General features: G+C 70.5%; 37 protein-coding genes and 2 pseudogenes. 15 read left to right on the top strand and 24 right to left on the bottom strand.

The genetic code is table 11. The annotated features are described in order from the left end of the window. The first annotated feature begins 71 nt into the window (after positions 1–71). Complete coding sequence (locus ACEZDE_RS32380) at positions 72–764, top strand: hypothetical protein (protein WP_380544259.1); 693 nt, start codon at positions 72–74, stop codon at positions 762–764. A 407-nt stretch (positions 765–1,171) separates the two neighbouring features. On the opposite strand, the gene ACEZDE_RS32375 is transcribed toward ACEZDE_RS32380, so the two are convergent. Then, positions 1,172–2,971: an IS481 family transposase gene (locus ACEZDE_RS32375; RefSeq protein ID WP_380544265.1), complete on the bottom strand. Its 1,800-nt coding sequence runs from the start codon at positions 2,969–2,971 to the stop codon at positions 1,172–1,174. 135 nt (positions 2,972–3,106) lie between these two features. Between ACEZDE_RS32375 and ACEZDE_RS32370 the strand changes: the two genes are divergently transcribed. Continuing rightward, positions 3,107–6,058: a DEAD/DEAH box helicase gene (locus ACEZDE_RS32370; RefSeq protein ID WP_380544256.1), complete on the top strand. Its 2,952-nt coding sequence runs from the start codon at positions 3,107–3,109 to the stop codon at positions 6,056–6,058. A gap of 117 nt (positions 6,059–6,175) precedes the next feature. Here ACEZDE_RS32370 and ACEZDE_RS32365 read toward each other — a convergent pair whose 3' ends face one another. The 5 genes from ACEZDE_RS32365 to ACEZDE_RS32345 form a co-directional block, all read right to left on the bottom strand. Beyond that, the gene (locus ACEZDE_RS32365; protein ID WP_380544253.1) at positions 6,176–7,927 is read right to left on the bottom strand and encodes a hypothetical protein; all 1,752 of its coding nucleotides are present in this window, start codon (positions 7,925–7,927) and stop codon (positions 6,176–6,178) included. 348 nt (positions 7,928–8,275) lie between these two features. Beyond that, a complete protein-coding gene (locus tag ACEZDE_RS32360) occupies positions 8,276–10,675 on the bottom strand; it encodes a UvrD-helicase domain-containing protein (protein ID WP_380544250.1) in 2,400 nt (799 codons plus the stop codon). A gap of 225 nt (positions 10,676–10,900) precedes the next feature. Next, positions 10,901–11,344 (bottom strand): DUF6527 family protein, encoded by a 444-nt coding sequence (locus ACEZDE_RS32355; protein WP_380544247.1) that lies wholly within the window; start codon positions 11,342–11,344, stop codon positions 10,901–10,903. Further along, a complete protein-coding gene (locus ACEZDE_RS32350; RefSeq protein ID WP_380544244.1) occupies positions 11,341–12,522 on the bottom strand; it encodes a ThiF family adenylyltransferase in 1,182 nt (393 codons plus the stop codon). Before ACEZDE_RS32350 ends, ACEZDE_RS32355 begins: the two co-directional genes overlap by 4 nt. Next, on the bottom strand, positions 12,497–12,778 hold the full coding sequence (locus ACEZDE_RS32345) for a multiubiquitin domain-containing protein (RefSeq protein WP_380544241.1): 282 nt from the start codon (positions 12,776–12,778) through the stop codon (positions 12,497–12,499). Before ACEZDE_RS32345 ends, ACEZDE_RS32350 begins: the two co-directional genes overlap by 26 nt. A gap of 120 nt (positions 12,779–12,898) precedes the next feature. On the opposite strand from ACEZDE_RS32345, the gene ACEZDE_RS32340 reads away from it, so the two are divergent. Both ACEZDE_RS32340 and ACEZDE_RS32335 read left to right on the top strand, forming a co-directional pair. Continuing rightward, complete coding sequence (locus ACEZDE_RS32340) at positions 12,899–13,747, top strand: hypothetical protein (RefSeq protein ID WP_380544238.1); 849 nt, start codon at positions 12,899–12,901, stop codon at positions 13,745–13,747. A gap of 24 nt (positions 13,748–13,771) precedes the next feature. Then, positions 13,772–14,353, top strand: a complete 582-nt coding sequence (locus ACEZDE_RS32335; RefSeq protein ID WP_380544235.1) for a hypothetical protein — start codon at positions 13,772–13,774, stop codon at positions 14,351–14,353. An 89-nt stretch (positions 14,354–14,442) separates the two neighbouring features. Here the strand turns inward: ACEZDE_RS32335 and ACEZDE_RS32330 are convergent, their stop codons facing one another. From ACEZDE_RS32330 to ACEZDE_RS32305, 6 genes are all read right to left on the bottom strand, one after another. Beyond that, positions 14,443–16,296, bottom strand: coding sequence for a hypothetical protein (locus ACEZDE_RS32330; protein ID WP_380544232.1), 1,854 nt, complete (start codon positions 16,294–16,296; stop codon positions 14,443–14,445). A 372-nt stretch (positions 16,297–16,668) separates the two neighbouring features. Continuing rightward, positions 16,669–17,457 (bottom strand): GNAT family N-acetyltransferase, encoded by a 789-nt coding sequence (locus tag ACEZDE_RS32325; protein WP_380544229.1) that lies wholly within the window; start codon positions 17,455–17,457, stop codon positions 16,669–16,671. Positions 17,458–17,626: 169 nt separating this feature from the next. Next, positions 17,627–17,761 carry a hypothetical protein gene (locus ACEZDE_RS32320; protein ID WP_380544227.1) on the bottom strand — a complete coding sequence of 45 codons (135 nt, stop codon included), beginning with the start codon at positions 17,759–17,761 and terminating at the stop codon, positions 17,627–17,629. Next, the gene (locus tag ACEZDE_RS32315) at positions 17,758–18,888 is read right to left on the bottom strand and encodes a radical SAM protein (RefSeq protein ID WP_380544224.1); all 1,131 of its coding nucleotides are present in this window, start codon (positions 18,886–18,888) and stop codon (positions 17,758–17,760) included. The genes ACEZDE_RS32320 and ACEZDE_RS32315 overlap by 4 nt, the downstream gene beginning before the upstream one ends. 23 nt (positions 18,889–18,911) lie before the next feature. After that, a complete protein-coding gene (locus ACEZDE_RS32310) occupies positions 18,912–19,109 on the bottom strand; it encodes a hypothetical protein (protein WP_380544221.1) in 198 nt (65 codons plus the stop codon). Then, positions 19,106–19,537 (bottom strand): hypothetical protein, encoded by a 432-nt coding sequence (locus tag ACEZDE_RS32305; RefSeq protein ID WP_380544218.1) that lies wholly within the window; start codon positions 19,535–19,537, stop codon positions 19,106–19,108. Before ACEZDE_RS32305 ends, ACEZDE_RS32310 begins: the two co-directional genes overlap by 4 nt. Before the next feature lie 260 nt (positions 19,538–19,797). Here ACEZDE_RS32305 and ACEZDE_RS32300 point away from each other — a divergent pair, with 260 nt between their 5' ends. Further along, on the top strand, positions 19,798–21,123 hold the full coding sequence (locus tag ACEZDE_RS32300; RefSeq protein WP_380544215.1) for a hypothetical protein: 1,326 nt from the start codon (positions 19,798–19,800) through the stop codon (positions 21,121–21,123). A gap of 225 nt (positions 21,124–21,348) precedes the next feature. Next, positions 21,349–21,630: a hypothetical protein gene (locus tag ACEZDE_RS32295; protein ID WP_380544212.1), complete on the top strand. Its 282-nt coding sequence runs from the start codon at positions 21,349–21,351 to the stop codon at positions 21,628–21,630. Positions 21,631–21,823: 193 nt separating this feature from the next. Here the strand turns inward: ACEZDE_RS32295 and ACEZDE_RS32290 are convergent, their stop codons facing one another. Next, positions 21,824–22,915, bottom strand: a complete 1,092-nt coding sequence (locus tag ACEZDE_RS32290) for a hypothetical protein (protein WP_380544209.1) — start codon at positions 22,913–22,915, stop codon at positions 21,824–21,826. Positions 22,916–23,238: 323 nt separating this feature from the next. On the opposite strand from ACEZDE_RS32290, the gene ACEZDE_RS32285 reads away from it, so the two are divergent. Next, a complete protein-coding gene (locus ACEZDE_RS32285) occupies positions 23,239–25,578 on the top strand; it encodes a DEAD/DEAH box helicase (RefSeq protein WP_380544206.1) in 2,340 nt (779 codons plus the stop codon). Between the two features lie 57 nt (positions 25,579–25,635). Here ACEZDE_RS32285 and ACEZDE_RS32280 read toward each other — a convergent pair whose 3' ends face one another. From ACEZDE_RS32280 to ACEZDE_RS32270, 3 genes are all read right to left on the bottom strand, one after another. Beyond that, positions 25,636–26,691: an ATP-binding protein gene (locus ACEZDE_RS32280; protein WP_380544203.1), complete on the bottom strand. Its 1,056-nt coding sequence runs from the start codon at positions 26,689–26,691 to the stop codon at positions 25,636–25,638. 79 nt (positions 26,692–26,770) lie between these two features. Further along, the gene (locus ACEZDE_RS32275; protein WP_380544200.1) at positions 26,771–29,221 is read right to left on the bottom strand and encodes an integrase; all 2,451 of its coding nucleotides are present in this window, start codon (positions 29,219–29,221) and stop codon (positions 26,771–26,773) included. After that, positions 29,218–29,937: a TnsA-like heteromeric transposase endonuclease subunit gene (locus tag ACEZDE_RS32270; protein WP_380544197.1), complete on the bottom strand. Its 720-nt coding sequence runs from the start codon at positions 29,935–29,937 to the stop codon at positions 29,218–29,220. The genes ACEZDE_RS32275 and ACEZDE_RS32270 overlap by 4 nt, the downstream gene beginning before the upstream one ends. A gap of 273 nt (positions 29,938–30,210) precedes the next feature. Here ACEZDE_RS32270 and ACEZDE_RS32265 point away from each other — a divergent pair, with 273 nt between their 5' ends. Continuing rightward, complete coding sequence (locus ACEZDE_RS32265) at positions 30,211–30,537, top strand: hypothetical protein (protein WP_380544194.1); 327 nt, start codon at positions 30,211–30,213, stop codon at positions 30,535–30,537. Between the two features lie 40 nt (positions 30,538–30,577). Then, positions 30,578–31,198, top strand: a complete 621-nt coding sequence (locus ACEZDE_RS32260) for a hypothetical protein (protein WP_380544191.1) — start codon at positions 30,578–30,580, stop codon at positions 31,196–31,198. 7 nt (positions 31,199–31,205) lie between these two features. Here the strand turns inward: ACEZDE_RS32260 and ACEZDE_RS32255 are convergent, their stop codons facing one another. The 4 genes from ACEZDE_RS32255 to ACEZDE_RS32240 form a co-directional block, all read right to left on the bottom strand. Beyond that, positions 31,206–32,324 carry a hypothetical protein gene (locus ACEZDE_RS32255; protein WP_380544188.1) on the bottom strand — a complete coding sequence of 373 codons (1,119 nt, stop codon included), beginning with the start codon at positions 32,322–32,324 and terminating at the stop codon, positions 31,206–31,208. 109 nt (positions 32,325–32,433) lie between these two features. Then, a complete protein-coding gene (locus ACEZDE_RS32250; protein ID WP_380544185.1) occupies positions 32,434–32,859 on the bottom strand; it encodes a DnaB-like helicase N-terminal domain-containing protein in 426 nt (141 codons plus the stop codon). Between the two features lie 504 nt (positions 32,860–33,363). Further along, a complete protein-coding gene (locus tag ACEZDE_RS32245) occupies positions 33,364–33,777 on the bottom strand; it encodes a DUF732 domain-containing protein (RefSeq protein ID WP_380544182.1) in 414 nt (137 codons plus the stop codon). 249 nt (positions 33,778–34,026) lie between these two features. Beyond that, a complete protein-coding gene (locus ACEZDE_RS32240; RefSeq protein WP_380544179.1) occupies positions 34,027–38,391 on the bottom strand; it encodes a LamG-like jellyroll fold domain-containing protein in 4,365 nt (1,454 codons plus the stop codon). A gap of 415 nt (positions 38,392–38,806) precedes the next feature. Here ACEZDE_RS32240 and ACEZDE_RS32235 point away from each other — a divergent pair, with 415 nt between their 5' ends. Then, a complete protein-coding gene (locus tag ACEZDE_RS32235; protein WP_380544176.1) occupies positions 38,807–45,949 on the top strand; it encodes a polymorphic toxin-type HINT domain-containing protein in 7,143 nt (2,380 codons plus the stop codon). 14 nt (positions 45,950–45,963) lie between these two features. Next, a complete protein-coding gene (locus tag ACEZDE_RS32230) occupies positions 45,964–46,200 on the top strand; it encodes a hypothetical protein (RefSeq protein WP_380544172.1) in 237 nt (78 codons plus the stop codon). Between the two features lie 79 nt (positions 46,201–46,279). Here ACEZDE_RS32230 and ACEZDE_RS32225 read toward each other — a convergent pair. Beyond that, positions 46,280–46,621 (bottom strand): annotated as a pseudogene (locus ACEZDE_RS32225) (tyrosine-type recombinase/integrase); the annotation flags it as partial. 679 nt (positions 46,622–47,300) lie between these two features. Further along, positions 47,301–47,600: pseudogene (locus ACEZDE_RS32220) on the bottom strand (transposase family protein); the annotation flags it as partial. Between the two features lie 176 nt (positions 47,601–47,776). Between ACEZDE_RS32220 and ACEZDE_RS32215 the strand changes: the two are divergent. Beyond that, entirely contained in the window at positions 47,777–49,036 is a 1,260-nt protein-coding gene (locus ACEZDE_RS32215) for an IS256 family transposase (RefSeq protein ID WP_380544262.1), read from the top strand. A 288-nt stretch (positions 49,037–49,324) separates the two neighbouring features. Here the strand turns inward: ACEZDE_RS32215 and ACEZDE_RS32210 are convergent, their stop codons facing one another. After that, complete coding sequence (locus ACEZDE_RS32210) at positions 49,325–49,567, bottom strand: type II toxin-antitoxin system Phd/YefM family antitoxin (protein ID WP_380544169.1); 243 nt, start codon at positions 49,565–49,567, stop codon at positions 49,325–49,327. Further along, positions 49,564–50,592, bottom strand: coding sequence for a hypothetical protein (locus ACEZDE_RS32205; protein ID WP_380544166.1), 1,029 nt, complete (start codon positions 50,590–50,592; stop codon positions 49,564–49,566). The genes ACEZDE_RS32210 and ACEZDE_RS32205 overlap by 4 nt, the downstream gene beginning before the upstream one ends. Positions 50,593–50,765: 173 nt before the next feature. On the opposite strand from ACEZDE_RS32205, the gene ACEZDE_RS32200 reads away from it, so the two are divergent. From ACEZDE_RS32200 to ACEZDE_RS32190, 3 genes are all read left to right on the top strand, one after another. Beyond that, positions 50,766–51,026 carry a helix-turn-helix transcriptional regulator gene (locus ACEZDE_RS32200; protein ID WP_380544164.1) on the top strand — a complete coding sequence of 87 codons (261 nt, stop codon included), beginning with the start codon at positions 50,766–50,768 and terminating at the stop codon, positions 51,024–51,026. A gap of 170 nt (positions 51,027–51,196) precedes the next feature. Continuing rightward, positions 51,197–52,090: a DUF6083 domain-containing protein gene (locus ACEZDE_RS32195; protein ID WP_380544162.1), complete on the top strand. Its 894-nt coding sequence runs from the start codon at positions 51,197–51,199 to the stop codon at positions 52,088–52,090. A 482-nt stretch (positions 52,091–52,572) separates the two neighbouring features. Further along, positions 52,573–55,002, top strand: a complete 2,430-nt coding sequence (locus ACEZDE_RS32190; RefSeq protein WP_380544159.1) for a DEAD/DEAH box helicase — start codon at positions 52,573–52,575, stop codon at positions 55,000–55,002. Positions 55,003–55,396 lie beyond the last annotated feature (394 nt).

Below are 55,396 nucleotides of genomic sequence, written 5' to 3'. Positions count from 1 at the left end.
ACAAGCGACCGAGGACCCCCACCGAGAAGATCAGCCAGCAGTCCGCAGCCTGACTGCGGCGGCCCCAGGGGTTGGAGAATTACGCCGACACCACCCCTGGGGAAAACCGCCGTCGTTCACAGCAGGCACTGCGTGGGAGGCGGCGCGGGATCTGCTTCCAGTTCCAGGGGCGCGACTCCCTGCGCGAGGAGGGCTTCGAGCTGACCCTGCTCTGGCAGCAGGGGGAGCCGTTCGAGCTGGCTCGCCAGCGGTTGGCGGCGATCGTCCCGGACCCTGCCGCGGGCAGGGCGCCGCGTGACTTCATGCTCCCGCAGTTCGAGAGCGTCGAGGAGCGGGTGCCGCGTCCGGCCCGCATGGATCTGCATCGCCTGCACAGCGCGGGCGAGATTACCCTCAGGACCGTCCCGCTGCCTGTGGCCGAGCCGGTGGACCCCCGCGCACTGCGGCATCTCGACCGCCGCTGGCAGCCGACCAGCCCGCTACGCCGATCCGCCGCCGCGGCGCTCGCCCACCTGGAGAGCGAGGGCGTCAGCATGGCCGGGATCGAACTGCACGCCAAGCCCTTGACCGGGCGCGCCGATCGCGAGGGCGGCGTGACGTGCTTCGTCGATCTCGGCTGGCACTACTTTCGCGCGATGACCAGGTACCTGGCCGACGGGCAGGAATGGTTCGAGGTGCTGCCCTCCACCCCCACCCAGCCCCTCTACGCGCTCCATGTCACTCCCGTGCCCGACCGTCCCGCTGACCGGCAGGACGCACCGTAGCGGTAGTCGGCGTCGATTCCCCGCGCCAGGCACGGATCCGCCCGAGACCGAGAAGACTGAGATACCCCATTCACCTGACGACCCCGGTCCCGGTCAGTTGCCGTCCCCTGCCCGCGGGCACGAGAGGCCGTCGCTCGCGCCGCGGCCGACGGCGCACTGCCCGCCGGCGCCCTTCGCTGGGGCGACGGCACCGTTCCAGGGTTCGAACTGTGGCTCGGCGAGGCAGGAAGTACACGGCCGGAGGCGGGGAGGAGAAAACGCTGACGATTCGGCCGTTCTCCAACATCAGGGACCTGCCCGAGCCCCTTCGGACCGCCCATTGACGGTGTGAGGTCTCGCGAGATCCTGGACACTCCAGTTCCAGGACATGCTTGACGTTGCCGGGACATGTTGGACAGGCCGGATGATCAGTCCGTCAGTCGGGCATGGGCTTTGAAGCGGGTGACGGGCTTGTCGCTGGTGCGTGCATGGGTGGAGAGCTCGGTGTCGCCGTCCAGGACGCGGAAGACGGTGTCCTCGATGAGGATCAGGACGGTCTTGCCTCGATGGCTGGCGCCGATCCGGAGCCTCTGGCCGCTGACCATGACGGTGCCGGCGGATGAGACGCGCCGGTAGGCGCTCAGCGGGCGCGCCGGTGGCGGTGTGGTGACCGCGCCGGGCGAGCGGGCTCCCGCGAGCTTGGGCCACTTCTCGGGCGGCACCGGGGCTGGGAGGGTCCTGTGGACCCGCCCGTCGGCGATGACGTGCATCATCTGGCCGACGAGCCGGAGCACGACGGCCTGGCCCACCAACTGCGGGGAGAGCAAGACTAGCTTGCCGCCCAGGCCCACGTAGCCGTCCCGGGCAACGATGCGCTCCACCTCGACCACCGCCCCGGCCGCCAGTGGTCCCGTCGGCAGGGCTGAGGGGGCGGGCTCGGGTCCCGCGATCCGGGTGCCCTGCTTCAGCAGCGCCTTCAGGTCCCCTGGTGAGAACCGCGAGGGCCGGGTCCGCAGGAGTTCTCCGTCCAGGAACACGTGAATGCTGCGGTCGTCGGCCCAGACTGTGACCGCGCGTCCGGCCAGCGCCGCGGTGAACTTCACCTGCTGGTTGCCGGGCAGGCAGAGCCTGCCGATCCGTGAGATGAGGGCGGTGAACTCGACTGCGGGCACCTGGTGGTCACCGACCGGCGTCAGCGCTGTGGGCAGCTGCGCGGGCAGTACCGGAGGCAGTTCGAGCAGCGGTCGGGCAGTGGGTTCCTCGGGCAGGACGACCTCGGAGACCGGTGACTGGCCGGGGGCTGGGCGGAAGACGTCGGCAGGACACGCCATCTTCAGCGCCTGGTGGGGGCGGGAGTGGTTGTAGGCGTAGACCCAGGCGTCGATCGCGGCTTGGGCGGCTGCCTGGTCGGCGAAGGGCTCGACGTGGTCCAGGAGCTCGCGACGCAGCGACTTGTGGAAGCGTTCGATCTTCCCGGTAGTGGTGGGCGAGCGGGGCTTGGTCAGCCGGGCGGTGATGCCGTTCTCGCGGCAGATCCGTTCGAAGAGGACCTCGGCCGGGGCGGGCTTGGTGAAGCGTCCGGTGAACTGCTTGCCGTTGTCGGTCAGGACCTCCGAGGGCACCCCGAACTTGGTCATCGCCTCGGCGAAGGCGGTGCACACCGCCCGGCCCGAGGGGGTGGCTACGACGCGGGCGATGACGATGAACCGCGAGTGGTCGTCGATCCCGGTGACCAGCTTGCACTCGCGCCCACCGGCCAGGAACACCCCGCCCATCAGGTCCATCTGCCACAGCTGCATCGGGGCGTCGCGCTGCCAGCGCCGGTACTTGCGCTTGTGGATCTGCTCCTGGTGGTCGATCAGGCCGTGCCGGGTCAGGATGCGGTGGACGGTCGAACTACCCGGGACCACGGCGGCTCCCCGGGCGCCGAGCTCGTGGACGATCCGGCGCGCACCCCAGCGCGGATAGGACCGGCGGAGCTCGCAGATCAGCGACTCCACCTCGGGCGGCACCTGGTGCGGGGACAGGTGCGGGCGTCGGGACCGGTCGGCCAGGGCATCCAGGCCGCCGGCGTGGTAGCGCTCAATCCAGGAGTAGACGGACTGACGCGAGGCACCCGCCTGCCGAGCCACCTGCGCCACCGGAACACCGTCAAGGACCTGAAGCACCGCCCGGTACCGGTGCTCGGCCATCCAGCGCCGGTCATCCACCGGCCGGTCATCTTGTATGCCATCCACGCTCGGTACAACGACCCGAGACCGTCCAGGATGTGGTGGCACCGTCAAGGATCACCTGGATCTCAACTGCCCAATATGTCGTGGGACTTCACACTATGGGGAGAACTTCAAGGCCATTGACAGCCCATGGCGCACTGGCTGAATTGCGTTGCACGGGGCGGGGATTGTCACTGTCGGCAGCTAACGTCCCTCCCGTCAGGCAGACCTGAACGACAGCGGGAGACAAGCACCGTGGAGTTACGCGACTACCAGGCCCAGGCTGTGGCCGCGATCGTCGACGCCGCGGCCCGCGGGGAACGGCGGATATCGATCACCGCGGCCTGCGGTACCGGCAAGACCCTGATCGCAGAGCGGGCCGCCGAGCAGTTGGCCCCCGACGGGACGGTCCTGGTGCTGATGCCGACCAAGGCCCTGGTTGCCCAGACCATCGCCCGGTGGCGCGAGGCGGGCCGAACCGGTGTCATGGTCGGGGTATGCGGCCTCTCCCAGGCCGACAGCGGCTTGCAGGTGAGCGACGCGGTGATGACCACCGCGCCCGAGCGCATTGCCCAGCTCCTGCGTGCACCGGGTCCGGGCACCGTGTTCGCGACCTACGCCTCCGCCACCAAGCTCCAGCTCGCCTACGAGCAGCACCGTCTGCCCGCCTGGGACCTGATCGTCGTCGACGAGGCCCACCGCACCTGCGGCGCCTACGGCGAGGGCTGGGGGACCGTGCACAGCGACGCGGCGCTGCCGGCGAAGACCCGCCTGTACATGACCGCCACGCCCCGCATCTGGGACACCCCGGCCGACGCCGGCCTGGGCGCACTGATGGAGGCCGCGCCCATGGCCACCATGGACCGCCAGGACATCTTCGGCCCCACCGTGTTCCGCCTCGGTCTGGCCCAGGCCATCGAACAGGGCGTCCTGGCGGACTACCAGGTCCTGATGCCGGTGGTCGCCGACGACGACCTGCGCAACATCCTCGCCGAGCGCACCCTGGGCACCAGCGCGCACCACAACGGCCTGCGCGCGGCCGCCATGCACGTCGCCGTGCTGCGCGCCATCGCCGAGCACGACCTGCGCCGCGTCCTGGTCTTCCACAACCGCATCGACGCCGCCCACGCCTTCGCTACGACGCTGCGCAGCACGGCCGCGCACGTCCTGCCACCGCTGCGGATCCCCGACCTGTGGGCGCACGCGATCGACAGCGACCAGAGCAGTGACTACCGCCGCGACCTCCTGGCGGACTTCGGGTCCGACACCCACGAGCGTGCCGTGCTGAGCAACGTGCGCGTCCTGAACGAAGGCGTCGACATCCCCACGATCGACGCCGTGGTGTTCGCGGACCCCCGCTACAGCGTCATCGACGCCATCCAGGCGATCGGCCGCGGGCTGCGCCAGCCGCCCGGCCGCGGCAAGGTCGCCACCATCGTCATCCCCCTGCACCTGCCGGACGGTGCCGTGACCCCGCAGGCCCTGCAGGACTCCGGCTTCCACGCCCTGTGGGAGATCCTGCAGGCCCTGCGCGCTCATGACGAGAGCTTCCTGGACCGCCTCGCCCTACCCGTCCGGACCCGCGGCGGCAGGACAGCGAACCGCCGGATGGCCTACAGCCACCCCGAGCGTGCCGTCGAGCTCGCCGCGGCCCTCGGCCTGGAAGTCACCCTGCCCGCCACCGGCACCTGGCAGGACGGCCTGGCCGCCGCCACCGCGTACCGCACCGCCTTCGGGCACCTCGACGTCCCCGCCGACTACTACGGCGGCGACGACGGATTCGCTCTGGGGGAGTGGATTGCCAACTACCGGCTGCGCCGCATCCTGGGGCGCCTTGGCCGCGAACAGATCGCGGTCCTCGACGGGCTCGGCATGCAGTGGGCGCAGCCCGCGCGAATGTTCACCACCATGATCGACCACATCCGTGGCTACGCCCTCGAACACGGCCACCTGGCCGCCCCCCTGGAGGCCACCCATGCCGGCCATCGCGTAGGCGACTGGCTGCAGACCATGCGCCGTCAGGCCCGCAAGAACCTCCTGGACGCCGAGCAGGAGCGGCAACTGACCGCGATCGATCCCTGCTGGAACGCCGGTTGGCAGGTCTGGCGCCGCAACTTCGCCCGCGCCCACGCCTTCCTGAACACCGTGGCCGACGACAGCTGGAACAAGGCCCTGAGCCCCCAGGACCCGCCCGAGACCCAATGGGCGGTCCGCTGGCTGCGCCAGCAAGTCAGCGCTTTCACGAAACTGACCCGTGAACAGGGCGATCTGCTGCTGGGCGCCGGGATCGCCCCCGACCCGCGCGAGATCTACCCCGGCCCCTACCGCACCGGGCAGCGCAGCTCCTTCGCCAACCTTCTCGCCGCCGCCCGGAACTTCCTCCTGCGCGAAGGCCATCTCGAAGTGCCCCGCGGTCACCGTGAGCAGGGCTGGACCGACCACGACGCCGTCCCCGGCGGCAGTGTGGTCCCGCTGGGAGACCTTCTGCACACCTACCGGGCCGATCCTCACCAGCTCACCAAGGAAAGCAGGGACGCATTGTCCGTCTACCGCATGCGCTGGGACGCCGCCGGCCAGTCCCACGACGGCACGCCCATGCCCGACGGTTACCGCATCCCGCAGGCCGAAGGCGATCACCTCCACGACTGCTGCGGCAAGGAGTCAGCGAACCCGCGCGTGTTCAGCCTGGGGTGGACCGACCCCGACGAGAGAACCGAACACCTGATGGGACGCCTGTACGACGCGGCGCTGGAATCCTGTCCCGTATGCAAGGTGCCCCTGGTCCGCACGATCGCCGAGGACCCCGCCACCGCGGCGCACCTGATCACCTGGGCCGCCCATCTGACACTCGAGTGCTTCGCGGAAATCCCCGAAAGCCTCCTGGACCCGCCCACCGAAGCAGGTCGGCCGCTCGCGAAACTGCTCGCCTACTACTGGGACCGCGGATTTCCCTCCCTGGTCAAGCCGCTGGGGCGCACGGGCGAGGAAGAGCGGCGCGAAGCAGTAGCCCGGGCCATCGAGGTCGTCTGCGCCCTGGGCCATCACAGCATCGGCTGGCATCCGCTCCCCACCGACATGCCCGAATGCCCCATCTGCCTGTAACACCCGGCCCCGCACCGGCCCGGACGGCCCGGCTGCCACCGGACTCACCCCCCCATGACGTCCCCGCCGACTGCCCCAGCCGTCGGCGCTGCCGACTCCTTCGGGTGGCCGGGCCTCTCACACAGGGCGGTCCGGGCCCGCGGCCGGCGGCGTGTTTGTTCCGGCGGGCAGCGTCTCGACCCAGCGGATACTGGCGGTGGGGGAGCCGTACGGCTCCAGCAGGAGGTGATGGCCGTCGTCCTGCAGCGAGGCGTCCTTGACCTGGACACCTGGTAGGTGGATCTGCCGGTAGCCGAGGGGGAGCTGCTGGCCGCCGACAGTGACGGCCAGGGGCTCGTGCACGATCATCGCGAACGGTGTGTCAGCGGTGAGCTGGGTGGGCGCGTCCGCGGATTGGACGGTGGAGAACCGGGTCCAGGTGCCCTCGACGGTCTCCCCGCGCAGCAGCGCGGCCGCCTCCAGCCAGGGGGTGAGTTCCTCGAAGGAGCGGTTCGCGAGCTGCGGCATGCGGATCGTGCGCCTGGCCGCTTTCTGGATCATGAGCAGGGCCTCGACGATGTCGAGGAGGAACTCGTTGCTCGGATCGGCGTCGTGGGGGACCGGCTGCGGATTGTGCCTGCGGTCGGCGCCGTGGGCGTCGTCGAACCACAACAGGTTGGGGCGGTGCAGGTGGGCGAGGAAGGCGACGCCGTCGCGGATGTCCTCCAGGCGCATCCCTGCCAGGTCGCGCCAGCTGACCGTCAGGTTCATCGACTTGGCGGTGGTGTCCAGACGCAGGTCGGCGGTGAAGCACCCGTGGACCTCCCTGCCGTGCAGGATCCCTGCGGTCCCGGTGATCCCGCGGGTCACCGCGTCCAGAGTGACGACGCACGCGGCGAGGCCCTGGTGGTCGGGGCCGGTGAGCAGGAGGCGGACGTCCTGGGGGTGGGGGGAGGGCACCGGGTTGGTGGTGATCCTCAGCAGGGAATCGGGTGTCGCGGACGGGGGAGCCAGTGCTGCTGGCAGGTCCGCGGACAGTTCGTAGCTGCTTCCGGTCAGGGTCAGCTCGGTGCCGAAGTCCTGGAAGCGCTTCAGCGCCTGCGCGTCGTCGCTGCCCACCGGTACGCGCACATTGAGCTGGAAGGTGATCGGACGTACCCGGGGCGCGTCGGCGAACCGGGCCCACACCACCACGGTCACCACGGGCCCCTCGCCCTGGGAGCTCCACACCATCACGGGTTGAGGGCCTGCGGCCGCGGACAGGTCCAGCGCCTGGCCGGTGACATGCAGGTCATAGCTGTAGTGCGGATCGATCGCGTTGAGCTGGTTCGACAGCGCCTCCAGGGCAGTGGCCGCGTCGGTGACGTCCAGCGGACCGTCGGCCTGGCCGCGCCCGGACTGCAGCCGCAGCAGCGCGGTCAAGTCGGCCATCGCGGCCTGGAGGCGTTCCTTCCCGTCGCGCAGGTAGTAGTCGATGACCTCCGGGTACTGGGCGGCCAGCCCGTCGACGAACGCCAGCCCCTTCCAGTCGACCCTGACGCTGTTCGGGGCACTCAGCCCGGCCAGCCAGGTGCGGTTCTCGTTGGTCGGGTCCAGCGGGGTCACCAGATCCCACCGGCTGACGCGCAGCCCCGTCTGTCCCATGTAGGTACCCAGCCGCTTCAAAGACTTGCTGATCTGCCTCTTCTCGTTCGCCTTGAGGTTCTGCGCGAAGCGCTTGACCTGCAGGACATGGTGGGAGCCGTCAGGCTGGGGCACGAGCAGGTCGATGCCGCCGTCGCCCCTCGAGGGGCGGATGCGTACGGCCTGCGGATGGCGCCGCGACACCATGATCGCGACGACCTCTTCCACGTCGTCCCCGCTCAGGCGGGTCCACTCCACGCGTGTCACACCCGGCACACTACCGCCCGGCTCTGACACAACCGCCCCGGTGCGAGGGGTGCAAGGGCGCGGGCTTTCACCCAGCGGACGCGGCCCGGGCACCGTTCCTGATCACGCTGGCTCCCGGCCCTGCGCTGCGGGGCGCACGGATGGCCGAACGCATTCCCGGCGGTTCTGTTACGGCCGGCGGTCCGGGACCGCTGCGCTGCCCGTCAGCCGTCCGAGAGGATGACTGTGGCGGTACAGGTAGCGCGGTCCATGGTGGCCATTGCGAGGACCGGTTCGCTGGTGGTGTTCACCACCGCATCGTGCGGCCAGCGCGCCCGGTTGGCCAAGCCGTTTTCTCCACGCGCGGTGTCATCCCGCAGCGACGGCGGCTGCCTCGGCCTGTAGGTGGTCGCGTAGTCTGCGGCGCAGGACCGGTAGGGAGGCGGTGGCGCCCAGGCGGTGCACGAATTCGTGGGCGTTCCATTGGATGAGGTGTCCTTGGCGGGACAGGTACAGTCCGACGCGGTCGATGCGGTACCGGTCCTCGTAGTCCAGCAGCAGGTAGCCGGCGAGCTGGTAGATCTCCGGGGTGCCCAGTTGGCGTGGGCGGGTGGTGGCTTTGCAGTCCAGGAGCAGGCCGTCGAGGATGAAGTCCGCGTCCGCGCCGCCGATGTCGGCGCTGCCGGTGAACACGGGCCCGCAGATCCGCGCCGCCTCGGGTAGTGCGCGAAGCGGCCCGAAGGGTGCTTGGGCCAGGTCCATCTGCGCGGCGAGGTCGGTGGGCACGTAGGCGGGGACGGCCTGGAGGAGGCCGGTCAGGGTGGTGGCGGCGTCGGCGCGGGCGAGCGGGCTGTAGCGCCGTACGCACCCGTAGCGGTAGGCGTCCTCGAAGGAGGCGGCCACGAAGCACAGCCGCGACAGGGTGTCCTGGTCCAGGACAGCGGCACCCGTGCGGTGCTGGTCGAGAAGGGCGAGCAGGTGCAGTCCGGCGGTGTGCAGCGCCGCCCGGACCTGGGGCGCGGGGGCACCGGGCAGTTCGATGCCGGGGTGCAGGACCGCCACGCCGTGGTCCACGGCCGCACCCAGTCCCCGTCCCAGCGACAGGCGCAGCCGGTAGTCGATGGCGTGCCCCAGCGCGGGGAAGTCGGGGTAGGCGGTGTCCATCGGCTGCACCGGGTGCGGTGCGGTGGCGATCGAGGCGAGGTAGTCGCGGACCACCGCGCGAGTGTCGGGCAGGTGCTGCTCCATGAACCGGGACATGGGCGAGGCGGAGTGCTTGAGCTGGCCGGTGAGGCTGAGCTGGATCATCGGCCGTCCGCCGCTGCTGCCGGGGCCAGAAGCCAGGGCCTTGTCGTAGGCGTCGATCCACAGCAGCCCGGCGGGGTCCAGGTGGTGGCGGGCGCGGGTGACCGCCACGTAGGCCAGCCGCGCCTCGGGCAGCGGGATCGGCAGCTGCCGGCCGTCCTCGTCGACCGCGGGCGCCTCGAAGCCGCCCGCGATGCGGACGGTGTCCCATTCGCGGCCCTTGGCCTTGTGCGCGGTGGAGACCGTGACCTGCGCCCGCTCCTCGGGGGTCAGGCGCTTGGCGGCGCCCAGGATCACCTCGGGGCCGTGGGAGTCGACCAGTTGCACGATGGCTTTCAGGTCCGCGCCGGCGCTGTCCTGCTCGACGTACTCCTGCACCTCCGCCCAGGAGGAGAAAAGGAACAGCTCGGGGTGGCTGGTGCGCTTGCCGGCCTGCAGCTCCAATGCCGCCAGCGCGATGCGTTCCAGTGCCTCGCCGCCGCCGGCCAGGGCGACCGGCACACCCTGGTCCAGGAAGCCGATCACCTCCTGCATGGCGTCCGCGTTGCCCCGGCACAGCACTGCGTCCACCGCCTGGGCCGGGCCGATCCGCGAGTCGGCCGGCCCGCAGCCGGACAGCCGCATCGGGGAGTCGGCGTGCCCGAGCCACCGGTTCGCGGCCGCGGCGATCGCGGGCCCGAACCGGAAGGACTGCGTCAGGTCCAGGTGCTCGGCGGGGAACGCCGCCATGATGTCCTTCGCGGCCCGCCAGGCGTAGATCTGCTGCGCCGGGTCGCCCACGACCACCCGCTGCACCGGCTGCGCGAGGAAGACCTCCTCCAGCACCGGGTTGGTGTCCTGGGCCTCGTCGAGCATCACGAAGTCGCCGCGCAGCACAGGGGCGGTCAGCGCCCACATCTTCATGTAGTGGTCGTGTTCGAACCGCAGCACGCCGCGCGGCTCCTGCACGTCCTGCCAGGCCTGCACCGCGTACGGCAGCAGCTCGCGGGCCGCGAACTCCTGCCCGGCCCCGTCCAGCCCGTTGATCCGCTCCAGGTGGCGGGCCATCGGCTCCCGGTCGGTGGTGTAGCAGAACCGCCGGACCATCCCCATCACCAGACGCGCCTGGTGATTGACGGTGATCTTCGTGGAGTTCACCGCGAGATCGCTGTCGATCCCGAGATAGCGCGCGGTCTTCCACGCGGGCAGCCGCGCGGAGGCCTTGAGCCGCTCCCGATAGAAGTGGCCGACGCTCTGGAACGCAAGGGAGTGCGCGGTGCGGCACTCCACGTTGCCCCGAAAACGCCGGGCCGCGTCGTCGGCGATGGCCTTGTTGAACGCCACGTACAGTCCCCGCTGCCGGGTCGAGGCCCCCATCAGCGCCAGGGTCGATGTCTTCCCGGTTCCAGCTCCGGCGACCAAGGCCAGGTCCTGGCCGGCCGCGAACACCTCGCGGGCAGCGCGCTGCTCGGCGGTGGGCTCCATCGCTATGTGGTTCCGTTCCTTTTCCCAGTGCGCGGCTGAGGTCGCGTCGTGTCTTCATCGTTCCAGGGCCCTATGACAACTGTCCTGCCGTTCGGCGTGTTTGACCGGCTTGACACCCTTCGCTGACCGGGACATACTCTGCCCGGACGGCCGAACGGTCGCAGGCCGACCCCTGGGGCCTGGGCCCCTGCGGGGCCGGAGCGCCGCCCGGCCGACGGCGCCCGCTCAGCGGCGGCGTCCGGTCAGACGGCTCAGCAGACGGCCGGCCAGATGCCGTGCCGCCGGTTCAGCGGGCCACTCGAGGCGGCCCGGGGCAGCGGTGCCGACTGCGAGGGGCTCGTGCCCGCCCCGTTCACCGCTGCCCGTGCCGGGGACGCGGGGCTGCTTGACCGGCCGGCTGGGTACCCAGCGGACCTGGTTGCGGTGAATCCAGTAGTGCGAGTGGCACGTGAACCCCCAGTTCCCGATCGAGGGATGCAGGGAGATCGACTCGCCGTCGAAGGTCAGGTGCCACTCCTCGCGGCCCAGCGGGGTGACGACCTCGCTCCCGCAGCCGCAGCAGCACAGGTGCGCCACGCTCGCGAAGGGGATGGACACGTACAGCACCCCCGGGTCGAGCCGGTCGGGGAAGTGGTCGACGAAGGCGTGGGCCAGGCGGGTGGTCCTCATCCGTGGTCCTCGTTGCTCAGCACGTTCCCGTCGATCTGGTAGACGCTGTGCCGCTCGCCCTCCAGGTCCGCGAAGAGCCCGCAGGTCTTCTTCCACTTGATCACGGCCAGGGCGGCGTTGAGTGCGTTGAGCTCGGCGATCTGGATGTTGGTCGCGTACTCGTTGTCCGCCCTGCCGTCCGCGAACGGGATCCGCCCCTGGTGGCCGTGCCGCTGGCCGGGCACGCTGGTGGTCACCCGCACCAGCCCGGCCAGTGCCCCGCCGCTCTCGTATACGCCCATGCCCACGTCCACGAACGCGATCCCGTACTCCTGGAGCTGCTCCACCAGCAGCCGCCGGGCTGCGCCCTGGTCCAGGGAGAGGAACACGAAGTCCATGCCGCGCAGCTCCTCGACGTTCGAGGCATCCACGTAGCCGTCGTGGGCGACGACGCCGTGGCGCATCCGCCCGTACACTGCCGCGAAGTGGTCGACCTTGCGCGGCGCGCCCTGCAGGTCCTCCAGCGAGGCCGCGCCGGGGGCGCGGAAGGCGTTGTGCTGCAGGAACCGGTCGCCGTCGAAGAGGTGGATCTCGCCGACGGGGGTCTTGGCGACCAGGTCCAGGATGTAGGAGCCGGTGCCGCCCAGGCCTACGATCGCGACCCGCTGCCCCTCTAGGCGCGCGGTCACCGCCTCGATGCCGGCCCGGCTGGAGGCAGTGTCCAGGTAGCGGAACACCGAACCGTCCTCCTGCGAGGTCTCCGTCACCGGGAACGTCAGCGCGCTCGCCTGCGGGTCCAGGGCGTGGGCGGGGGAGGAGACGGCGTTCGCGTAGGTGGTCATCTTCTCGTGGTAGTCCGCGTACGGCCGCCCGACCGGCTTGCTGGAGAACAGCCACTGGACCGCGGTCCCGTCCGCGAGGGTCTCGGCCACCGGGCCGTTGATGACCCGCTCCAGCGGCCTGCCCTCGCGGTCGCACGGCTCGGAGCCGCACCACTTCACGACGTGCGACTCCGGCACGGTCGTCACGTCCCCGGCCAGCGTCAGCTCGGACGCCAGGGTGCCGAAGCGCACGCTCCGGTCCTGCGCCACATACGGGACGTGGCGCAGGACCAGCAGGCCGCCGACCACCGCGACGTCGTATCCCTCCTCCAGGAGACGCCGCAGGTCGGGACTACGACTTGTCAGTCTGGGTGACATTGAAGACCGTCCTGTTCTTGACCTTCACGCTCTGGCCGGCGACCAGGGTGCCCTCGGCCGGGTGCTGCGCGGCGTGCCGGTAGCCGACCGTGAAGGTGACGCCGGGGCCCTGCGGCACCGGGTCGTAGGCCAGGCGCACGACGTGCTCGAAGGAGAGCTCGTCCTCGTGGACGGTCCTCTCGCGAGTGTTGACGAAGATCTTGTACTCGTGGCCGCGCTCGGACTGCTGGACGGACTCGGCGGTGACGGACGACATAACCCCTCCTACGGTTTCATTGAAGCCAATGAAACCGTAGCACGCCCCTTCCCACCCGTCACCCCCGCCCCAGCGGTCCGATGTGCGACGAACCCCGCCGCGCTGGCATGCTGGTGCGCTGTGCGACTCGAACTCACCGGGCACCATCCCATGCACCGCGGCGACCTGCACATCAGCGCCGACAGCGAACCCGGGCTGGTCATCGACGCACGCGGCCTCGGCTTCGCCAGCCCGCTGGACCTGACCGCCGCCATCGCGATCGCCCACGACCGGGCCCGGACCGGCACGCCCACGGCCCTGATCCTGCCCGAGGATGCCAACGTCACCTCCTACCTCCAGCGCATGGACCTGCTCCGCCACCTCCCCCCAGGCACACACGTCACCGGACCCCTCCCTGCGGAGGAGCGCCTGGACCACAGCCGACGGCTGATGGAGATCACGCCGCTGACCCCCCGCAGCGCCAGCGCCGTCGCACAGCGCATCGGCCTGGTCGCCACCACCACCCTGGGCCCCCGCTTCGGCGCCCTCACCTTCAAGGCCGTCGGAGAACTCATCGACAACGCCGTCAGCCACGGCCTGAGCGGACCCGGTGCCTTCATCTGCGCCCAGACCTACACCGGCAGGACCACCGAAGCACCCGGCCTGGAAATCGCCCTGTGCGACACCGGCATCGGCGTCCTCGAACACCTGAGACGCAACCCGCAATATGCACACATGACCGACCACGCCCAGGCGCTGCGCTGCGCCCTGGAGCCGGGGGTTACCGGCACCGGTGAGATGCGCGGCAACGGCCTGCCCGACCTGCTGGCCGAGACCGGCCGCGCCGGCACCACCCGGCTCCTGCTACGCAGCGGCACCGGGATCGTTGTCGCCGAGCGCGATCCCGGCACCCCTCCAATGGACGACACCTGCACCACCACCCGGGTGTCGGGAACCTGGGCACAGCTGCGGGTGATGTTCCCGGCCTAGTCGAACTGTGCTTCAATGCGTTCAATGAACCCGACGAAACGCGAAGCATCGCATACCTTCACGGTCCGCGAACACGGCACGTTTCTCGCCACGCGCGCCACTGGCGCCGCCGCCCGCACCGCTCTCGCACACCAGGTGGAATCCACTGCGCCCGTCAGCGTGCTGACCATCGACTTCACCGGCACCGAGGCGATGACCAACAGCTTCACCGACGAGTTCCTCGGCAAGTTCTACCTCTCCCTGGCCGCCGGCGACGTGAGCGTCGGCGGCGTCGAACTGGCCGGACTCAATGAGGAGACCCGCGACGCGGTCACCGTGTGCCTGGAACGCCGCAAACAGATCGCCGTCGACGCCGACACCGGAGAACTGCTCGGCGACGCCGCGTTCCTGATCGCGACATACCAGTACGCGCAAAAGCTCGGCAGCTTCCGTACAGCCACGCTCGCCGAAGCGCTGGAAATCTCCCTGCCCAACGCCAACAATCGCCTCAAGCGCCTGGTCGAAGCAGGCGCCCTGAGGCGTGACCGCGCGGCCGGACCCGAACGCGGCGGCAAGGAGTTCGCCTACCGACTGCCCGAAGCCCACCAGGCCGACACCCGGGCCTGAAGCACCGTTCAGTATTACGTGCGACAGGAAGTCGGCTCACGGCCTCGAACCCCCTACATGGACGTTGGTTCATTGCCGGGACCGCCTCCTCACTCGTGCGGGTCTTGGGACGGCAGCCCGGGGATGAAGCCGCTCGCCTTACTGATGTGGATCTCGCGGACGCCTGTGGCCGGCTGGGCCTGCGGGTCGTTGACGGCGATGATCAGCTGGGGTGGGCGGCCCTGCCGGTCGCAGGTGATGGCCGCCTCGCTCAGCATCCGCATCACGTTGGCGGCGATCCGCGCGTCCTCGCCATGGCTGCCCAGGCCGCTCAGGGGGGAGTCGATCGCCAGGAACTGCGGCACCAGCATGGAGGGGACTTCGCGGCCCACGTCACGCAGACTCAGTGCGGCGTTCATGTTGATGATGCCCAGGCGGGCGCCGGCGACGACCTGGGAGTCGAAGTCGTGGCCGTCGACGTTGGAGGAGAAGTCCTCCGGATCGATGAAGGCGCTCCGTACCCGGGGGTCGCAGGACTGCATCCGCGCAAGGAAGAAGGACGACCAGCGCTCGGTGAGCAATTTGACGTGGACGTCGACGTCCTTCTCGGCGACCTCCCATTCCTGCTTCGCGGCCTTCCTGGCCTCGTCCAGGGCGGGCAGGTCACGGGTGAGCTCTTTGATGACAGCGAGTTCCTTCAGGTGCTCGACCAACTGCTCCAGCCGGGCTGCCAGTTCCCGACTCTGCGCCTCGAGCTCGAGTACCCTGGCCCGCTGTGGCGCGACCGTGCTGTTCTCGAACTCCTCTGCCGCGGCGTAAGCACTGCGCACCGCAAGATCCGCCTCCGCGGCCCGGGCCCGGGCGCCGGCGGCGGTCTCGGTTGCCCGCCTGCTCGCGGCGACTGCCTGGTCCAGGGTGCGGCTGGCGGACGTGATCCGGGCGGCTGCGGCGCGGGCACGCTGCGTACGGTCCGCGTCGGGCTCCTTGCACACCGGGCACTGGTCGGGGGCGAGTCCCTCCAAGACCAGGGCCTTGCCGCACTGCGGGCAGCCGGTGGGCTCGCCCGCCACCTCCCGCAGCGCGCTGAGCCGGCCGGCGGCCTCGCGTTCGGCCCCGACCATGGCCCGCAGGGTCTTCTCGCTCTCGTCCGCGGCGCGGCGCGCCGCGTCCTGGGCGGGACCGCACTGCTTGGCCTTGTCGACCAGCGCCTGGTGCTGCGCCGCCAGCCTGCGCAGCAGCGCGCCCGCCTCACGGGTCTGCTGGGTCCGCTCGGTGTGCTGGGCGGTCCACTGGGCGTGGGTGGTGTCCAGGTCGGTGTGGTCGGGCAGGTCGCGTTCGGCCCGGGCCGCATTGAGTTTGTCCAGCAGGCCCTTGCTGGTCTGCCATGCCTGCTTCTTGGCCGCGTGGATCTCCCGCAGTCGCTCCACGGCGGCGTCGTGCGCGCCCAGCAGGGTCCGCCCGGCCAGACGGCGCTGGGCCGAGGACAGGCCGCCCAGGTACTGAGTGGTCAACGTCGCCTGGCGCAGGTACATCCAGGGCAGCAACTGCGTCATGCCAAGCCGTCCAGCCGCATGACCCAGCAACGGGATGCCGAGCAGTTCCTGGAAGAACTCGGCGGCGCTCTGCTGCCCGTTCTTCCCCGTGACCGGGACGGGCACAGCTGGCCGGCCGGCGTCGCTGAGGTTCACGAACTCCACCTCGCCACCGGTGCTCTGAGTCGAGCGGGTCACCTGCCAGCGCACGTCGTCGATGCGGAACACCACCCGGACGCAGGCACAGGACCGGACCGCGGGCATCACCTTCACCGACGTCAGGCCCACCGCGTACCAAAGGACTTCCAGCCCGGCGCTCTTGCCTGCCCCGGACTCGCCGACCACCAACGTGAGCGGGGAGCTGTAGCGGTGCCCCTGCCACACGTCGCCCACCAGGAACTGCTCACTCTCAACGATGTACGACCGCGCCATGGCTGCACTCCCTCGATCGACTCAGCAACCGGATCGGCAAGTCGCTGCACCGATGGCCTAACGAGCGCGGTCTCGTGCGGTGACGGCGACTGCTGCGGCACTGCGGCTCGGGCCTCGCCGGTACCGGCCATGTCCCAGTCTCGGCGGCGGATTTCTGTGGTCTGCCACGCCGATGGGTGGGCGTCGATTTCGCTTGAGTGGCCCGGGGCGAGGCCGGCTGGTCCGCGAGGATCGGCACCGCCACGACCCAACTGCGCATCGTGCGGCCCCGGCCTGCCCGCTGCAGTGGGGCGACCGAGGAGGTGATCCGCACCGGTGGCGCTGGGGTACCGGCTGGCTTCGTCTCGAACCTGGGCACAGACCTTGAAGTAGCTACGCAGGCTGTGCGACGTCGCGAACGCAGACGAAGCCGAGACTGGTGAGCCCCTCGGCCTGGCACAGCCGGTCGGAGGCCCCGCCGACTTCGGTCTGAAGCAGTTGGTACTCGGCGCTGTAGGTGCGGCCCCAGTGCATGGCTGCCTGCCAGAGTCGTCGTCCGTGGCCGTGGCCGCGCTGGTCGGGCAGCACGCCGAAGTACTGGGGCTGGAGCCGGGTGCTGCCGGTCGAGTCCGGTCCGGTCTCCATCGGGCCGATCGCACCCACGATGTGCTGGTCCTGGGTCACGGTCAGGACCGGGCCGACGCGGTCGGCCTTCATCTGCTCGTGCAGGAAGGCGAAGCCGTCGCCGGAGAGTTTGTCGGCGAAGTCCGCGAAGGTGGCGGCGACGGCGGGCGGCAGCTCGCTGTAGGGCCGGACGCCGCCGGGATGCGGGGCGGGGTGGGTGAAGTCCCGCAGTTGGATGCGGGTGGCCCCGGCGCCGGGGGCGGGCTCGTGGTCCGGGGCCTGGAACCAGACGATGCGGGCCCTGGGCGTCCCGTGGGCCTGGGCCAGCTCCGCTGCCAGGTCCACGGCGGTCTCGCACGGCCCGGTGTAGCAGATGACCTTGACGGCGCCCTTGCCCCGGGTGGACAGCGTCGGGATCAGCGTGGTGTCGGGGTCGTGGAGGACGGCTTTGGTGAGCACGTGCTCGTCCTTGGCCGCGAACCAGCGGGCGTCCCGGTCCTGGGGCAGGAACTCGCCGCTGTCCGCGATGTCGAAGACGCGCTGGAAGAGGGCGGGCACGGCCTCGCGAGGGTGGACGGGTCCGAGGGTAGGGACGTACGGAACACGCATCACGGGGTGCAGCCAGTCCCAGTGCAGTCGCATAGCGAGCACGGTACTCAGCTGTCACGCGTGCCGCAGGCCCTGACGCGAAAGCGTCAGGGCCTGCGTGGTTGTGACCGGTCAGGGCCTAGAACGGGTTGTCGTCGCCTGCGTTGCAGGAGCACTTCGTGGACTCGGCGAGGTCGTCCAGATCGTCGACCATCTCGATGTCGGCCGTGCCGGTGCGGGTCCGGCCGAGCTGGATGAGGGCGTTCGGGTTCATGCTGTCACCTCCTCTCGGGGTCGTCCGTGCTGGCAGTAGCTCGCCAGCGGTGCCTTCGCCTCTTGGTAGAGCTTGGCCATCGGTCGGCAGACTCCGCAGGAGCCCGGCAGTTGGCAGCCGGAGCATCCCCCAGTGCGAAGCATCAGTTGGTCGGCGATGGCGCCGAGTTCCCGTAGGCCCTCGACGCCTTCGGCGATCAGGTCGATGGCGGGGTCGCGGCCGACCTTGCAGATCGACGCCTTCCCGTGCGGGTCGCAGTGGAAGAAGGTGTGGCCCGCGTTGCAGCCGCTGAAGACCTTGCGCTGACGCAGGTGCTTGGCGGACTGGGCGGGCAGCGTCTCCGCGCCGCCGTAGATGGTGGGGGCCATGTTGACGTAGGTGTTGGCGACCAGGCCCCACCGGTCGGCCATGGCCACCATCGCCGCCTCCTCGTCCGCGCTGTGCTCGGTGACCACGAGGTTCAGGCGCATCTGCACCCCCGCCTCCAGCGCGGCCGTCATGCCGCGCTGGAACTTCGCGAACGAGCCCCGGCGGCGGGTCAGGCCGTCGTAGCTTTCGGCGGTTGCCCCGTAGACGGAGACCACGACCCGGTAGGGCGGCATCGCCTCGAAGGTCTCCAGGAGGTCGGGACGCCACAGCCGTGACCCGTTGGTGGAGACCGTGATCATCATCCCGAGCGTGTAGGCGAGCTTGTAGGCGTCCAGGAACAGCGGGTCGATGGTTGGCTCGCCGCCGGTGATCTGGAGCCAGAGCACCCCGGCGTCCCGCATGACGCGCAGTAGCCGGGCCTTGCCCTCCCAGCCCAGGCCCTCGAACTGCTTCAGGCCCAGGTAGCAGTGCTCGCAGTCGTAGTTGCAGCCGAGGTTGATCTCCCACGACGCACGGCTGTACTGCGGGTCGGCACGCCCGCGGACCAGCAGGTAGTCGCCTGTCGGACGGGCGGGGTCGAGGTCCGCGGCCCACCGCTGGCGGGCGGCCTTCACCAGCCAGGGCGGGGCAGGCTCCCGCGCCGCGGTGCTCGCCTCCAGCTCGGCGTACTGCGCGGCGGGCACCTTGACCCCGGCAGTGCTCCCGGGGCAGACGACCAGGTAGTCGTCGAGGAACGGACTGGCGATCAGCTCGTGCACGGGCGTTCTCCATCCGGATCGGTTCACCACGCCGCAGGCAGCGGCAGCGGGGTGTCGGGCTCGGTCAGGGCCGGACGCGCGGACGCTTCCGGGCCGTCGTGCTGCTGGGTCTGGGCCGCGAAGCCGAGCAGGAAGGCCGCGGCCAAGTGCCCGGCGGCCCAACGCACCGTCAGGGCGGTGCCCAGGCGGTCGGTGTCGGTGCCCTGGTGGCGGCCCGTCACGGGGCGGTGAGGTCGATCAGGGCCTTGTGCAGGGTCACGGGGTCGGCCAGGTGGAACGGATCGTCGGGTCGAGCAAGCCAGCGCACCCGGCGCCCTGGCCTGGCAAGGGGCGGCAGCACCACCCAGGAACCACGGGACAGTAGTCGCACCCCGGCGAAGTCCCACCGGTGCCCGCCGCGATGGGGGATCAGCCAGTAGTGGGCGTCCATCTGTGCGTCGATGATGACCGGGCCCGGCTGGCTCTGGGTGCGGAGCATCATCGTGGCCAGCACCAGCGGGGCCAGGACGCCGGTGACGCGGACCGCGTCCCAGTCCTCCCCGGCGGCGAAGGCCCGCGGCAGCCAGCGAGGCAGGCTGAGCCGGCGCGGCTGCGGCCGGGACCCGAGCAGATCGGGCCGGTCGCCGCCCGCGCCGGCGGCGGGTGGCACGTCACAAGTCAGCGTAATAGTCAGGGGCATGCCATGAGACTCCGGATGCGGGATCGTCGGCCGGTACCCACCCGTTCACGGACGGGGGGAGGGCGGGCACCGGCCCTTCAACCAGGCCGTAGTCGGCCCGTAGGGGAAGTGAACGCCCGCACGGCGGTGGCGGTAACCCTGCGACGGGTACACCCGATGTATCCACTTCGTGCGCGGGAAAGTACGGGCAGTACCGTGGAGTTGATGAACTGTCATCAGGGGGCGGGGCCATGTATCCGGACGCACCGTGGGCGCTGCCGTCGTATCTGCTGGCCGACCCGCGTCTGCTGGATGCCGGCCGGCGCCGTGACATCGGGGCGATCTTCGCGCTGGCCAAGGGCGAGGACATCAGCTTCAACCAACTTGCCACCGCCTCTGGACTCCCGGCCGAACGTGTCGGGAGGCTGGCCCGGGGCGAGGGGGAGATCACCTCGTTACCCGTGCTGGAGCGGGTCAGTGACGGCCTGCGGATTCCCGGCGGCGTCATCGGCCTGGCCCCGCGTCCCTGGGAGCGGGCCCCGGCTCCAGCGCACCGCCCACCGTGCCAAGCAGCAGGAGAAGATGACCCCATGAACCGCCGCGAAGTCCTGCGTGGAGCTCTCGCGGCCGGAATCGCCGCCCCCGGCCTGGCCGCCCTGGCCCGCACCCGCCACAGCATCGACGCCGCCCTGACCGACCACGCCAGCCCCGACCTGAGCTACTGGGAGGGCACCGCCGAGCGCTACAGCTACGGCTACAACGGGCAGGCTCCCACTGCCGTCCTGGCCGACCTCGCGGCCGACTTCCAGGACATGAGCCCCCTGTTCGAGCTGCCCCAGACCGTTGCCAACCGCGCCCGGCTCAGCCACATCGCCGCCGAGATGGCGGGCATGACCGCGATCGTCCTGCACGACCTGGGCCAGCACCGCGACGCACACGCCTGGTTCAACACCGCGGGCCTGGCCGCGCAGGAATCCGGGGACAACCGGCTGTACGCCTGGGTGCTGGCCCGCGAAGCCATGGTGCCGCTGAACTTCGGCGCCCCGCAGGCCGCCGCCGCCCTGGCCGCCCGCGCCCGCCACGCGGCCGGCGACCGGCCATCCGCCTTCGCCGCCCTGGCCTCCGCCGTCGCCGCCCGCGCCTACGCGGCCCAGGGCCGACGCGACGACGCGCTGGAGGCCGTGGATCACGTCGAGGGCCTGATCGATCAGCTCGACAACAGTGCCACCGCCGACACCTGGTTCGGCTACCCCGAGCAGAAGCACCACGTCCACCTCTCCCAGGCGCTCACCCTCCTGGGCGAAACGGGCAGGGCCTACACGGTCCAGGAACGCGCGCTGGAACTGTCCCGCTCGCCGTCCCTGATGGTCCGCGCACTGATCGCCATCGACCACGCCTCCTGCCTCGTCCACGAAGCCCACCCGGACGAGGCCGCGGGCCGGGCCGCACAGGCGTACGGCGAGTTGCCAGCCGCCTACCGCACCGGCCTGACCCGCACCCGAGCTGAAGCCCTCTACCGGCAACTCCCCGCCAAGACGCGCGGCCTCGACGTGCTCAGGGACGCCCTGGCGAGCTGAGGACCTGCGGGTGCCGGGAACCAGCCGCGGACTTCCCGCTCAGAGCTTCGGAGTCGGTTCGGTCTCGGGAACGGCGCTGGTCGATGAGGGTGACTGTGCCTCCCCGGGAGGCGATGTGCCGGCACCAGGACGCACCAGCCGGGAACCTTTGACTATCCCGATCATGGCCGGCTCACGAACAACGTGCCCCGGCTCGCTGTCGGGGTCCTGCCGTAGCCTTCTGCCATGCCTTTGAGTACCCATCAGCGTGACCTGCTGTCCCTGGTCGCGAAGTCCACCACCCCGGTGGCCATGTCCGGCTTCTTCGAGACGATCAATCCGCCCGCTCCCGGGTTGAACGAGGACCACCCCGACCACCCGGCCTGGACCGAGCGCCAACTCGCCTTGTACGGCGTCTCCCTCGAGCTGTGGCGGCAGGGCCTGGTGCGTGTCGTCACCCCGGCCGACGGCTCCAACCCGGACCTGGTGGAGGCCACCAGCGCCGGACTCGCCGCCCTCGCCCACTGAATCCTCCGGCCCGTCACCATACCGAGAACGGCACGACATTTTGCCGGACACCGGCTCCTGGCCGTCGGCGCTTCGGGACTGATCGGCAGGCGCTGCAGGCAGATGGGGCGCCGAACGCAGTTTCGACGCCCCCGGACAGTCCGCGCGCTCGGCCCGCAGCCACCGGTTGTGCCTGTCGCGCTTGCGGGCGGGGTCACACACGGCCGCCCAGGGACCACCCTCCCGGTGCCGGGCGCAGCTCGGTGGTGATCAGGTCGCCGAGTTTCCACGGCAGGCAGGAGCGGTCGCCCAAGGGCGCGTCCAGTGTCTCCTGGGTGTGCGGCTCGGCCAGGGGAAGGCGCCGGTGGTGGCCCCCAGCGGGCCGCGCCTGCTGCGCCCGCCGGCGGGCGGTGGCGCCTCGCGGCAGTGGTAGCAGCGGGTGTCGGTCGCGCCAGATCCCGACCGGGTCCAGGGCCGGGTCGGCGGGGATGCCCCAGGTGTCCAGGAGAGCTGCGACGCCGGCCTGCCAGGCCAGGTCCCCCTCGTGGGTCAGCGTGTAGCGCTGGCGGCGCCGTTCGCGGGCGGCCAGTGCGTGGGCCAGGTGGACCGCCTCGGGGTAGAACACGAGCGGGGCGACGCGCAGTTCGTCGTGCCCGGCCCGGCCCAGGGCACGCCTGCGAGTTTGCCACAGCGGTGAGTTGAGGGCGGGGATGTTCCACCAGCACGAGGTGATCGCGTAGGCGTCCGCGAAGGCGGCGCGGCCCCCCGGCCCCAGGCGGCGTTCCAACCGCATGCGCTGCCGGTGCGCGTGGACAACCTCCGGCAGCCCGGCCAGCGCGATCGCGGCGGTACCCGGCTCGCGGCGGTTGTCCAGCCAGCGGCCGTGCCGGGCACAGACCTGCCAGGGCGCGTCGGCGGCCAGGTAGGCGTCCAGGCTGGTCTTCTTCAGCAGGGCGCACACCTCGCACACCCGGACCAGGAAGCAGCCCGGGGTGTCCCAGGGCCAGTCCCACACCGGGCCGCCGTCCACCGCAAGCAGCCGGCCCGGGCGCAGGTTCGGCAGCACGAACTGCAACTGGGCCGCCGGGCGCCCGGACATGAAGGCGAGCCGTTCCAGGGCTGCGGCGTTGAGGTAGCCGTCGCTGTAGCGCGGATCGCTGGGGGCGCCGCCCTTGCGGGCCGGGGCGCCGAACATGGCCCAGAACTCCTCGTCCTGCATGCCGTTGAGGTCCGCCAGGCGCCGGGCGTAGGAGCCGGTCGACTCCCCGCCGATGAGCTCGACCGTGGGCAGTCCCAGCCGCTGCACAGAGCACCACGTCTTCGTTCGGCGCCCCCGGGCGGCGCCGGTAGGGGCTGTCCGAGCCTGCGTCATCCCATGCCTCCCTCGACCCCGGCTGATCCGATGGCCGGACCGGTCCCTCGCCTCGCCCGGGTCCCACCGCGCACACGGGACGTTCTCTGTTTACGGCCTCACTCCCGTTGCACACGCCCCCTTTCGACCAGCCCGGCGCATGCGCCGCACCAATTTGGCTGGAAACCTTCGGTCACTCGTGTGGCAGCTGGCGGCGGCAGGTAGCCTCCCACTCCGCGAACAGCGGTACCCGCGACACCAGGGGAGGGCCACCAGGGGTGGAGCTACGCGAGCACCAGCGGGAGGCAGTCGACGCGATCGTGGCCGCCGCGGCCGCGGGGGAGCGGCGGATGACGGTGGTGGCCGCGTGCGGCAGCGGGAAGACCCTGATCGCGCAGCGGGCGGCGCAGTGCCTGGCACCCGGCGGCGCGGTGCTGGTGCTGATGCCGACCAAGGCCCTGCTGACGCAGACCGCCCGGCGCTGGCGCGAGACCGGGCAGCCGGGACTGGCCCTGGGGGTCTGCTCCCTGAGCCAGTCCGAGAGCGGACTGGCCCCGGGCGAGGCGGTGCTGACGCGCCACCCGCGGGCGATCGCCCGCGCGATGCGGGTGGGCGGCCCGGTGACCGTGTTCGCCACCTACGCTTCCCTGCACCGCATCCAACGCGCCCACGAGCTCCACCAGCTGCCGGCCTGGGACCTGGTCATCGCGGACGAGGCGCACCGCACCTGCTCCGCGTTCGGCGACGGCTGGGGCACCGTCCACGACGATGCCGCCATCCCGGCCAAGACCCGCGTCTACATGACCGCCACCCCCAGGGTCTGGGGCGCCGCCGCACCGCAGGACCTAGTGCCGTTCATGGAACGGATCCCGTTGGCCACCATGGACCACCAGGAGGTCTTCGGTCCGACGGTGTTCAACCTCGGCATGGCCCAGGCCATCGACCGCGGCATCCTGGCCGACTACCAGGTCCTGCTGCCGGTCGTCGAGGAAGCCGACTTGCACGCCATCCTGTCCGCCCGCCGCCCGGCCGCCACCGCCCACCACAACGGTCTGCGCAACGGCGCCGTCCAGGTCGCGGTGCTGCGCGCGATCCGGGAGCAGGGCCTGCGGCGGGTCCTGGTGTTCCACAACCGCGTCGCCCTGGCCGAGGCATTCGCCGACTCGCTGCCCCGCACGGCCGAGGAGGTCGGCGCCCCGCTGCGGATCGAGGGCCTGTGGGCCCGTGCCATCCACAGCCGCCAGAGCGGGCAGTGGCGCCGCGACCTGCTGGAGGACTTCGCCTGCGCCGAGCGCCTGTGCGCGGTCCTGTCCAATGTGAGGGTCCTGAACGAGGGCGTCGACATGCCCGACGTCGACTGCGTGGTCTTCGCCGACCCCCGCTACAGCACCATCGACGCCATCCAGGCGATCGGCAGGGGCCTGCGCCAGCCGCCGAACGCGGGGAAGAAGACCACCCTGGTCATCCCCGTCTACCTGCGCCCCGGTACGGACACCGCCGACCTGCTGCACGACTCGGCGTTCGCGAACCTGCTCACCCTCCTGCAGGCCCTGCGCGCCCACGACGAGTCGTTCATGGACCGCATCGCGCTGCCCTCCCGCAGTTCCTCCATCACCGTCCAGGGGCGCGAGGTCTTCTACGCCCAGCCCGAACGCACGGCCCAACTGGCCCGCGCACTGGGCCTGGAGATCACCCTGCCGGCGATCGGCTCCTGGGAGCGGGCCCTGGTGGCCGCCGCCACCTACCACGCGGCGTTCGGGCACCTGGACGTGCCTGTCGACTACACCGCCCCGGACGGCTTCGCCCTGGGGCAGTGCCTGGCCAGCATCCGCCTGCGCCACCTGCTGAGCCGCCTGCCGACCAAACGCAAGCAGGTCCTGGACGCGCTCGGCTTCTCCTGGTCCTCCCAGACGCCGACCTTCACGACCATGCTCGGGTACGCCCGCGCCTGGGCGGACCGGCACGGCCACCTGACCGTCCCGGTCAAAGAGGACCTCGGCGGCCACCCGCTGGGCCAGTGGCTGGCCCGCCAGCGCCACAAAGCCACCGCCGGGCACCTGCCCGCCGAGCAGCAGCAGGCCCTGGACGCTATCGACCCGCACTGGAACCCGCCCTGGCCCCAGGACTGGCAGCGCAAGTACCACCGGGCCAAGGCCGCCCTGGCCACCGGCACCCGCTGGAACTCCCTGTCCGAGCCCGGCGACCAGAGCCGCGACCAACGCTCTGCCGTGGAATGGCTCTACAAACAGCAGTTGGGGTTCTTCCGCCTGCACGAGGGCCAGCAGGAACTCCTGCTCGCCCTGCACGTGCCGCCGCTGCCCGACGGCGTCTACTACAACCACCGCTACGACCACGAGCGCTACACCTTCTACAACGCCCTCGGGCACCTGGCGGCGTTCATGGCCCGCGAAGGCCACGTCAAGGTCCCCCACGACCACCTCGAACCCTACTGGTGGAGCGACGGCGGCCCGCAGGCCGCCACCTTCGACCTCGGCCAGTGGTTCCACCGGTGCCTCGCCTACCCCGAGGCCCTGACCCGGGAGCAGAGCAACGCCCTGGACGCGCTGCTGCGGATCGGCAGGCGGCCTCGGCCCGGCAGGACGCCGGCGCCTGCCTGAACGGGCCGGGCCCCATGCCCGCGCCCCGAGGGCGGGCACGGCGCGGGCGACGGAGGGTCACAGCTCCACGACACCGCCGAGCGGGATCTTCTCCAGCAGTTCCCGGGTGATGCGCTCCTCCTTCGTCAAGATGGCCCGCTGGGCGGCCTGGCAGATCAGGTGCGACAGCATCCGCATGTAGCCGCGGCTGCGGGTGTGCAGGTAGGGGGCCAGGTCGGCCAGGTCGCCGGGCTGGTGCCGGTACAGGCGCAGGTCCTTGTCGAACAGGGTGACTACGCGCTGGAACTTCTCGACTCCCTCGTCGTCGAATCCGATCCGGGATAGGCGCAGCACGGTGTGGTCGCCGTGCAGTACCTCGTCCTGCTCCAGCCTGGTGTCGTTGTCGCGGGTGAGCGGGTCGACGATGTTCTGCGCGTAGCGTCCGCAGTAGATGAACGTCGCCCCGGTCTCCTCGCTGATCATGTCCAGGTACTGGAAGGTCAGCTCCGCGTCCGCGGCTGTCCGCAGCCGCTCGATGCCGTCGATCAGGACCAGCAGCGTGCGCGCGTTGCGCATCGCGCGGATGACCGACTCGGTCGGGTCGCCGCCCTCGCGCTCCTGCCCGAGGTAGCGGGCGAACGCCCCGGGCCAGTTGCGCAGGTTGCCGCGCGTCGGCGGCGGCACGTTCAGCGTGATGATGGGGATCCGGTTGTCGTCCGGTTCGTACAGCTGCGCGAACCGCCGTTCCCAGTGCACGCCGACCGCCTGGAGCAGGGTGCTCTTGCCGGTGCCCTTGGGGCCGTCCAGGATGATCCCGATCCGGCCGTGCTCGCGCTGGCGGTTGGAGCGGATCTGCTCGGCCACCACCAGCAGGGCCTTGGCGATCGCGGGGGTGGTGACGGTGTGCATGTGCCCGTGCCACAGCAGTCGCTTGTCGTGCGAAGTGACTTTCGTGCCCTGCGGGGCACAGTCCGCCAGGTCCGGGGGCTCCACCTGCGCGAGGGCCTTCGCCCGCCAGGTGTGGGAGTCCTTCGGCCACAGGGGTGCCGGCGGCACCAGGAACATCTGCTCGGGCACGCGCACATCGCGCAGCAGCCGTTCCTCCTGGCGTGTCAACCTCGTCCCGTCGTCCATGCGTTCACTCCCTTTTCTCTCCCTGTGGTGCTCGGCTGCCCGGTCGGCATTCGACGCGCTCCCCGGTCTCCGGCGGCGGTCACGGGTCCAGCTCGTCGGCCTCGCCGCCGTCCGCGGTGCTGTCCAGGTCCAGGCGGGCGCGGATGCGCCGGTACCGGTCCGCCAGGCTTTCCCCCCGGCCCCCGGCGGGCCCGGTGCCCTCGGGCCGCTCCCACGCCAGCAGGGCCGGATCGGGGGCCGCCGCACCGTGCGCCCAGTCGATCCCCGCCGGCGACTGGGAACCGTCCGCCGGCAGCAGGTCCGGGCGGCCCGGCGCGAACGGGTCCTCGACCGTGAACGGGTCCTCGACAGGGGCCAGTGCCGCCGCGGGTGCAGCCGGCGGGGACGTGGCCGCGCGCTGAGCGTACGGGTCGAACACCCGCGCGGGCGCGGGCGGCGCGGACATGTACCCGTCCGGGACCAGGGCCACCCCGGTGTACTCGGGGCCGCGGCCGGCGCGCTCCAGCAGTTCCGCCAGCGCGAGCGCGATCGCCTCCTCCGCCCCCTCGTCCTTGAGCGAGCCGCCGCGCTCCTGGTACTGGGAGGCGGCGATGTCCCACAGGAACTGCGTCCACGGCGCGCCGACCCGGTGCTGGTGCACCCAGATCGCCTCCACCCAGTCATTGGTGTGGTGGTCGCGCAGCCACACCCGGGACGGGTCGTTCGGGGTGTACCGCAGCTCCCAGCCGCCGCGCTTCTTGCCGTTCAGCCCGGACGGCGTCCTGCGGTACGGGTTCAGCCCCTCCTTCTCGCCGCGTTCGGGCCGGTCGTAGGTACGGCCCTTGAACCGGATGCCCTGATCGCTGACCCCCACCCACGCGGTCGGCAGCAGCAACCGGTAGTCCTCGGCGGTCAGCGGGATCGGCAGGTAGCCGTCCACGGCCACGCACGCCGCATACATCTGGTTCGGCGTCAGCTCGGGCTGGTACGCCTCGTACGGGTCCGCCAGCTCCGGGTGCGGCTTGTTCTGCCACTCCAGCGCGATCCACTGCTGCAGCATGTCGTCGAGCTGGGCCAGCGTCCACAGCCGCTGGCCGGCCAGGGTGCGCCGCACCCGCACCGGGTCGTTTCCGGTGTAGGTGTTCACGTACTGGCTGAACATCGACTTGATGGCACCGAACGTGCGCTCGACGACCGCCTTGTCCTGGCCGGTGCGCTGGCGCGCGGTGCGCAGCGAGATGCCCAGGTAGGCGCAGGCGTCGAAGAACGTCCGCCCCGCGAACACCGTGCCGTGGTCGATCACGACCAGGTCGGGGATGATCACCGGCCGGGCGGCGGCGTGCGCGAACCGCGGATCGACCGCGACCAGTTCCTCGAACGGCAGGTCGGACAGGCTCGCGTGCACGGCCGCATCGAACCCCGGGCGCATCGGGACCGGCACCATGGCCTGCGCCAGCAGCTCGCAGGCGTCCACCGCCTTCGTCGCCCGGCCCTTCGCCCGCCGCGGCGTCACCCACCCGCCCGCCGGATCCGGCCGGTGCCGCTTGCTCTGCCGCGGCTGCTTGGGGCGCACCACCGCGGCGATGATGCTGCGGGTCGCCACGTCCACCGCGATCGTCAGCTCCGCCCGCGCCGGCGACCCGTCGTCGCCCAGCACCCACACGTCCAGGTCGGTCGAGTCGACCTGCACCAGCTCGCCGGGCATCGTCGCTGAGGTGACCGAGAACGGAGGCGCCCCCGGCCGTCCGCTCACCTGGCGGCCCCCCGGCGCGCCCAGGTCCCGGGCCTTGACGCCCAGCCGCTGCAGCAGCTTGTACAGCGTCGGCTCGGCCGGCACCCTCACCTGCGGCCCGTAGGCGGCGCGCACCGCCCGCCGCAGCTGCTTGAACAGCTTGCGGGCGTCACTGGGCGCGTCCGCGCGCCGCCGCTGCCGGTCCACCAGCACCAGCAACTGGTCCACCACCTGTGGGTCGGTCGCCCCGTACACCCGCCTCGCCTTGGTGCTGCGCCCGTCCACCAGCGCCACCGCACTGGGGCACTTGCGGTACTTCAACCGCTTGGCCTGCACCGTCTGCCAGGACACCGGCACGCCCAGCACCGCGGTCATCTCGGCCGCCTTGGCCTGGTACCGCTCGATCAGCGTGGTGGCCGCCGGGTCGAACGCGGGCCTGGGCCTGGCGCCGGGCGGGGCGCCGGGCGGCAGCCCGGTGTCGACCTCGACGACCGCCAGCTCCCACCGCCGGGCGTCCTGCGCCGCCCGCGCGGGAATGCCCTCCAGCAGCGCGAAGTCGGGCAGCTCCGCCTGCGCCACCGGCCGGTCGGCCCCGTCCAGGACCGCGAAGTCCGCGGCGGCGGCCAGGACCGGCAACAGCACCGACGCCAGCTCCCCGCCGCCTAGCGGGTCCCCGGTCAGGTGCACGGTCATCCCGTCCAGGCCCGCGACCGTGTACCGCGCGCCGCGCCAGCGCAGCCGGTCCCCGCGCACCAGGACCCCGCGCGGCGCATGACGCACCGTCAGCAGCGCCCGCGGATCGGCCACCGCCGCGGTCACCGCTGCTCCACGGCCAGCGGGCGGCGCACCGCGTCCGGCTCGCCGACCGCACCCGGCGGCCCCACCAGGGCCCCCGGCCCGAGCGCGGTGTTCCAGTCCACCGCCAGCCGCCGGTGCCACAGCATGTGGTAGAGCCGCGGCAGCACCAGCGCCCGGGGAACCCCGCAGGCCTCCACTCCCTCCCACAACGGCCGCACCCGGCCGAACGCATGTGCTAGTACCTGCTCCACCTCGGGATCGCCGAACCGCGGCTGGCGCCGCCGCGAGACCCAGCGCAGATTCGCCAGCGCCACATCCCCCGGCAACCGCGGTACGCCCACCAGCCACCCGGCCCCCTCGGCGGTCGCGCTCACCACCTCCAGCTGGCGCTCGAACCGCTCGGTGGGCCCGATGGCTGGCGGGCAGGTCACCACCACCGTCTTCCCGGACGCGGTGCGCACGAAGAAGTCCGGGACCAGGCGCCGCTCCCGTCCTCGCTCGCGCCACACCAGCTGCGCGGACCAGGCACCGAAGTCGACCACCGCGGGATGGAAGTCCAGCAGCATCGCGGTCGAGAGCCGGTCAAGCGAGCGGCAGCCCACATGCCGCCGGTTCGTCGCAGCCCACCACCAGGTGGCGATGCTGCGCTGCGCGGGGTGCCGCGAGGGCTTCCACACCTCGCCGCGCTCCGCCAGCGGCACCGGGGTCATCCGGCCGGCCGGCAGTGTGCGCCGCACCCCGTTCCGGTCCTGGTGAAGAACCTGCAACTCCCGCGCCATGAAAGCCCCTCGGGTCGCGTCCCATGCCCTGGGTGGCGGCCGGCACCGCGCCGACCCGGCCAGTCTCCTGGCACACCACCGGACCAGCGTGCCCCAACTGCCCCCCGCATACGGCAAGTTCTGGACAGAAACCATCCCATGACCACCAACCTCCTTGCCCGCAAGCCCGGCTGGCGTACTGATGCCCCGCGCCTCCTTGACAAGTGATTCGCGATTCGCGATAAATGACTCATGGATGACGACGATGCCCGCGAGCTGCGGCAGCTATCGGCGGGAGTGTTCGGCAACCGGTACCGGGCCGAACTCATCGCGGCGCTCGCAGCCGCCGGCGACCGGGGAATCTGCCTCAGCGACCTGGCCCGGGCCCGACGGGTCCCGGCCAGCGTCTACCACCCGCCGGTGCGCACCCTGATCGCCCTGGGCCTGGTCGAACGCCTGGCGCCCGCTGCGGGGGATCGCCGGCGCTGGTACCGGTCCTGCGGCAGCACGCACACCTGGCACTCGCTGGCCGCCACCGTGGCTCGCCTGCAGGAACACCAGCCAACCCAGGCCGCCTAGGCACTACGCCGCCCACCGACACCGGGAAGGGGACAGTCCCATGCCGACACCCACCACGATGCGTGCACGGGCCCGCGTCGAGCACGCCTCCGCACCACTGGTGGGCCAGGACGCCCACAGCGCCGAGCTGACTCTGGAAGGCAGCAGGGGAGCGCTGGTGTTCTACCGCCGTGACCGCGCCGAATGCGAACGCCGCCGCCGGCAGGCCGCGGCCCCGCTGGGCATTGAGGACCTCGCCACCCTGCTCCAGTTGCCCGCCGATCTGCCGCTGCGCGCGGACACCCTGCCACCACCGGTCCGCGACCAGCTCGCGAAGCTGCCCCGCGGGGCCGTCACCTGGACCGGCGCCCTGGTCTGCCGTCGGGCGGTGCGCCCACTGGCCGTGGACCTGGTGGTCGTCCGCGCCCGCAGCACCCACTGGGACCAGGGCCTGGCCCGGGCCAGCCGCTTCAAGCCGTTCGCCCGCCGCGCTCTGCTTGTCGACGCGCCCGCCTCACAGCGGCAGGACCTGCTGATGCAAGCCGCCTTCTACGGCATCGGCATCCTGGAACCGACCCCGGAAGGCCTTGCCTGGGCCCTACCGCCCGAGGCCTACCGGCCCGCCCGCCACACCCCCGCGGCCTGGCACTTCACCGAGAAGCTCCACGCCCGTCTCCCCTGACCAGACGTCAGCCGACAGCCTGGGGGACCTGCTGTCCGACAGTCAGCTCGGCCCAGGCGAACAGGTCCGCCCACGCGGTGAACCCTCGCTTCTGCCCGATCCTGTTGTTCCACACCGCATACGCGTCCAGCGCCTTCTGGCACCGGTCCTGCCACCAGGCGCCGCGGGCCCCCGTACCTACCGCGTGCAACTGCCGCACCCACTCCATCAGCACCGCCGCGTTGTGACCGGCCGCGGGAACCTGCTGTGCCATGCTCAAGAAGCGGTCCAACGGCTCGCCCTGGCAGTGGGCGCAACGGCACTGGGGGGCGTCGCCGTCGAACCGCTGGGCCAACGTCAGCCCCAGGAAGAGGTTCATCAGCTCCGGGAACAGCACCGCCGGGCTGCCCGGCCCGCCGCCCGAGGGTGCCGGTGCTGCTGCCGGGGGCAGCAGTTGGCGCATGCTGGCGTCCACGCCGAACGCGGTGAACCCGGCCCCGAGCGCCAGGCCCCCGAAGGCGCCCAGCCCGGTTCGCAGCACACCCGTGCCGGGCACCAGCTCCAGCAGCCGGGCCAGTCCCGCCGCGGCGATCCGGGGATCGGGGCGGCCGCCGATCATCACCGCCTTCGGCCCGGGCACCGTGGACAGCACGTCGGCCAGGTACTCCAGCACACCGGGATACAGCCAGCCCGCGTCCATGGGCACCGCGAACACCACCCGCGGGTCGCCGAGCCGCGCCACCTGCAGGGCTGCCGCCTCCAGCGCCTGGTCGGCCCCGGCCGGCAGGTAGCCCGTCGGCGTCAACGCAACGTCGGCGAACGCCAACTGGGCCAGCATCAGGTGCTCCAGCGGCTCCCCGAACAGCGGCGCGGGACCGTCGTCGATCCCCGGGAACGGCGCCTGGGGTGTCGCTTCGGCCAGGGTGTAGCGGGCCTCGTCGACCACCAGGGCGGCCTCGAAGCCCTCCTCCCGCAGCTGGCCCGCTTTCGCCAGCGCCCCCTGGCCGGTCAGGACCAGGCCGCTGTGCGAGAAGTCCACCCAGTCCCGGTACCGCGCCGAGCGCCTGTGGCCGACCTGCAGGAGCACCCGATCCGCCAGGACCGTGGGGACACTCCCGCGCAGCGGGACCGGAACGCCTGCCGTCACGTCGCCTCCACTGGCCACAGAAGAGCACAAATACGATGAGTCGCCTCAACTGTCCGTACAGTAACAGCAGTTATCTGTCGAATGGCGCCACTTGAGCGCATCTCGTTCGTCAGTCCGATCCCGCGGCGCGGTGCTGTTCTACCCGCTGACCACCGTGCCGATAGCACCACCAGGGCGGCAGCGGCCCGCCCAATCGGGGCGGGTGCTTACCGCTGGCCGGGCCGGAAGACTGTGTGCGGGCAGTGGCGCCAGGAGGCGGGACTCGCCGGCCGTCCTCGTCGAGGAAGAATCCCCGCAGCGGCTCCGGCGGCATCTGCTCGGGAGCAGGGCTGGCGCGGCGCAGCACAGCCAGGGTCTCCCGGGTGACCGTGAGGGGGTCGCACGGCTCGCTTTGGGCCAGTAGCGCCTGGGCTGCGGTGAACAGGGCTCGGTGCGCGGTGAGGGTGAAGGCGGCAGGGCTGAGGAAGGACACCAGCGCGGGAGCGGTCGCCGGATACAGCAGGACCGCGCCCAGGACCGCCCGCTCCGCGTGCATGTCGGTGACCCAGGCCCGGCGTTCCCGAACCGGTGCGCGAGACAATCACACTCACGGGCAGCCGAGTTGGACCCAACCGAAGCAAGGGCATAGAACTGCGGCAACAGGGCCTCCCGGCGCGCTCAACGGTCTCGACAACCACGAGCTGCACCAGGGGCCCTGTCTTCATGCACGCCCCGACCCGACACCACCCGATCGAGGCTCACCACTCGAACCAACGCCCACCAAGATCGATAAAGTAACAGCTTCTTATCCGTGGTCTGCATCAGGGCGTGGTGTCGCGGTGGTTCAGTCCCGCAGCAGCCTGACCGACGATGAGGAGCAGATGCGTCTGGCTGGGGCCCGTCCATCCCTCGTATGCACTCGCTCACCCGGCACTGGAGTCGGGCTGTCCGCCGTCCGGATACCGACCACAGGAGCCGAAACGGCCCGCTGGGCGAACCGGCGGACCGTCACGGAAGGGTCAGGGTTACGTCAAGGGTGTCCCGACGAGCAGACCCGGGCTCAGCCGCCGGCCGCGCTGATCATGGCGTTCACCGCCTGGTACTGGTCCGGGCACAAGGTGTTCTTGCGGGTGGCACCCATGACGATGTCTCCGGCGTCGTTCCGAGACCAGCCCTTCTTCTCCAACAGGCCAACCACGTCGATGGGTTTGTGGTCCTGAAGATCTGTGCAGGTCTGCTCGCCAAGGGCGATGAGCTGCGTGTCGGAGCTCTGGTTGGGCGAGAACCGTTGGGCGTCGGGCAGGGTGGTGGCTGTCAGGGAGCGCATATCGCTTATGTAGGCGGAGATGGCTGCTGCGTTCGGTGAGGGTGCCGAAGCAGCCCCCGCGGAGCGGCTGCAGCCGGTGACGGTGGCAAGTCCGGCGGCGATGGCGACGGCGGTGGTCAGGAGGCGGGCGCGCTGACGGTTGGACAACTGTTGCTCCGGTGTGGGGTCGAGGCGGCGTCGGGTGGGCGGGGTGTCCCGGCCGATGGGCCGGGCCACCCCGGGTCTTACCGGCCGGAGGGACGGCGGACGGTGGCAGCGGGGCCACTGTCGCCGTCGTCGGCGGTGCGGGTGCTGTGGGACGGTACGGCATACGGTGCGCTTCGGCGTTTCAGGCCGTCGGATCCAGCGGGTTGCGTGTGGTTCTCCTGTCTGTCGTGGTGTTGGTGCGTGGGGTCGTCATCCGTGCCAGTGCCCGATGACGGGGTCGTCGCTGGTGGTGCCGAAGGCCTGGGTGTGGTTGGGGGTGCTGTCGGTGTTGGAGTTGGGGAAGGAGTACGTGTTGTTGCTGGGTTGCCACTGGCCGACGGTGGTGGTTCCGGTGCCGTACCAGTCGCCGGCGACGGGCAGGCCCGTGCCGGTGCCGAAGACGAGGGTCTCGTCGGTGGTGCCGGGGTTGGAGTCGTCGCCGTTGTGGAGGTAGAAGGTGTGGTTGCTGGGTCGGAAGACGCCGTAACCGGTGATGCCGCTGCCGTTCCAGTCGCCGGTGACGGGCAGGTCGCCGCTGATGCCGAAGGCCTGGGAGTGGTTGGTGGTGCCATCGGTGTTGGAGTTGGGGAAGTAGAAGGTGTGGGCGCTTGGTCGCCAGATGCCGACTGTGGTTTTCCCGGTGCCGTACCAGTCGCCGGTGACGGGTTTGTCCCCGGTGGCGCCGAAGGCGATGGAGATGTCGTTGGTGCCGCCGGTGGGACTGTCGCCGTTGTGCAGGTAGAAGCTGTTGGTGGTGGGGTCGAATACCCCCCAGCCGGTCTCGCCGCTGGCGTCCCAGTCGCCGGTGACGGGGAGGTCTCCGTTGGCGTTGGAGCCGAACAGCTGGGTGATCTCGGTGGTGTTGCTGGTGTTGCTGTCGCCGAGGTAGAAGGTGTTGTTGGCGGGGCGCCACACCCCTAGGCCGTCGCTGGCGAAGGTTTCGTCGGCCGAGGCGACCTGGCCGGCGGTCAGTGCCTGGTTCCAGATCCGGGCTTCGGCCAGGTTTCCCTTGAAGAAGGAAGCGAAGGCGCCGTTGAGGAGCTGTTCGCCGACGGCGAGGCTGCCGGTCCAGCCCGCGACCGGTTTGTGGCTGCCGGTCGCGGTGCGGCGGCCGTTGATGTACAGCGCCATGGCCTTGGTCGCGGAGTTGTAGGTTGCGGTCAGCTGGGTCCAGGTGCCGAGTTCCACCTGTCCGCCGCTGGCGCAGTCGTACCCGAAGCCGGAGCTGTCCTGGGTCTCCATGCAGAACTGCCAGGAGGTGGGGCCGGGGTAGAGGATGAAGCCCGAGCCGTAGGTGCCGGTCTGGGCCAGGATGACCCCGCTGGCACTGGTGGGCTGGGTCCAGACCGACACGCTGAAGCTGCTGGAGACGTCGACGGCCTCGTTGGCGGTCATCACCCCGGTGCTGGTGCCGTTGAGGTAGAGGTTGGGGGTGAACAGGCCGTTGTTGTCCCAGGTTGCTCCGGCGCCGCCGCCGGTCAGGGGGTTGGTGCCGGTGGTGTCCGCGGCGGTGGTGGCGGTGCCGGCGGCGTTGTCGTTCAGCGGCCAGGTGTGGGCCTCGGGGATCAGGGTCTTGGACGGCTGGGCGGTGACGGTCGTGTTGCCGTCGTAGAGGTAGGCGATCACGGTGCCGGCGCCGCCGGTGCTGGTGGTCCACAGGTCCGGATTGCCGTCGCGGTTGATGTCACCGGCCTGCAGCGTCAGGGCCGCACCGGTGTTCCAGCCGCTGGCAGCCAGGGTGTGAGAGGTGTAGGTGAGGTAGTCGTTGCCGCTTGTGTCCACCTGGTGGGTCAGGCCGGTCCACAGGTACAGGGCACCGGAGGACTTTTTCCACAGGAACATCGCGGTGCCTGACGAGGTCTGGGCTGTGGCGATGGTCCACTGGTCCCAGTCGGCGGTGGCGTCCGGGCTGGCGTTGGTCAGCGGATAGGACATGAACTGCGCGAGAGTGTCCTCCAGGACGCCATACAGCTCGAGGGAGTAGCCGCTGGCGGGGTCGCCGCTGGTGCCGATCAGGTCAGGCAGGGTTCCGGTGGTGGTGTAGGTGTGGCCGGCGTTCGCGAGCTGCGTGGGGCTGTCGCCGTTGGGGTCCAGCAGTTGGTCGCGGGTGACGGTGCTCTCCTGGGTGGGGTCGAGCGTGCCGTCGCCGTTGCCTTCGATGATCGCGCCGACGCCGGTGGAGGGCTTGTAGTCGAACACGTCCTGCAGCCCGGAGCCTGCGGCGCCGGTGTAGGTGCCGGTAAAGACCTGGGTGGCGTTGAAGGCGGCCGGGGTGGCCGCGCCGTCGCCGATGCCGCCGATGCCGATGTCGGTGGCGGTCAGGGCGGCGAGGTTGCTGCTTGCTGCGCGGGAGAGCCACAGCCCGGCGGGCATGCCGCTTTGGTTGCCGACAGTGAGCTGATCGGGTGTGCCGTCACCGGTCAGGTCGCCGTCGGCCGGCGGGGTGGCCGGAGGCGAGGCGTCAAAGGAAGGGTCGGCGGGGTCCAGGCCGTAGTTCCCGCCTGCGCTGAGGCTGTTGACGGTCAGCACGTTGATGCGCCGGTTCGGGGTGATGGTGATGGTGGCGTTGCCGGAGCTGTCGGCCGCGACTGTGTGGGTCGGGCCGCCGTTGAGCTGCCACACGTAGCTGGCCGGGACGGTGCCGGTGCAGCCGCCGCTGGGGCAGCCGATCGTCACCGAGGGGGTCGGCGTGCCGATCACGGATCCGCCGGGGACGGTGACGTTGGGGGTGTCGCTGGGCCGGGTGGGGTCGAAGACGAAGCTGCAGTGCGCGGCGGCGCTGGTGTAGTGGCCGTCGTAGGCGGTCACGTCCCAGTACACCGTGAGCGCGCTGTTGGCCGCGGCGCCCTCCAGGGTGAGCTTGGACAGCTTGTAGGCCAAGATCTGGCCGGAGGTGGTGGTGTAGGTGCTGGGGTTGGTGGGGGTGCCGATGACGGTGCCGGTGGAGTTGGTCTTGCGGGCGGTGAAGGTGGCCCCGACCGTGCCGCCGTCCTTGTCCGACATCTTCGCGTACAGGTACACGTCGCCGTCGCCGACCGCGACCGAGTGGCTGCACGAGGTCGTGGGGGAGGTGGACAGCGAGGCTGGCGTGCTCGGGGGGGTGTCGTAGGTGGTGGAGACGCTGACCGAGTTCGACTCGAACTTCTTCCAGTACAGGTCGTTGGACTCACTGGCGGCCTTGAGGACCAGGGTGAGGCTGGAGGCGCCGGAGTCGGCGGCGTTCTGCATCACGGTCTTGCCGTTGAAGTTCTTGTAGCTGCTGCTGTTCAGGTCGAAGCCCACGCCCGCGTTCGGGCACGAGGAGGTGCTCCACCCGTGGGCGGCGGTCTGGGAGTCGACCTCACCGGACGGAGAGGGCTGGTTGGCCCAGTCCGTGGTGGAGGAGATGCCGGAGGAGGTGGTCCACAGCTGTACCGCCTCCGGGGTGCACGACCAGGACCAGTCCTCGGTGATGTTGAGCTGCGAGGTGAGGATCTTCGCGCCGTGCAGGGCGGAAGGCACGCTGATCTGCAGGTAGGAGCGCGCCGTGTAGGTGGGCGGGTAGGCGGGGTCGTCGGTGAAGCCGACCCGCAGGTCCCCGCCGGCCTTCCAGAAGCTTGCGGTCGAGTAGTACGAGTTGGTGTACGTCCACGCCTGCAGGCTGCTGGGCGCGGACGGGGTGACGAACGGGTCGATGTAGACCGGGTACGTCGTCGCACTGCCCGTCAGCAGCGAGGCGTTCGGGCTCAGCGTGATCGACGTGTTGGTGGCCTGGGCCTTCAGGGAGGCGACCTGCGCGCCCTCACCGGGTCCGTCGGTCGAGGAGGCGATCGGCTCGCCGGTGGCCGGGTCGGTCGGCGCCGTCGCCGGATCCGCCGATGCCGACGCGATCGCCGCCAGGGGGCTGGTTGCGGTCGTGGCAGAGTCCCACATCACCGGTGCGGGGGCGTTGAACACCGCTCCGGTGGCGTTGCTCGCGGTGATGTTGCCCGCGGCGTCGGCGGACAGGTGCACGCCCTTGGTGGCGACGGCCATGGTCAGCGTCTTCAGCTGCGGGTTGGCCGCCGCGGTGGCGTCCTTGACGACCAGGACCTCGGAGAAGGCGCCCTGGGCGGTGGCACTGGCGACCAGGTCGACACCGGGCAGCACGTTCGGGTAGGTGGCGGTGGGGCCCGACAAGGACGGCGCTGGCAGCGCCACCGGGAAGGTCAGGGCCAGGGTGCGGCCGCGGTCGACCATCGTGGCCAAGGGGCCGCTGCCACCGGGCGAGAGCGTCAGGCCGCTGGTGGTGGCGGTAGTGGTGATCGACCCGTCCGCGTTGCGGCGCAGGGACGGATCCAGCGTCGCCCACCCGGAGCCGGTCCACTTGCGCACCGGCTCCACATTCTGCGTCAGGGTGAAGGTGCCGTCCGGATTCGCCGTCAGGGTGCTGTCGTCGGTGGTGGCCGCATCGGCTTGCACCGGCTTGCCGGTCGCCACCGCTTCGGCCTGTGCCTGGGATTGGCTCAGCGGGCCGGACGAGGCCGTCGGCTGCGCGGTGTCGGCCACCGCCGACGGGGCCGTGACTGCGGCCGCGCCCAGACCAGCGCTCAGCATGCTCACTGCGGTAGCCAGGCCCAACGCCCGCCGTATGCGGCCTCTTGGACGCCAAGGTGAAGAAATTTGCACGGAAGTATCACTTTCCAGAGATCGCGGCACCGCTTCGTAACGGCCCCGGATCACACGGTACGAATCACGAACAGGCCATCAGACCTGCTGTGACGGGCGTCATAGTCGAATTGGTGATCATGTGTCCGGAAAAGCCGCCCCTGGTCCGCGCATCCTTACCCTTCTTTGACCCAAGCCACAGCTGGTCCTGTGTGAGGGTGTGCTCCGTTGTCGGTCCACCGCACCGGTGGTGCCGACGGTTGCGCGCGCAGGTGATGACGTCTCGCGGGATGCGGAGTTGAACGTGACGGCACGGTGGGGTGGGGCGCGCTCGGGGCGCCGTGTAGGCGCGGGACGGGCGTGGATGGCCGCAGTGGCCGCCTTGGCGGTGCTGCTGACGGGCTCTCCGGCGACGGCCGCGTCCCTGCAGCGCGCCGACGCCACGTCAGGGGGCAACGCCGCCCCGAAGGCGAAGCCGGCGCCGTCGGTCAAGGGCGTGACCGCTGTCCCCTTCCACTTCACCCACCCCCAGAACCAGGCGAACCGGGCCTATCGGCCCACCTCGACCGCGTTCCCGCAGGCCGCCTCCGCGGTGCTCGCGGTGCAGGGCGCGAAGAGGACCGCTCAGGCGTCATCCGCGGCCGGGATCCCGGTCACGGTCCGTGCGCTTGCACCCAAGCACGGGGCCTACGGCGGGCCCGGCGCGGTCCACGTCGCCGTGACGTCCCGGACCGCCGCCACACGGGCCGGCGTCGACGGGGTCCTGTTCACCCTCACCCCCAGTGGGGCGGGCCACGGCTCGGCACAGGTGTCGCTGGACTACGCCGCGTTCGCGCAGGCCAACGGCGGCGGCTTCGGCGGCCGGCTGCACCTGGTGCAGTTGCCCCCCTGTGCGCTGACGACACCTCAGCTGGCCTCCTGCCGCACCCAGACGGCACTGAACACGGCCACCAATGACGCCGCTGCCAAGACGCTGTCCGCGACCGTCCCCCTGGCCGCATCCCCCGCCCCTACCGGTCCCAGCCCGTCGACGGGGATGACCCAGTCGTCCTATGCCCGTCCGGCCGCAGCGTGGCAGACGGCGTCGCCCTCCAGCTCCAGCGGCACGCAGATGGTGCTGGCGGCGGTGTCGGGCTCCTCGGGCGGGGACCAGGGCGGCGCGTCGGGCAGCTACTCGGCCACCTCGCTGAGCCCGTCCGGGGCGTGGTCGGAGGGCGGCTCGGACGGGTCGTTCACCTACAGTTACCCGATCACGGTGCCGCCCGCGCCCTCGACGCTCGCGCCGACGGTCGGCCTGGACTACAACTCGGGCGCGGTGGACGGGCAGACCTCCGCCACCCAGGCGCAGGCGTCGTGGGCCGGTGAGGGCTGGAGCACACCGCAGTCCTTCGTCGAGCAGTCCTTCACCTCCTGCGCCGACAGCCCCGAGGGCTCGGCAGCGCCGACCTCGACGGCAGACGAGTGCTACGACGGACCGATCCTGACGCTGTCGCTCAGCGGCTCGTCCACCTCGCTGGTGTACGACGCCGTCAAGAAGGTCTACAAGCCGCTCGACGACAACGGTGAGGTCGTCACCCACGTCACCGACTCCGGCAACGGGTCAGGGACCTACAACACCGACTACTGGACCGTCACCACCCGCGACGGCACGGTCTACTCGTTCGGCCGCAACGAACTGCCCGGCTGGACGTCGGGCAAGGCGACCACCCACTCCGTGGACTCCGAGCCGGTGTACGCGGCACACACGGGCGACCCGTGCTACAACGCCACGTTCTCCTCCTCGCACTGCACGATGGCCTACCGGTGGAACCTGGACTACGTCACGGACGTCCACGGCAACGCGCTCGCCTACTACTACAAGCAGGACACCAACAACTACGGCGCGTTCACCGGAACAACCCCGGTCACCTACGTGCGCGACTCGCACCTGGACCACATCGACTACGGCTTCACCGACGGCAACGCCTACGGCACCGTCGCGGACAAGGTGCTGTTCGCCACCGGCGACCGCTGCCTGGCCGACACCGCCAGCTGCGACCCGCTGAACTCAAGCACCAACGCCAACTGGCCCGACGTGCCGTTCGACCTGGTGTGCACCTCCACCACCTCCTGCAGCCAGCACAGCCCCTCGTTCTTCTCCACCGTCCGGCTCACCTCCATCACCACCCAGCAGTACGCACCCGCTACCTCCACCTACCAGCCCGTCGACTCCTGGGCACTGACCCAGACCCTGCCGGTCTCCGGCGACGGAAACGCCACCCTGTGGCTGTCCTCGATCCAGCGCACCGGCTCGGACGCCCTGGGCAAGGGCTCGCCGTCCTCAGTCACGCTGCCGCCGGTCACATTCACCGGAACGGACCTGGCCAACCGGGTGGACACCACCCATGACGGGCTGCCGCCGCTCTACCACTTCCGGATCGGCTCCATCACCTCGGAGACCGGGTCGACCACCACCGTCACCTACGAACTGACCAGCCCCTGCACCGCCCCGGTGAAGGTCACCGCATCGGCCAACACCACCTCGTGCTACCCGGTCTCCTGGACCCCGCAGGGCTACAGCGCCCCGATCACCGACTGGTTCAACAAATGGGCGCTGGCCCAGGTCACCCAGAACGACCCGACCGGCGGCGCCCCGCAGACGTTCACCGCCTACACGTACACCGGCGCAGCATGGCACTACGACGACGACGAGGTCGTCAAGGCCATGTACCGCACCTACGGGCAGTGGCGCGGCTACCACGACGTCAAGACGTTCACCGGGGACGGGGTCAACGACAAGCAGACCCTGAACGAGGCGCTCTACTACCAGGGCATGTCCAAGGACAACAGCACCGCCACGGTGAACGTCACCGACTCCCAGGGCGGCGTGCACGAGGACATCGACCAGCTCGCGGGCAAGCCGTTCGAGGAGACGACCTTCCAGGGCAGCGGCGGCGGCGTCGACCACTCCACCATCACCTCCTACTGGGTCTCCCCGGCGACCGCGACCCGCGCCCGGACCGGGCTGCCGGACCTGACCGCGAACATCACCGCCCCCCTGGAGACCTGGACCCGGCAGGCTCTCACCGACACCGGCACCACCACCTGGCGCAACACCGAGACCGACACCAGCTACGACACCACCGCCTCGGACGACACCTACGGCCTGGAAACCGCCAGCTACACCCACACGGTGCCGGCGAACACGGCCTACGACCGGTGCACCACCAGCACGTACGCGAAGGCGAACACGGCGGCGAACCTGGTCGGCCTCGCTTCCGGCAGCGAGACCGACACGGTCGCCTGCGCCGGGTTCACCGAGGGCAGCCCCGCCAGCGTGCCGGCCACCGCCGCGGTGAACAACCTGACCGCACCGACCACGGTGACCCGCCCCAACCAGGTGGTCTCCGCCACCCGCATCCTCTACGACGACCCCACCCACGCGGCAGCCTGGCCGCAGCCGGCCCTGACGTTCCCGCAGACCTCCGCACCCACCACCGGTGATGCCTCCATCCAGCAGACCGCGACCGGCTACACCGGTGGCGCGTTCACCTGGCAGACCACCAAGGCCGTCGTCTACGACAGCCTGGGGCGCCCCAGCGACATCTACACCCCCAGCCCGGGCGACAACAGCGCCACCCCGACCGGCGCCAAGACCCACACCGCCTACACCACCGACAGCGCCGGAAACGTCACCGGCACCACCGTCACCAACCCGCTGGGCCAGACCTCCTCCGCCACGCAGGATCCGGCCCGCGGCACCACGCTCACCGCCACGGACCTGAACCAGGTGGTGACCACCTCGCAGTACGACGGCCTGGGCCGGGTCACCAGCGTGTGGCTGGCCAACCGCTACACCCCCACCAGCCCGCCCGCGGCCAACGACACCTACACCTACACCCTCTCCAACAGCGGCATCACCGCGGTGACGACGAACAAGCTCAACGACGAGCTGAACTGGCAGACCTCCACCGTGCTGTACGACGCGCTGATGCGGGTGCGGCAGACCCAGTCGCCGACCCCGCAGGGCGGCCGGATGGTCACCGACACCTTCTACGACTCCCGCGGCTGGAAGTCCGTCACCTACAACGGCTGGTGGGACAAGGCGACCGCCCCCAACACCACCCTGGTGTCCGCAGCCGACCTGCACGACAACGTCCCCAACCAGGACTACTACACCTACGACGGCCTGGGCCGGGTCGTGGTCGACCAGTCCGAGAACGACGGCGCCGAGATCTCCCGCACCACCACCGTCTACAACGGCGACCGCACCACCGTCATCCCGCCCACCGGCGCCACCGTCAAGGCCACCGTCACCGACCCCCTGGGACGCACCACCGAACTGGACGACTACACCACCGCCCCCACCCTGCACACCCCCGCCGACACCTTCACCGGCATCTTCACCACCACCGGCGGCACCACCCAGGCCACCACCTACGGCTACGACACCCACGGCAACCAGAACACCGTCACCGCCGCAGGCTCCACCTGGAGCTCCACCTACAACCTGCTGGGCCAGGTCACCGACAAGACCGACCCCGACGCCGGCCACTCCACCACGGTCTACAACCAAGCCGGGCAGCTGGTCCAGACCACCGACTCACGCGGCAAGACCACCAGCGACACCTACGACGCACTGGGCCGCGAGACCGCCGCATACGACGCCCCGCTCACCGGCCAGAGCGGCAGCAACGAACTCGCGTCCTGGGTGTACGACAACAGCAACAACCACACCGGCATGGCCAACGCACTGGGCCACCTCACCACCCAGACCGCCTACCAGGGAGGCACCAGCGGAACCGCGGTCACCACCCAGGAGAAGAGCTTCAACGTCTACGGCTCCTCCCTCGGCGAGACCGTCACGATCCCGTCCACCACCGCCACCTCAACCCTGGCCGGCACCTACACCTACACCCACACCTACACCTCCAACACCGGCCTGCCGTTCCGCGACACCTACTCCAGCGCCGGCGGACTGCCCGCACAAACGGTGGGACACAGCTACACCACCGCCCTGGACCTGCCCAACAACCTCAGCGGCTACTCCCAGCTGACCAACTACGACGCCTGGGACCGCGTCCAGCAGGAAACCATCGGCACCGGCACCAACCTCGCCTACCTGACCAACACCTACGACCCGCACACCGGCCAACTCACCGACCAGAGCACCACCCGCTACACCAGCCCCACCGCCGTCGACGACCAGGCCTACACCTACGACCCGGCCGGGAACATCACCCGCCAGGTCACCACCCACCTCGGCGCCAGCGGCACCGAGACCCAGTGCTACCAGTACGACACCCTCGACCGCCTCACCCAGGCCTGGACCGCCACCGACTCCTGCACCGCCGCCCCCACCACCAGCAGCCGCGGCCAGGTCGGCGACCAACTCTCCGGCGGCACCGCCTACTGGACCTCCTGGTCCTTCGACGCCCTGGGCCAGCGCACCAGCCAGACCGACTACTCCACCACCGGCGGCGCCGACACCACCACCACCGACCAGTACAACCAGAACGGCAAAAACCAGCCCCACACCCTCACCTCCACCACCGGCGCCACCACAGGCGGCACCAGCTACGCCTACGACACCGCCGGCAACATGACCACCCGCACCACCCCCGCCACCGGCACCCAGAGCCTGACCTGGAACGACGCGGGACAACTCACCGACGTCACCGGCGGCACACCCGGCGACAGCCACTACCTCTACGACGCCGACGGCACCCTGCTCCTGCAGCGCGACCCCGGCACCACCACCCTCTACCTCCCCGGCGAGCAACTCGCCCTCAACACCGCCACCGGCACCATCACCGGCACCCGCTACGTCCCGCTGCCGGGCGGTGGCACCGCCGTCAGCACCGCCACCATCACCAGCAGCGGCACCACCGCACCCGTCACCACCTTCGAGATCAGCGACCTGCACGGCACCAACGCGCTGATGCTCGACAGCACGGCCCAAACCCCCACCTGGCGCCAGTTCACCCCCTACGGCGGCACCCGCGGCCAAGCCGTCAACTGGGACGACAACCACGGCTTCCTCAACAAGCCCACCGACGCCAGCACCGGCCTGACCATCGTCGGCGCCCGCCAGTACGACCCCACCCTGGGCCGTTTCATCAGCCTGGACCCCCTCTTCGAAGCCACCAGCAGCCAGCAGCTCAACGGCTACACCTACGCCGCCGACAACCCCGTCAGCCAGAGCGACCCCTCCGGTCAGGCGGTCTACGACGACACCACCGGACGCGGCTACGGCAACGGCGCACAGGTCGACGCCTACCAGCAGCACCACAAGCGCGAAGTCCTCCAAGACCTCGTCAACCAGGCCGTGGCACTGGTGCACCAGACGTTCACCGACGCCTGGCTCCACAAGTACAGTCCGAAAACCGACAACGCGAACACCTACGCGATGTGGCTGGGCCACTACGCCTGGGCCGCCGGAGGCAACCTGTCCGGAGACTTCTGGACCGGAGCAACCGTCGGCGAAGACGGACAGACACAGGCGATCTGCTTCGGCCGCACCGCATGCGGCAAAGCTTTCAGCTACCTCACCCAGACCGGCGACGTCCAAGGCGCCAAGCAGATCGCCGCGTTCTACTGCGTATGGAACGACTGCGGCCACCAGAGCGAGGACTACAGCTCAGCCAAGAAACTCTGGGCCAGCATGCTGAACAACTTCATGCTCGGCGACGCACCCGGAGTCGACCCGGGGGCAGAGGAACCGGGATCAGGTGCCACTGGCGGCTGCTTCAGCTTCGACCCGAAGACCCCAGTACTACTCGCCAGCGGCAAGACACGGCCCATTGGCAAGCTGAAGGTGGGCGACAAGGTTGAATCAGCCGACCCCGCCACCGGCAAGGACGAGGGCGGCCGCACCGTCCAAAACATCTGGGTCAACCACGACACCGATCTCCTCGACGTCACCGTCGCCACTGGCCAAGGTCACACCGCAGTCCTCCACACCACCGCCAACCACCCCTTCTGGGACGACACCACCCGCACCTGGGTCCGCGCCGACCACCTCAAAACCGGCCACCAACTCGCCAGCACCAACGGCCAACACCCCACCGTCATCAACACCAAGACCACCCCGGGCACAGCCAACCGCTGGAACCTGACCGTCCAGCAACTCCACACGTACTATGTACTCGCCGGGACCACGCCGATCCTGGTTCATAATTGCGGAACTGGACCGGATGGCCTTATCGACCTAGAGGCTGCATCTAAGTCTGGAGCTGCTCCGGGTAAGGGTGGATACTCTCCTGCCGGTCGCGCACTGCAAAAGCATGCGGATCGCCCGGGAACCGGCGGGAACTGGCCGAGGCCGACCGGCAGGGAGAACCCTACGGGTTGGAATGAAGCTGGCCAGAATATGCTTGACGATATACTCACCAGCCCTGATTCGGTTGCGCATCTTGGGTATGGGCGCGTCGGCGGAACTTGGCAGGATACGCTCGACGTTCGTCTCCCCAGTGGGCTGGGGGCACGGTTTGACCTCGGTGGAAACTTCTCGGGGTTCCTAGACTAAGAGGAGGTTCCTTTGTGAGGTACGAAGTATTCCGGGATCGCCGCATTCAGGTTATCGACATTGATGACACAAATGGGGAGCATGTGATCGAATTTGTCGATCCGGCTATCGATGAAAGTGGAACTATTCTTGCTGTATATAGTTCCGGAGATGGTTGGTCGGATGCGCAGGTGAGCATCAGTCCGAAGGTTGAGAGTGTGTCTGCCGAATTCGTTGAATGGGCACTATCGGTCGCTCGAAGGAAGATGTAGAACGCATGGGGAAGGCCCCATTGGAATTGCTCCCAATGGGGCCTCGCCAGCGGCTTGACGGCAGTAGTTGACGGCAACGTCAGCGGACGGGTGCTGCACGAACGGGTGGTTCGTCGCCGTCGTCGGGCCGGGTGGTGGGCTGGGCGGGGTTGCGGAGGGCGTTGCCGAGGAGGTCTATGGCGTGGCGTTGGAGGCGGAGTCGGACGTGGGCGTACACCGTGGCGGTCACGCCGATGTGGGCATGGCCCAACAGTTCCTTGATGACGACGAGTTCGACACCCTGCTCCAGGAGGAGGGTCGCCGCCGAGTGCCTGAGATCGTGAAACCGGATGCGGCGGAGTGTGGCTCGGCGGAGCAGGGTGTTGAAGTGCCGGGTGAGGGTGGCGCCCTCGATCGGGTTGCCGTCGGGCCGGGTGAAGACGTAGCTGACGATCGCGATGTAGTGGGCCCGGCGACCGAGGCACCCGGCGGCGGGCATGCCGAGCTTGCCGAGGACACCGTCACTGCCCTGGAGCTGATCACCGCCGCCCGCGACCCGGCGGCGCCGAACTCGACGCCACCGACGCACTGTGCGCGGCCGTCGCGCTACGACTCGGCATTCTGCTGCTGGCGACAAGCTGAACCGCCCCGCGGGCAGGACCTTGGCCCGTGCGTCCGGGGCCGCTACGAGCGCGGTGACTCCGCCAGATCGGGGAAGTCCGGCGACAGGGTGCGCCCGGCCCGGCTCTGCAGCGTCACCCGGTCGCCCTCCAGCACGAACAGGCACCCGCGAAGCGCGTCCAGTTTCGGCTGGAAGATCCACTCGGGGCCGCTCGGCAGCGTCGGGACGCACGACCTCGACCGGCGGCCGCAGCATCACCGCGCTCCGCTGATCCATGAGCCCAGCCTCGCCCGCCCGCAGCCGGGCCCGCAGGCCCGGGGCTACGCCCAGGTGTCGGCGTCCCCGCCGGCGGGCTCGAACACACCAGCAGGGTCCCGTCCTTGCGCCGGGTGTGCGTCTCGATCAGCCCGAGCAGCTCATCGGCCCACGCCGCGGTCTGCTCCGCACTGCCCGGCGCCAGCAGCACGGTCACCGGGTCTTTGCGCCCGGAGCACCGCAGCTCCAGCAGTCCCGGGACCTGCTCACGGAAGGTCTGGCGCCGACACCCCAACACCGGGCAGGCCAACCGCCTCACCCTCAGCCGGACCACCCGGCGGCCGTCCATCGGCACATCCGCCACCGTCCGCCAGTGATATCCGTGCACCTTCGCAGTCGGGGTCCCGCACAGCGGGCACGGAACCGGGACATCCCGAGTCCTGGCACTCACCCGGACTTCCTCGCCTCCGTCGGACGCCTCCTCGACGACCAGCGCCGAAAGCCCGGAAAACAACACATCTATAAGAAAGTTGGGTTCATTCACACCCCATGATGACAGTCAAGTACCCAGCGTCACCACCGACTACGGAACAGAGGGGGCTGTCACGAAGTCCGTGTGTTTGGCCTGATGTGAACCGTTTGGCATGGATGTGGGTCCATGCCGGGAAGGATCACGATGGGCATCACGGACGGGGTCGGTCCTCGCGGGACGGGTACGAGCTGCGAACGGGAGCGGAGTTGGCGCAGGCCGCTGTGGAGAATAACCGGGGACTGGCCGAGGAACTCGTCGAGCGGGCCCGCCGGGACGGGCTGCAGTTGGTCGGGGAGAACGGGTTGCTGGCCGGGCTGGTGAAGCTGGTCCTGGAGGGCGCCCTGGAGGCCGAGATGGCCGAGCACCTCGGGTACGAGAAGGGCGAGCCGGCTGCTGCGGGGCCGGTCAACCACCGCAACGGGGTCGGGCGTAAGACGGTCCTGTCGCAGGTCGGGCCGGTGACGATCGACGTGCCCAGGGACCGGGCCGGGACCTTCGAGCCGCAGATCGTGCCCAAGCACGCCCGCCGCGTCGACGGGTTCTCCGAGACGATCGTGTCCCTGTACGCGAAGGGCCTGACCACCGGGGAGATCCAGGCCCACCTGGCGGAGGTCTACGACGTGGACGTTTCCCGGGACCTGGTCTCCCGGGCCACCTCGCAGGTCGCGCAGGAGATGGCCGCCTGGCGGACCCGGCCGCTTGACCGTGTCTACGCGGTCCTGCTGATCGACTGCATCTACATCAAGATCCGTGACGGCGCTGTGGCGAACAAGCCCGTGTACATCGCGGTGGGCATCAACCTGGACGGCGACCGCGACGTGCTGGGCATGTGGGTCGGCACCGGCGGCGAGGGCGCCAAGCAGTGGATGACCTGGCTGACCGAGCTGCGCAACCGTGGTGTCGCCGACGTCCTGATCGCCTGCTGCGACGGCTTGAAGGGCTTGCCGGACTCGGTCCAGCAGGTCTGGCCGCAGGCCGAGGTCCAGCTCTGCGTCGTCCACCTCGTTCGAACGAGCTTGCGATACGCGGCCAAGCAGCACTGGGCGGTCATCGCCCGCGACCTGCGGGAGGTCTACACGGCCAAGACCGCGGACGAGGCCGAGCAGCGGTTCACCCGCTTCGAAGACGACTGGGGCGAGCGCTACCCGGCCGTGGTCGACACCTGGCGCCGCAACTGGGAGCACGTCATCGTCTTCATGCGGTTCCCCGCCCCGATCCGCCGCGTCGTCTACACCACGAACATGATCGAGTCGTTGAACTCCCGCTTCCGGCAGGCCACCCGCCGCCGCGGGCACTTCCCCGACGACGACGCCGCGTTGAAGGTCCTCTATCTGGTGATCCGCAACCCGATCAAGAACCGGGCCAACGTCACCGGCCGCACCCCGGCCTGGAAACAGGCCATCAACAGCCTCGCCGGCTACTACGGCGACCGCGTCACCCAGAACTAACCAACAACCACCCGCATCAGCCCAAACCCACGATCTATCGGACAGTCCCGCCCACTGACCTGGGGAACGTGGCAGATGTGGCTCGCAACGCTCGCCCGGCCCGCGCGCTGAGCTGAGTGCCTGTCTTCAAGCCCTCCGTGAGCGCGAGGCTCAGGATTATCCCGAGAAAGGTCCCACCGTGAGCCAGCCTCCGCGTTTGCCCGACCCGGTCAGCTGTGCGGGAGCACTGTTCTATGCAGTGACCGGCGCTCTGGTCGCCACCGGCGTCCTCGCCCTGCTGCAGCACATTCACCTGGTCTGGCGCCGGTGGCCGGGCTCCGGGCAGTGCGTGGGCTCCCCGCAGGCGGCCGCTTGCGGGCCCTGGAGTTTGGCGAGTTCCCCGGCGCTGATGAGGACGGCGGTGGCGCCGTGGCGGTCGGTGATGGTGGTGCGCTCACCGGTGGTGTGGGTCCAGCGGACCAGGGGGCCAAGGTTGGCGCGGGCCCAGGTCAGCGGGACGGTGCCGCCGGGCTGCGGGACGGTGCATCTCATGCGGACTCCCGGCTGTCGGCGGTCGCGGCGGTGCACCGGCACGGCCCCGCGGCGGCGCCTGGGCGCGGGGTGGCAGGACGTGCCCGGCGTTCTCGGCGCATGCGCGCCGGTGGGACGGTGCCGGCGGGCGAGGTCATCTGGTGCAGCGCTGTCAGGCGGGCGCCGTCGGGCAGGGCGCGCAGTTGGCGGTGGGTCAGCAGGCGCACGGTGGCTTTGGACAGGGCGCGGCGCTCGCGGCGGCCCAGCGCGGCCAGGGCGTGGGCGGCCGCGGGGTCGGCGATCCGCACCGTCAGCGCACCGGTCGGGGACACGCCGGCGCAGGGCGCCTCGCGTCGCAGCCAGCGCTCGTAGGCCAGTGCGTCGACCAGACGGTCGCGGTCGTGGTTCAGGCGCAGGGCGCGCAGGAGCCCCGCGGGCAGGTGCGTGGTCCCGCGGGCATCGGCCCGCAGCAGGCAGCACAGGGCCAGGAGCGCGGCCCCTGGTGGGACCCGGCCGCCCAGGGCCGCCGCCAGGTACTGCAGCAGCGCCGGCAGCGCGGCCTGCACGCGGGCCGGCGCCGGCGCGGCCTGCCGCCCGGTGGCACCGGCCGGTTCCAGGCAGCCGGGGAGAGCGGGCGCGGGACCGGTGGTTGCGGAGGGGTCGGGGTCGGGGACGGGGGCGGCGTGAGGGATGAGGTGGGCGCAGCCGGTACAGGTGTCGGCGAGGTGCCAACTGCGGCCGCGGTGTTCGCGGAAGACGGTGAGCTGGATGGGGCCGGTGCAGCCGCGGTGGCGCGGGTGCCAGGTGCAGCCGTGGGCGTGGCAGCGGCAGGTGCGCAGGTGGCTGTCGAGGGGCTCGAACTGAGCGTGCGCGGCCAGGTGGGCCAGGGCGACCTGCTGGGCCGGCTGCCCGGCGGCACCGGTGGGAGCAGGTCCCGGGCAGCCGGGGGCGGTACAGGCCAGGCGGCGTGCCTGGGGGTCGATGGTCACCTGCCAGGCCCGTCGGGCGGCGGAGCGCATGGCCTGCGGATATGCCCGTTCCACCATCGGTGTCCTTCCAATCGGCAGTCGCGGTGCCCCCGGGACCGGTCGCCGGGGCGCGGCGGGGAGCGGCGCACACCCTAGTGCAGATATCTGCACTTCCCGCCGGGACCGCAGCCGGGCAAGTAGGGCAGGATCCTGCACTGACAGGGCAGGGTTCTGCACCGTGCCATGGTCGAGTGACGATCTTGCCGCCGGACCCGAACTTCAAAGCCCTGCCCCTGGAAGTGGGACGGCTGCGGGCCCGGCACGGCTGGAGCTACGACCAGCTCGCCGAGCGCACCGGCCTGTCCCGCCGCACCCTGATCGACATCGAGCAGGGCCGCTCCACCGGGTCCCTGGCCACCTGGCACGCCCTGGCCCACGCCTTCGACGTGCCCATCGCCACCCTCATCGACACCCTGTGCCAAGGCCACGAACCGCCCGCCGCCGCCCGCTGACCCCCGCGGCCCAGCGGCGAGGCGCCGACCGGAGATCACCCTAACGAGCCTGCGGCATCGAACCCACGGCCGAAATACCGTCAGCGCATTCGACCGATGCGGCCATGCGGGCGACACCGCCGCCCCGCCGCGCCCGCCACCGGTCCCCACTGCTGGCACAGTGCCGCGCCATGCGCTCCTGCCCCCCTGACGAGCCCGGCGGCACCCGCTGGGACGGCTCCCGCCCCGGCGGCCGGCCCTTCCGGCGCGCCCTGCGGCTGCACCCCGACGCCCCCACCCGGCTGCTGCGCGCAGCCCAGCTCAAACCCTGCACCGACTGCGGCAACACCCTGGAGTGGTACTACCGCGACAACGGCCGCCCCCTCCCGCTGCACCCGCGCGAACTGCCCCTGGCCGCCGTACCCGAGGAGCACCGCTGGCACGTCTTCGAGGGCGTCGCCCACCACGGCCCGGACGGCACCGCCTGGTGCCGCGTGCCCCACCGCGCGCTGTGCCCCGCGATCGAGGGGCCGGCCCCCGCCCAGGGCCCGCTCGTGGGGCTGCGCCGCCAACTGGCGGTCAACACCCGCCGCCTGCAGGACAGCGGCCGCTTCACTCCGCCGGGAGCACCGGCCTCGCCGCCCGGCTCCGGACCCGCCCTGAGCCGCCCCGAGGCCAGGCGCGACGTGGTGTACCTGTTCCACTCCCTGTACCTGGCCCCAGGGGCGGCGGAGGCCACACCATGCGTGGCGCTGACGGTCCGCCGCACCCGCTGCTCCAACGCGCTGGCCCACCGGGCCCGGGACGTGGGCTGGTGGACCGTCGTGCCCGTCCCGCCGGGCTGCCGCCCAGGCCGGCAGCGGGAGCTGACGGACCATCTGACCGGCACCTCCATGGCCGTGTACGACCTGACCGCGCTGCCCTATCCCAGCCAGTTGCGCTGGCGCGCCCAGCACTGCACCTTCCACGCCGACTCCCGGGCCGCGGACATCGCGGTGACCGCCTGGGAGCCCTTCGACCCGTTCGCCCACCACCGGCACGTCACGCCCGTGGTCCCTGTACGCGAGCCCCCGCAGGAGAACTGAGGTGCCAGCCGCGGGGGAGCGGCGCGCCCGTGGGCGCCGGCGGCCCGGGCCCCAGTGAAGCCGGGCATCGGCACCCGGCGGATGGCGCGGACCAGCACGGCTGCGGCCACTGCACGAGCCGCTACGCGCAGCGTGAGCAGCCCCCCCCGAGGGCCGACGGATCGTCCTGCAGGCGAGACCGCGCCTGCGCACCAAACTGGTCGACCTGCAACCCGCCACCGCATGGTCACGCAGGCCGAGGACCTGGAAGACGCAGGGGGCTGGACTGGAGCGACAGTCGTGCGACACAGATCGACCTCGACACCTTCCCTCATACCATCCGTGCTCCCACCGCCACGAGCTCGGCCGATAGGTCCCGTAGTAGATGTAAGGAGCCCTACCACCTCACCGTGCTGTGCACCTCCTCCTCCGTGATCCGTTCCGCACGCGGACCGGTTTGCGGCAATATGGTCCACGACCACCGCGACGGACCGGGGAACACCGTGATCGAACTTGAGCCCCGCCCCGCATCCCGCCGCCCTCCTCGCCCGCACCAGCACCGGGACGCCGACAAGCTCACCGCCCTGCTGCGCCGTCCCGGTTCGCGGGCGTTGTATGCGGCTGCGTGCGGTACCGGGAAGACCCATACCTCGATCCTTGTCGTGGAGCGGCTGGGGGTGCGCAGGACCGCGGTGGTGGTGCCGACGCTGGACCTGCTGATCCAGACGATGAAGTCTTGGCGCCAAGACGGCCGAACGGAGCCGATGCTGGCGGTCTGCTCGGCCGACCTGGCGGCCTATCCGGAGTTGGTTGCCACCGGTGTACGCGTCACCAGCGACCCGGGCGTCCTGGCCGAGATCATGATCGCCGAGACCGAGCTCACCGTCTTCATCACCTACCAGTCCCTGGACAAGATCCGGCAGGCCCAGACCTCCTACGAACAGGTCCCCGCCTTCGACCTGGTCATCGCGGACGAGGCCCACCGGGTGTCCGGGCACGCGGACAAGACCTGGGCCCAGGTCCACAGCAACCGCCGCATCCGCGCGCACCGCAGGCTGTACCTGTCCGCCACGCCCCGCGATTGGGAAGCCCCGGCCCTGACCGAGGACCCGGACGGCCCCGCACCACGCCGCCGCACCCGCTCCCCGGGCTCCAACCAACTCGCGAAGCCCTTGTCGATGAGCGACCCGTCCGTATTCGGACCCGCCGTCACCTACGAGCTGGCCCAGGCCATCAAGGACGGCGTCGTCGCCGACTACCGCGTCGTGGTCTCGACCCTGACCGACGCACTGCTCCGCGCGGCCCTCAACCACCCCGTCCGCAGGGAAGCCCGCAGGACCACCGCCCTACACCTGACAATCGCGATGGCCATGCGACGCTTCGGGCTGCGCCGGATCGTGGTCTTCTTCAACACCGTCGCCGACGCCGAGCGCTTCACGGCAGAGTTCCCGCAGACCCTGCGCAGCCTCCCGTCCGAGTACCGGCCCGAGACGACCCCCGTCACCTTGTGCATCCACGGCGACAACACCCCCGAGGAACGCCGCGACATCCTGGCCGACTACGCCAGCGCCCCCCGTGCGATCCTGGCCAACGCCAAGCTGATCGGCGAGGGCATCAACATCAACGACATCGACGCGGTGGCGTTCGCCGACCCCACCAGCAGCGTGGTGCGCGGCCAGCAGGCCCTGGGCCGCGCGGTACGACTGAACCCCGAGAACCCGCACAAGCTCGCCTACCTGCTGATCCCCGTCTACGTACCCCCCGAAGCCCACCCCCACGACATCCTAGGCACCGCCTACGACCCGGTCTGGCTCATGGCCCAAGCCCTCGCCCAGGACGACATCCACATCAAGGACCGCCTGCCCAACAGAAGCAAACGCCTGGCCACCGAGACCCGCGGGGACCTGGTCCGCCGCTGGCACTGGGACTTCGACCTCGACCCCGAACACATCGCCCGCGCCATGGACGTCACCAGCTTCCACCCCGGCGGCATCGCCCGACAACTGCGCCGCCGCGCCCTGGCCTGCGCCCAGCGCTTCCACGACGCCCACGGCCACCTGAACCTGCCGCCCGACTACGAGGACGAGTTCGGGTTCCGGCTTTTCACCTACCTCGACACCCAGCGCACCGCCTACCGGCGCGGCCAACTCGACCCTGACTGGATCGCCGAGCTCGAAGCCTTGGGCATGGTCTGGAACATCAACGAGGCGATCCTCGCTGGCCATCTCGCCCAGATCCAGGACTACTACGACATCCACGGCCACACCGCTATCAAGGCCGGCGAACCCGGTGGCGACTTCCTCAAAGAGCACCGCAGCCTCGACGCCCACGGAACCCTTCCTCGGGAACGAGCTGCTGACCTCGATCGCATCGACCCAGATTGGCGCCTGCCCCACGGCCCCGACTGGACCCGCAAGTACCACCTCATCCGCACCTACCTCCACTCCGCCGGCGACCCCCAACTTCTCCTCACCGGCCCTCTGGATCTTGACGGAGTCAACGCCACCGGCTGGCTGCAACGCCAGCACACTCTGTGGGACCAACTGACCGCAGCCCAGCGCGACCTGCTGGCCCAGGTCCGACTCAGCCCGCAGGACGGTCCCGTCCGCAGCCCCAAGGCCCCGCGCCGCACCTTCGAGCAGAGCATCGAGATCCTGCGCCTGTTCACCGAGGCCAACCGGCGTTTCCCCAGCAAGCGTGACCCCGTCACCGTCAACGGCGAGAGCGTTCAGATCGGCGCCTGGTTCTGCAAGATGAAGGTGAAGGACCGCAGCGAGATCCCGCTCACCCCGCAACAGCGCCAGTTGATGGAGGATCACTTCGGACCCGGATGGCACGACGAACACGCCACCCCCGCCCCGCGATCACAGCAAGAAAGGGGCACACTGAAAATCCAGGGATCCGACGATTTTCAAGAAGGACCCACCCAGTAGCGAACCGTTCTCGCTGACGCTAGTGTCCGAGCCAAGACGAGCAAACTGATTGTGAGTCAGGTCTCCCATTGCTCCGCACCGGGCAGTGCCCGCCATGGGATGCGCCTCATTCGGAGCCGTCACCCTCGTTCGACTCCCAGGGATCGAAGAGGACCCCTCGATGCCCGCCGCCCCCATGCCCAGTTGCAGACTCTCGGAGCGAAGCGGAGAGAGTCATAGGCCTAGCTGATCCGCAACGCGGATCAATCTTTGGAGCGAAGCGGAAGGCTCCGGAGCGAAGCGACGGCGGGTCACTTCTTCGCGAGGTGCGAAGCACCTTCGCTCGAACGCCGGAGCGAAGCGACGGCGATTCGGCTAGAACGTCGCGCAGCGACGTTCTTACCCGCTCCGCGGG

The sequence above is a fragment of the Streptacidiphilus cavernicola genome, from assembly GCF_042510955.1.
GTDB lineage: Bacteria > Actinomycetota > Actinomycetes > Streptomycetales > Streptomycetaceae > Streptacidiphilus > Streptacidiphilus cavernicola.
The sequence above is the reverse complement of the archived record's forward strand: the minus strand, read 5'-3'. Positions and strand labels throughout refer to the sequence as shown.

Excerpts from the sequence above, each read along its gene's own strand:
- ACEZDE_RS32205 (WP_380544166.1), bottom strand. The coding sequence starts at position 50,592 with ATGGTGGAACGGGCATATCCGCAGGCCATGCGCTCCGCCGCCCGACGG.
- ACEZDE_RS32280 (WP_380544203.1), bottom strand. The coding sequence starts at position 26,691 with ATGGACGACGGGACGAGGTTGACACGCCAGGAGGAACGGCTGCTGCGC.
- ACEZDE_RS32350 (WP_380544244.1), bottom strand. The coding sequence starts at position 12,522 with ATGTCACCCAGACTGACAAGTCGTAGTCCCGACCTGCGGCGTCTCCTG.
- ACEZDE_RS32235 (WP_380544176.1), top strand. The coding sequence starts at position 38,807 with ATGGCCGCAGTGGCCGCCTTGGCGGTGCTGCTGACGGGCTCTCCGGCG.
- ACEZDE_RS32240 (WP_380544179.1), bottom strand. The coding sequence starts at position 38,391 with ATGCTGAGCGCTGGTCTGGGCGCGGCCGCAGTCACGGCCCCGTCGGCG.
- ACEZDE_RS32345 (WP_380544241.1), bottom strand. The coding sequence starts at position 12,778 with ATGTCGTCCGTCACCGCCGAGTCCGTCCAGCAGTCCGAGCGCGGCCAC.
- ACEZDE_RS32370 (WP_380544256.1), top strand. The coding sequence starts at position 3,107 with ATGGCGCACTGGCTGAATTGCGTTGCACGGGGCGGGGATTGTCACTGT.
- ACEZDE_RS32265 (WP_380544194.1), top strand. The coding sequence starts at position 30,211 with ATGGATGACGACGATGCCCGCGAGCTGCGGCAGCTATCGGCGGGAGTG.
- ACEZDE_RS32360 (WP_380544250.1), bottom strand. The coding sequence starts at position 10,675 with ATGGAGCCCACCGCCGAGCAGCGCGCTGCCCGCGAGGTGTTCGCGGCC.
- ACEZDE_RS32210 (WP_380544169.1), bottom strand. The coding sequence starts at position 49,567 with ATGAGATGCACCGTCCCGCAGCCCGGCGGCACCGTCCCGCTGACCTGG.
- ACEZDE_RS32320 (WP_380544227.1), bottom strand. The coding sequence starts at position 17,761 with ATGAACCCGAACGCCCTCATCCAGCTCGGCCGGACCCGCACCGGCACG.
- ACEZDE_RS32260 (WP_380544191.1), top strand. The coding sequence starts at position 30,578 with ATGCCGACACCCACCACGATGCGTGCACGGGCCCGCGTCGAGCACGCC.
- ACEZDE_RS32195 (WP_380544162.1), top strand. The coding sequence starts at position 51,197 with ATGCGCTCCTGCCCCCCTGACGAGCCCGGCGGCACCCGCTGGGACGGC.
- ACEZDE_RS32330 (WP_380544232.1), bottom strand. The coding sequence starts at position 16,296 with ATGGCGCGGTCGTACATCGTTGAGAGTGAGCAGTTCCTGGTGGGCGAC.
- ACEZDE_RS32295 (WP_380544212.1), top strand. The coding sequence starts at position 21,349 with ATGCCTTTGAGTACCCATCAGCGTGACCTGCTGTCCCTGGTCGCGAAG.
- ACEZDE_RS32250 (WP_380544185.1), bottom strand. The coding sequence starts at position 32,859 with ATGCACGCGGAGCGGGCGGTCCTGGGCGCGGTCCTGCTGTATCCGGCG.
- ACEZDE_RS32300 (WP_380544215.1), top strand. The coding sequence starts at position 19,798 with ATGTATCCGGACGCACCGTGGGCGCTGCCGTCGTATCTGCTGGCCGAC.
- ACEZDE_RS32355 (WP_380544247.1), bottom strand. The coding sequence starts at position 11,344 with ATGAGGACCACCCGCCTGGCCCACGCCTTCGTCGACCACTTCCCCGAC.
- ACEZDE_RS32335 (WP_380544235.1), top strand. The coding sequence starts at position 13,772 with ATGAACCCGACGAAACGCGAAGCATCGCATACCTTCACGGTCCGCGAA.